The following is a 56,328-nucleotide window of genomic DNA, read 5'->3' on the forward strand; positions in this document are numbered from 1 at the left end:
TCAGGCCGGTGGACTGCTTGGTGTAGTAGTCGCGCGTGGTCATGGCATCCAGCTTGAGCCGCGGGTCGGCGGCCAGTGCCGCGGTCAGCTGCTTGAAGCCGGGCTTGCCATCCACGCCGACGGTCACCGACTGGTAGGCGCGACGGTCATAGGCCGAGGCCAGCGTTTCGATATCGGTCCACAACTCCGAATCGTGCGCATCGCCGGAAGCGAACACGCCGACCACCGTCCACTCCTGGTTGCCCAGCTTCAGCTTCTTGCCCAGGTCCAGGCCGCGATACTGGTTCTTCGCGCCCTGGCCGACGACCAGTTCGCGCACGCCCACGTTGAACTTGCGGCCTTCGATGAGCTTGACCTGCGGACGGATTGCCCAGGCCGCCTCGCTGACCCCGCGGAACTGCGCGTTGGCGTCCTCGCCGGTGCTCGCGGTGGGCAGGTTCACGATCTGCGACAGCTCCGGCGACAGGATCGGCTTGCCGCTGGCGTCCTTGCGGATGCCGGCCAGCGTGCCGATCAGCGGCACCTGGTCGCGCATGATCACCGAGTTGGTCTCGGCCTGTGAACCACCGCGCAGGATGATGGCGGTATCGTCGCTGCCGGTCTGCTTGAGCGTGGCCGAAAAGCCTTCGCCCATCGCCAGCATCGCCACCAGCACCCCGACCACGCCGGCGATGCCGACGATGATCACGCTGGAAGCGCCCCAGCGCTGCGGCAGGCTGGCGATGCCGATGCGCGTGGCGGCCAGTGCCAGGCGCCCGGTGCGGGTCGCCAGCAGCCACGCCGCCACGCCCACCGCGACCGCCAGCACGCCGTACCAGGGCAGGAAGATCCATACACCCAGGCCGACGGCCAGCAGCACGATCGAGAGCGCGTTCCGCATCCATTGATTCTTCATGAGTCACTCCAATTCAATTGCGTGGACGGCCCGGCGAAGCACGCCGGGCGTTCTCCGAAACTCGCGGCAATGCCGCGCAAGCCGTTTCGGCTCACTAGCGCCCGGCCAGGGCGTCAACGATCTTCAGGCGCATCGCGCGCATCGCCGGCAGCGCGCCGACCACGATGCCGATGCCCAGCATCAGTGAAAGCCCCAGAAGCCAGGTCTGCGACGGAATGCTGGGCAGGCTCAGCAAGCCGTTGCTGGCCGCGCTGAGGATGGGGATGATCACGGCGGCCAGCCCCATGCCGATGACGCCGCCGAGCACGATCAGCAGGATAGATTCGACCAGCACCAGCGCCAGCACCGTGCCGTTGGTGAAGCCCAGGGTCTTCAGCACCGCCAGTTCCGGGATGCGGTCGCGCACGGCCTGGGACATGGTGTTGCCGGTGAGCAGCAGCAGGGTGAAGAACACGGCGCCCATGATCGCGGTGACGATCAGGCCGATGTCGGCGAACTGCTTGGCGAAGGACTGCTGGAACGCCTGCTCGGTCTGGCTCTTGGTTTCGTGGTCCGAATTCTGCGAGATCGCATCGATGGCCCGGGCCACCCGCGTGGCGTGGTCGACGTTGTCCAGCTTGACGATGTACCAGCCGACCATGCCGTTGGTGTACTGGTTGGCTTCGTCGAAATACTTCCAGTGGAATACCAGCTGGTTCTCCTCGCCCTTGCGCTTGCTGTCCTCGAGCTTGAAGGTGCCGCTCATCTTCAGCGGCCAGGCGTTGCTGCCGTCCTTCTGCGGGAAGATCGTGGCCTGCAGGGGAATGGTGTCGCCGACCTTCCAGCCATTGCGCTTGGCCAGCGACTCGCCGACGATGGCGCCGGTGCGGTCGGTCTGCCAGGCCTTGAGCTCTGCGGGATTGACGATGAACTCGGGATACAGCTCGAAGTAGTTGTCGCTGACCGAGAAATTCGGGAAGAAATTCCGCGCGTCCTTGTAGATGCCGCCGAACCAGGCCGCGTACGCAGCCTTCTTCACTCCCGGGGTGGATTCGATCTGCGGGGTCAGGCTGTAGGGCAGCATCTGCGTGATCGACAGGCGCGAGGCCACCACCAGGCGATCGGCGCCGGCCACGCTGCTGCCGCTGTTGAAGGCCACGCGTACCGAGTCCAGCAGGCCGAACAGCAGGAACGCGGCGATCACCGAGAGCAGCGTCAGGAAGGTGCGGGTCTTGCTGCGGAACAGCGCCGACCAGATCAACGAGAAATATTTCATGGTCGCCTCGCTCAGTGCGCGGCCGGCGTGTCCGCCAGTTCGCCCTTGTCCAGGTGGATGGTGTGGGTCGCGTACTCGGCGGCCTTCGGGTCGTGGGTGACCATGATGATGGTCTTGCCGTGCTCCTTGTTGAGCAGCTGCAGCAGGCCAAGCACTTCCTCGGCCGAATGCCGGTCCAGGTCGCCGGTCGGCTCGTCGCAGATCAGGAAGGTGGGATCGGACACGATGGCGCGGGCGATGGCCACGCGCTGCTGCTGGCCGCCGGACAGCTCGTTGGGACGATGCGAGCCGCGGTCGGCCAGGCCTACCAGCTGCAGCGCGATCTCGGCGTTGCGCTTGCGCTGGGCGCTGCCGAGCTTGGTCAGCAGCAGCGGCAGCTCGACGTTCTTCTGCGCGGTCAGGGTCGGCATCAGGTTGTAGAACTGGAACACGAACCCGACGTTCTCGCTGCGCCAGTGCGCCAGCTGGCCGTCGCTGAAGCTGTCGATGCGCTGGCCCTCGATCTCGATCTCGCCGCTGCTGGGCGTATCCAGGCCGCCGATCAGGTTGAGCAGCGTGGTCTTGCCCGAGCCAGACGGGCCCATCAGGGCCACGAAATCACCGCGCGGGATTTCCAGGTCCAGGCCGTGCAGGACGTCGACCTTTTCGGGGCCGCGCTGGTAGGTCTTGTGGAGGTTGCGGATGGAGACCAGTGAGGACATGTGCGTTTCCTTCGACTCGGTTGGATGTATCTGCCGTCATCCCGGCGGTGTCAGACAGCGAAGCTGGTGAAGCCGGGATCTCTTGATCTTGCTACTGCGTTCGTTCGTGCCTGCCTTTGCTTCTACCTCCTCCCTTGCGCACAGCGCAGGGGAGGATCGAGGAGGGGTGCTTTGCTCTTGCCTTGCTCTTCAGCTCGTCATTCCCGCGACGGCGGGAACCCAGTGACTCTGCTCCTTGTTCAAGCAAAGCGCTTCGCGCCAAGCGCGAGTCACTTTTCTTTGAACGGCAAAGAAAGTAACCCGCGGTGCACCTCCATGTGCGCCGCCCTTCGGGTCTGCCTGGCCTGCTCGCCGCGTCTCACAGGTCCTGTGAACGACGTTGACGCAACAGCAAAATCGACAGCAAGGGAAAAAAGCAGAATAGCCAAAACGGCGGCGACCGCAGTTCCTACTTGTTTCGTCGTGGAGCGATAAAGATCACAGGGGCCGTCGCATTTACTCGGCCGCTTCCTCCGCCATCTTCACCTTCGAGCCTTCCTTCAATTCCGCCGGCGGGTCCAGCACCACCGATTCACCGGCCGACAGGCCCTGCAGGACCTGGCGGTCGTCGCCCATCTCGCGGCCCAGGCGCAGCTCGCGCTGCTCGACGGTGTCCTCGTCGCCGACCACGAAGGCGTAGTCCTTGCCGTCGCGGTTGCTGATCGCGGCGGCCGGCGCGCGCACGCCCTGGTTCTGTTGCTGCGTGCCTGCCGGCTTGGCCGCTTCCAGGAAGCTGACCTTGACGCCCATGTCCGGGACGATGCGCGGGTCTTTTACATTCAGTGCGACGCGCACCTTGACCGTGGCCTTGCTGCGGTCGGCGGTGGGAATGATGGCGATGACTTCGCCGGGGATCTTCCATTCCTGGTAGGCGTTGAGGGTCGCCTCGATCGGCATCTTCGGCTGCACGCGGCCGATGAACTGCTCGCCCACTTCCACTTCCACTTCCAGCGAATCCATGTCGACGATGGTGCCGATACCGGTGCGGGTGAAACCGCCGCCGGCCGACAGGGGCGAGATGATCTCGCCCGGCTGCGCGGCCTTGGCAATCACCACGCCGGCGAAAGGAGCGCGGACCACGGTGTTGTCGACGCCGTTGCCGGCGATGTCCAGCTGTCGGCTGGCCACTCCGGCATTGCGTTGCGCGGTCACCAGTTGCGCGCGCAGCGAGTCGCGCTGGGCCACGGCCTGGTCGTACTGGGCACGCGAAACCAGCTGCTGGGCGACCAGCTTCGAAAGCCGTGCCGCATTGGCTTCGGCCTCGCGCAACTGTGCCTGCACGCTGCTGGCCTGGCTCTGCGCCGCACCGAGCTGCGCGCTGGCCAGGCTGCGGCTTGCGTCGGCATCGATCGGGTCCAGGGTCGCCATCACCTGGCCGGCTTCCACGCGCTGGCCTTCCTCGATCATCACTTCCTTGACCTTGCCGGTGATCTTGGCCGACACCGTGGCCATGCGCCGGGCGACCACATAGCCGCTGGCGTCGAGCACCGAAGCCGAGGCGGTGCCGGCGCCGATGGCCGCGGTCGGCGCGGTGCGCACCTCGATGGCCTTGTCGCGGCCGAACATCGCCCAGGCTGCGAAGGCCAGCAACAACAGCACCACCAGCACCGCCAGCCCGATCCATAGCCCGCGCCTCGAGCGCGGCGCCGGTGGCGGCGCCTTGCGGTCGATGCGGAGTTCTTTGAGCAGCTCGGCGGAAGTGTTCATCAAGTAACCAGACGGGGAAGGGGGCAGAGTGTGACGGGCAAGGGTAACCGAGCCCAGTTGCCGGAAGTCACTTTCTGCATTGCCATCCCGGACTGGATTGAAGCGCCAGGGATTTTGTCGGGGTCCAGCTTGCCCGCGGACCAGGGCTGCGGCCAGTGACAGCTGTCACCTGATCGGCCTGATGGTCGGCACTGATGCGCATGCATCCCCGCGCCGACCATGACGGCACTTCCCGCCGAGATGCCGCCATGCCCGCTTCCCCTGAAGTCCTCGCCAGCCTGCACTCCGCACGCAAGTCCTATGGAAAAGTGCTGGCGCTGGATGACATGAGCCTGCAGTTGCGCAGCGGCCAGGTGCTGGCATTGCTCGGAGCCAATGGCGCCGGCAAGAGCACGGCGGTGGCGGTGATGCTGGGGCTGTGCGAGGCCGACCACGGGCAAGCCCTGCTTCTTGGCCAGTCGCCGCGGGCCATGGACGCGCGCCGACGCTGCGGGGTGATGCTGCAATCCACCACGCTGCCCGACACCCTGGAGGTGGGCGAGCTGCTGGCGATGACGCGCGGCTACTACGCACGTCCCTTCAGCGTGGCCGACTGCGTGGCGATGGCCGGGCTGGAAGGCCTGCTGGAGCGACGCTACGGCAAGCTCTCGGGCGGACAGCAGCGGCGCGTGCAATTCGCCATGGCCATCTGCGGGCGGCCGCAGGTGCTGTTCCTCGACGAGCCGACCACCGGCCTGGACATCGAAGCGCGGCAGCAGATGTGGGCGGCGATCCGCGAACGCGCCGCCGCCGGCTGCGCGGTGCTGCTGACCACCCACTATCTGGAGGAAGCCGAGGCGCTGGCCGATCACGTGGTGGTGATGCAGGCAGGACGCACCCTGGCCGAAGGCAGCGTGGAGCAGATCCGCGAACGCGTGCTGCAGCGACGCATCCGCTGCAGCACGCAAGTCAGCGAACACGGCATCGCCACGTGGCCGGGCGTGCGGCGGGTGCTGCGCGACGGCAAGCTGCTGGAGATACAGGCCGAACCGGTGGAACCGGTGGTCGCACGCCTGCTGTCCGAAGACCCCTCGCTGTCGGCACTCGAAGTCCATCGCGCCGGGCTGGCCGACGCCTTCCTTGAAATCACCCGTACTGCGGAGGCCGCATGAACACGATCGTCGCCGATGGATTCAGCAGGCGCGCCACCCTTGCCCTGTACCTGCGCGAGGCGAAATACGAATTCCTGCGCGTCCTGCGCAGCCCGGCTTTCAGCGTGCCCACGCTGGTGTTCGCGCCGATGTTCTACCTGCTTTTCGGCGTGCTCCTCAACCACGGCAACGTCCAGGCCGCCAGCTACCTGATGGCCACCTACAGCGTGTTCGGAGTGATGGGTCCGGGCCTGTTCGGGTTCGGCGTAGGCCTGGCCATGGACCGCGAGCGCGGCCTGCTGACCCTCAAGCGCGTGCAGCCGGTGCCGGCGCTGGCGCCGCTGCTGGCCAAGGTCGGCATGGCGATGATCTTCGCCGCCTGCATCGGCGTGATGCTGGTGGCCCTGGGCATGACCCTGGGCGGCGTGAACATGCAAGCATCGCAGGTAGCGCTGCTGCTATGCGTGGACATACTGGGCGTAGTCCCGTTCTGCGCGCTGGGATTGCTCATCGGCACGCTGGCCAGCGGCAATGCCGCGCCGGCGGTGGTCAACCTGATCTACATGCCGCTGGCCTTGCTCTCCGGCCTGTGGCTGCCGTTGCGCATGATGCCCGAGGTGATACAGACGATTGCGCCGGTATGGCCGTCCTGGCATTTGAGCCAGTTGGCGTTGAAGATCATCGGCCAGGACAGCGGCCGGCCGGCGGGGATGCACGTGGCGGTGCTGCTGGGCTTCTCGGCGATATGCTTGTTCCTGGCGCAACGGCGCCTGCAACGCCACTGAGGACGTCGTGAGCATCGCTTTTTTCCGTACCACGCCCGATTCGCTGGTCTGCAAGCAGCGGGAGAATCCGGACCCCAGCCTGGGCTGGTTTCCGTGGATCAACCTGGTGTGGTCGGTGTGGCTGTTCGTCACGCCGTTCTATGCCAACGCGGCCTACGACCAGTGGTTGTGGCCCACGCTGGGCAGCTATGCCGTGTTCCTGGTGCTGTTCCAGCGTTTCCATTACGGAAGCCACCGGTTGCCGATCGTGCTGGCCATCGCCGCGCTGGGTTTCGCCTTGCTGCCGTGGAACCCGGGCTCGCAAAGCTACATCATCTACGCCTGCGCGTTCTTCCCGTTCTGCATGCGCCCGCGCAACATGATGCTGTCGATCGCAGCGCTGCTGGCGCTCTTTGCCTTCGCCTGGCATGTGGCCGGCATCCCCATGATCTACATGATCAGCGCAGTGATCGCCGGCCCGGTGGTCGGCCTGTTCAACATCGGCATGCGCCAGAAGATGCGCGCCGACGCGCAACTGCGCTTGAGCCATGAGGAAGTCAGGCGCCTGGCCGCGCTGGCCGAACGCGAGCGCATCGGCCGCGACCTGCACGATCTGCTTGGACATACGCTGTCACTGGTGGCGCTGAAATCGGACCTGGCCTCGCGCCTGGTCGGCCGCGACCCGGCGGCCGCGCGCAAGGAGATGGAAGACGTCAGCGGGGTGGCCCGCGATGCGCTGGCGCAGGTGCGGCGCGCGGTCAGCGGCATCCGCGCCGCGGGCCTGGCGGCCGAACTGGCGTCGGCGCGATTGCTGCTGGAATCGGATGGCGTGCGTTTCAGCTACGAGATTGAACCGGTGCCGTTGTCGGCGGAACAGGAAACCGTGCTGGCGCTGGCCGTGCGCGAAGCAGTCACCAACATCCAGCGCCACGCGCGCGCCGGGGGCGCCACGGTGTCCCTGCACAGCGCCGACCAGCAGGTCAGCCTGCGCATCGAGGACGACGGCCGCGGCGGTGCCATCGTGCCGGGCAACGGCCTGGGCGGCATGCGCGAACGCATCGAATCGCTGGGTGGCCGCCTGCGCGTGGATGCCATGCCGGGTCAGGGCACAAGGGTGGAGGTGACGTTGCCGGTGGTGGGCAGCGGGTAGCCGGTAACCGAAAGAATGATGCGAACTGGCTTCGCTTGTCCGGCTTCCGGCTTGCGGTTACCGGCTCCAATCAACCATTTGCTATTTTGCGCGCATGAAATTCCGACCAGGCACCACGTGATCCGCCTCCTGCTGGCCGAAGACCAGGCCATGGTGCGTGGGGCACTTTCGGCGCTGCTGGGCATGGAGCCGGACCTGGAAGTGCTGGGTGCCTCGGCCGATGGCGAAGCGGCCTGGCGCGACCTGCAGCGCCTGCAGCCCGACGTGCTGGTGACCGACATCGAGATGCCGGGGCTGAGCGGGCTGGAGCTGGCCCAGCGCATCCAGCGCCAGCAACTGCCCATCAAGGTCATCATCGTAACCACCTTCGCCCGCGCCGGCTTCCTCCGCCGCGCGCTCGATGCCGGCGTGCTCGGCTACCTGCTGAAGGAATCCCCAGCCGAAGAGCTGGCCCAGGCCGTGCGCAAGGTGCACGCCGGCGGCCGCGCCATCAATCCGGAGCTGGCCATGGAGGCCTGGTCGGAAGCCGATCCACTCAACGACCGCGAGCGCCAGGTGCTGCGGCTGGCCGGCGAAGGTTTGTCGGCGGGCGACATCGCAGGAAAACTGAGCCTCTCGCACGGCACCGTGCGCAATTACCTGTCCGAAGCTATCGGCAAGCTGGGCGTGGGCAACCGCATCGAGGCCTATCGCCTGGCCCGGCAGAAGGGTTGGCTGTAACCGGGCCGGCGCCACTGGATCCTGTTGGCACGACTCCTGCGTACCATGGGCGGATGACCCCGATCCGCCGTCTTGCCAACCAGTTCGGTCCCCTGCTCGCCACCCTGATCTTCATCGTGATCGGCGTCGGCGTGTACCTGTGCGCCGACTCCTTCACCAATGATGCCCGGTGGGTCTCGCACACCAACGAGGTGATCGGCCAGATCGACGAGGTCGATGCGCGGTTGCGCGATGCCGAAGCCGCGCAGCGCGGCTTCCTGCTGACCAACCGGGTCGAATACCTTGCCGACTACCGCAATGCGCGCGACCGGCTGCCCGCGCTCGCCACGCGCCTGTGCGTGCTGGTCGATGACAACCCCGCGCAGCATTCCCACTGCCGCAGGCTGCAGGCCAGCGTGCAGAGCCGTCTTGGGCAGATGGAAAGCACCGTCGGAATCTACCGGGCGCACGGCCTTGCCCGCGCCCAGGCCGCGATCGGGCAGGAGGTGCTGCGCGTTTCCAACGACATCCGCAGGGGCGTGCAGCAGATGGGCGCCGTCGAACGCGACCTGCTGCAGCAGCGCGCCGCCTCCAGCCGCGCCAGCGCCAACCTGCTGCGCGGGCTCGCCCTGCTGGGGATTCCGTTCGGAATCGCGGTGATCGCCATGGTGTATGGCTTGCTGCGGGTGGAAAACCGCCGTCGCGCCGGCGCGGAAGCCGAGACCGGCCATGCCAACGACCGCCTGCGCAGCAGCATCGAAGAACTGCAAAGCCGCACCGCCGACCTGCACGAGCTGGGCAGCTACGCCAGCATGCTGCAGAGCTGCATGCGCAGCGAGGAAGCGGTGGCCCTGGCATCGGACCTGCTGCAGCGCATGTTGCCGGGGGTGGCGGGCAGCATCTACCGGATCCGTGCATCGAGGGACTACGCCGAGGAGATCATCCGCTGGGGTGAGCCCGCCGCCGCCAGCCCGCAGATGCTCGCGCACGAAGATTGCTGGGCGCTGCGCCGCGGCCGGCCCCATGCATGGGACGCCGGTGCAGGCAGTTGCTGCGCGCATGTGCAGGCAACCGGCGTAGGCGAGCTGCATACGCTGTGCATCCCGATGGTCGCCCAGGGCGTGCAGCTGGGTTTCCTCTACCTGTCTTCGGCACGTGCCGGGTTCATGGCGCGGACCGACCTGATCGAGACCGCGATCGAGCAGCTGGCCATGGCGCTGTCCAACCTGAGCCTGCAGGAAACCTTGCGCGTGCAGTCGATCCGCGACCCGATGACCGGCCTGTTCAACCGTCGCTACCTGGAAGAATCACTGGGCCGGGAGGTGGCGCGGTGCGAACGCCGCGAGCTGCCGCTGGCCCTGCTGATGCTGGACCTGGACCATTTCAAGCGCTTCAACGACCAGCACGGACACGCCGGCGGCGATGCCCTGCTCACCGGCTTCGGGGCGTTGCTGCAGCGGCTGTCGCGGCCGGAGGACATCGCCTGCCGTTACGGCGGCGAGGAATTCACCCTGATCCTGCCCGAAACCACGGCCGAGGCCGCCGCCGCCCGCGCCGAAGCCATTCGCGTGGCGGTGGAGGCAATGCGCATCCAGTACCTGGGACGCGACCTGCCCGATGTCACGGTGTCGGTCGGCCTGGCCGCGATGCCCGGGCATGGCAACAGCAGCGATGCGCTGCTGCGCTGCGCCGACGAGGCCCTGTACCGCGCCAAGCGCGAGGGCCGCAACCGGGTGAGCGTAGCGGGCGACGCCTGAGCAGATCGCCAGGCGGCACGTTGCCCGTGGTTGCGGCCGGTTGCCGGGACTGGAACGCTCCCGCGCGCCAGCGCCTGCTTCCCGTCACGCGCCGTAGCGCGCCTTCAACATCGCGAACGCCGAGCGCAGCGCCAGTGCTTCGCCGCCGGCCGGGCGGCCGGGACGGTCGCTGTCGTTCCAGGCGTACACGTCCAGGTGCGCCCACGTCTGCGCGTCGGGCACGAAGCGTTCCAGGTACAACGCGGCGGTGACCGCGCCGGCCATGCGCGAACCGGCATTGGCCAGGTCGGCGATGCCGCTGTTGAGGTAGCGCAGGTACGGGCGCCACAACGGCATCCGCCACAGCGGGTCGCGCACGCGCTCGCCGGCGGCGATCCAGTCGTTGGCCAGCGCATCGTCGTTGGCGAACAGCGCCGGCAGGTCCGGGCCCAGGGCAATGCGCGCGGCACCGGTCAGGGTGGCGAAGTCGAGGATCAGGTCGGGATGCTGTTCGCCGGCATAGGTCAGCGCGTCGCACAGGACCACGCGGCCTTCGGCATCGGTGTTGTCGATTTCCACGCTCAGCCCCTGGCGCGTGGCGATCACTTCGCCGGGGCGGAAGGCCTCGGGCCCGATCGCGTTTTCCACCGCCGGCACCAGCAACGTCAGCTGCACCGGCAGCTTGCGCGCCATCACCAGTTCGGCCAGGGCCAGCGCATGCGCCGCGCCGCCCATGTCCTTCTTCATGTTGCGCATGCCGTCGGCCGGCTTCAGGTCCAGCCCGCCGGTGTCGAAGCACACGCCCTTGCCTACCAGCGCCACGTGCGGATGGCCGCCCTGGCCCCAGCGCAGCGCGATCAGCCGCGGCGCGCGATGCGAAGCGCGGCCCACCGCGTGGATGGCGGGGAAGTTCTGCGCCAGCAATTCGTCGCCAGTGATCACCTGCACCTGCGCGCCGTGGGTGGCGGCCATGGCGCGGGCCACGTCTTCCAGCTCCTGCGGACCCATGTGCTCGGTCGGCGTGTTGACGAGGTCGCGCACGCGCACGCAGGCGGCCAGCAGGTCCGATGCCTCGGCGTCGCGGTCCGACAGCACCAGCCTTGCCGGCGCACGCGCGGCCTTGCGGTAACGGTCGAAGCGGTAGCTGCCCAGTCCCCAGCCCAGTTGCAGTGCCGCGCGCGCGCCGTCCTCCAGCGCCGCGGCCACGTGCCAGTCGCCGGGCGGAAGCGCGAACGGCGCGTGTGCATACGAGTACGGATCGAGCGGATCGCCGATGCCGATGGCCGCGCCGGCCAGGCCGTCTTCGCCCGGCAGCAGCAGCAGCGTGCCGGCGGCGGCGCTGAACTGCTGCGCCTCGACCCAGGCCTGCAGGGCCGGCGCCAGGCCATCGCGCCAGGCGTTGAACTGCGCGGCTTGCAGCACCTGCAGCGGCCGGGCGGAAGAAGAGGAGTCGGCGAATCCGCTTGGCAGGTTCATGCGGCGTGTTCCTTGGCATCCTGGGATGATGCGTTCTTGGATGAGGCATCCAGCCAGTCGGCCAGCGCGGTGAGGTCGGTGAATTCCAGGTCCGGGCGCGGCTCGTGGTGGTCCCAGCCCAGGCCTTCGCGATTGATCCAGCAACTGCGCAGGCCCGCGCGCGCGGCGCCGATCACGTCCATCTCGATGTGGTCGCCCACGTGCAGCACTTCGCCACGGTCCACGCCCAGGCGCTCGCAGGCGGCGTGGAAGATGCCGGGGTCGGGCTTGCCGGCGCCGTGTTCGCGCGAGCCCAGCTGGAACACGAAGTGGTGCATCAGCCCGATCCGCTGCAGGTCGGCATTGCCGTTGCTCAGCGCGGCCACCGGCACCCGCGCGGCAATGCGCGCCAGCGCGTCCAGTGCATCGGGATAGCACTCGACCTGGTTGCGCGCGTCGTAGAAGACTTCGTAGGCGGCGTCGAGCAGGTCGGGATCGCCGCCGCTTTCGGCCAGCGCCTGCTGCAGGGTCAGCCGCCGCAGCGCGCTGAGGTCATGGTGCAGGTGCGGGTTGTCGGCGAAGGAGCGCTCGCGCAATTCGCGCATCGCCTGCAGCGGGAAATGGGCGGCGGTGCGCGGGCTGTGCACCTGCATCCAGTCATGCAGCACCTGGTCGATGCGCGCGCCGATCGGGGCGAACGGCCACAGGGTGTCGTCGAGGTCCAGGGTGATGGCGCGTACGGGAAAGGTCATCCCCGCATTGTAGAGCCGGGCTTGCCCGGCTGCTCCTGGCCCGGGGCGGTTGCGGCGGTCGGCCACCGGCGCAGCGGCGTCACTCCAGCAGCCGCGCCCAGCCTTCCATGCCGTCCACGCGCGCCAGCACCAGCTTCACGCAGACCAGCAGCGGCACCGCCAGCAGCAGGCCGATGATGCCCCACAGCCAGCCGAACACCATCAACGCCAGGATCAGGATCAGCGGCGACAGGGCCATGCGCTTGCCCAGCACGATCGGGGTCACGATCTGGCCTTCCACCGTGTGCAGCGCCAGGTACACGATGGCCGGCATCAGCGACAGCCAGGTGTCGTTGTAGGTCACGAAGCCGACCAGCAGCATCACGCCCATGCCGATCAGCGCGCCCACGTACGGGGCGAAGTTGAGGATCGCCACCATCGTGCCCCACAGCAGCGCTTCCTGCAGCGGTATGTCCAGCGCGTACAGGATGCCCGCGTACACCAGGCCCACCACCGCGTTGATGACGCTGATGGTCAGCACGTAGCGCGACAGTTCGCGTTCCATCGACTGCATCAGGTCGACGGTGAACTTCTTCTTCTGCCGGCTGGGCAGCATCTCGATCACGTGCCGCTGCAGGGTTTCGCCATAGACGATGAAGAAGAAGGTCAGCAGCACCACCGCCAGCACCGAGGCCAGCAGGCGCGGGGTGGCGGTCAGCATCTTGTAGGGGTCATCGACCTGGGTGCGCACCACCTGCACCTTCTTGCCGCTGTCGCCGCCGGCGGCTCGGGCGATGTTCTCGGCCGCGCGGTTGGCGTCCTGCATCGGCTTGGCCAGCTGGCGCAGCTTGGGAGTCAGGTCACGCAGTTCCTTGGGCACGTCGCGGAACCAGTCGCCGGCCGGCACGATCAGCTGGCTGCCCAGTGCGCCGGCGCCGGCAATGCCGCCCACCACCACGATCAACGCGGCCAGGAAGCGCGGCACCATCATCTTCTTCAGCAGGCGGATGATGGGGTTGGCGACCAGGGCGAAGAACATGCCCAGCAGGATCGGCAGCAGCAGGTCCTGCGCCGCCCACAAGGTGTAGCCCACCGCCAGGCAGACCAGCACCACCAGGGCGGCCGACGCACGCGGACGCGGATGCCTGGGCGCCTCGCCGGGGGCGTGCCCGGCGGCATGGGCCGGCTCTGGAACCGGGTGCTGCGGAGGGGGTGCGGACACGGGTGGAAGCGACTCGCTGGAAGGAGTGATCACGTAGGGCAGGCTCGTCGGGAATCGCGCGGTCGCGCAGGCAGGAAAAAAGGAGGGCGCGTCAGCGCTCGGACATTTCGGTGGCGGCTTCGGCCGCCTGCGGCCGCCGCGGGGAACCATTGGCCGCCATATAGGCAGGATCGGCGTCGGCAGGCGGAAGCGGCGCGCCCACCGCCTCGGCGGCGCCGGCCGCCACTTCGCCGGCATCATCGGCCGCGTCCTTGGCTTCGCCTGCCGCCACGGAAGCCTGGGCCGAGGCGAACAGGCTGGACACCGCGCTGACCATCTGCAGGATGCGCGCGCCGCCCACCGCCCCCAGTGGCTCGGCGCGGCCGACCAGGAACCCGCTGACCAGGCCGGCGGAGACGATGCGCAATGGCGTCCAGCCTTCCTGCCAGGCCTGCTTCAGCTGCCGGTAGCGCGAGGACGTGGCACGCTCGCGCGCTTCCAGCAGGTCCTCGGCCTGCTTCACCTTGGCGATCAGCTGCTCGAAGGTGACGTTCTGATGCGGTGCTTTCATGGCAGCGTCTTCATGGCGGCGTGACCCGCACGCCCACGTCGCTGTGCGGTGGCTTGCCGTCGCTATCCTGCGGTGGACGGTTCTCCGTGCCATCGCGGGTCGAAGCCGGCGAAGCCGGGTCCGGGGTGAACTCGGCCAGTTCGCCGATGCCCAGCCGCGCCAGCTGCCGGCGCGTGGCCTGCATGCGGGTGTGGTCGAAATAACGGTCCGCCTGCCACGCCGCCCACACCGTGATCGCGCCGCTCAGCAGCGCGCACAGCAACAGCGACGCCGCCCAGGGCAAACCGAGCTGGCGACTCAGGAACACGATCAGCGCGGCCATCAGCAGCAGCCAGCAGGAGGCACCGAACACGATCGCCACCCCGGTCAGGGCCATGGCCCGGCCGAACGCACTGCGGGCCAGCGACACATCGGCGGCCAGCAGGGTCCGGAACGCCTTGGCGGCGTGCCCGGCTTCGCTCAGCCCGGCCCGCGCCGCAGCGCCGACCTCACGGATCGAATCGGCCAGGTCCGGTGCCGGCCCGCCTGCGGGTGGGTCGCTTTCGCGCGGGTCGCTCACCGGTGCTTACTTGTCGCTGCCGCCGCCGCTGCGCGCCAGCTTGGCGATGATCCAGCCCGCGGCAAAGGCGACGCCGAACGAGGCCAGCGGACGCTCGCGGATCAGGTCGGCGGCGCTGTCGATCAGGTCGCGTCCCTTGTCCATCAGCTGGTCGACCTGTTCCATCGCCGCCGCACCGCCGGATTCGCCCGCGGCCAGTGCCGACAGCGCGCCGTCGGCCAGTTCGGATTTCACCGTGGCCTTGCCCAGCTTCAATTCGTCGCCTGCGGACCCGGCGGCGCCACGGATGGCTTCGCTGGCGGCGGCGGCGGCGGACTTCAGATGCGAACCGGCTTCGCCAAGGTTGCTCTTCAGTGCATCGGTTGCGGTGGGGTTGTTCATGGTCATCTCCTGGGTGTGGAAGACCAGGCGCCGCAGCGCCCGGCCCGATTGGGGAGACATCTATAGCAGGCCGTCATTAACGCGCCGTCATCGGCCCGGCATGGCCACGCTGTGCCTGCAGAAATCCATGCATTCATATCAGCGGCCACGTCGGCGGCGCGCATTGCCACGCGCCTCGGTCGCTGCCGATGGAGGGCGGCTACTGCACCAGCAGGTTGCCGCGCGCATTGCCGCGGATGATCTGCAGCACCAGTTGTTGCGGCTTGCGGGCGAAGCTGGCCTGGAAGCCGGCCAGGTCGGTGAACTCGCCACTGCTGGCCTCCAGCACGATGTCGCCGGGCTGCAGGCGGTTCTGCGCGGCGCGGCTGCCGCGGGCCACGTCCTTGATGACCACGCCGCTGAGTCCGGCGCTGCGCTGGGCTTCGGGCAGCTCGGCGAACGAGGCGCCGGTCAGGCGTGGATCCAGCGAGGCTCCGGCCACCGCGCCGGGCTGCGCCTTCAGCGCCGCGCGCAGGGTCAGCGACTTGCCGTCGCGTCGCACTTCCAGGGCCAGTGGCGTGCCGACCGGCTGCAGGCCCTCGTAGTTGTGCAGGGCTTCGGCGCTGTCGATGCGCTGGCCGTTGGCCGCCACGATCACGTCACCGGTCTTCAGTCCGGCCGCCGCCGCGCCCGAACCGGCATACACCCGCGTCACCACCGCGCCGCGGGTCTCGCCCAGGCCCAGCCCCTGCGCCACCTGCGGGGTCAGCGTCTGCGTCTCCAGGCCCAGGGTGCCGCGGATCACCACGCCGTTGTTCTTCAGCAACTGGTCGACCACGTCGCGCGCCAGGTTGGAGGGAATGGCCAGGCCCAGGCCGATGTTGCCGGCCATGCTGCCCTGCGGGTTGAGGCTGGCGGTGTTGATGCCGACCAGCTGGCCCTGCAGGTTGACCAGCGCGCCGCCGGAATTGCCCGGGTTGATCGAGGCGTCGGTCTGGATGAAGTTCTGCAGGCCCAGCCCGCGGATGCCGCTGCGGCCCACTGCCGAGACGATGCCCGAGGTCACTGTCTGGCTCAGGCCGAAGGGGTTGCCGATGGCGACCACGAAATCACCGACATTCAAGGCGCCGCTGTTGGCCAGCGGAATGGCGGTGAGCTTGTCGGCGGGAATGCGGATCAGGGCCACGTCGGTGTCGGCGTCCGACCCCAGGAACTCGGCCTTGAGCTGGCGCCCGTCGGCCAGGGTCACCGAGACGTCATCGGCGTTCTCGATCACGTGGTGGTTGGTCAGCACGTAGCCGTTGACCGCATCGATGATCACGCCCGAGCCCAGCGACTCGTTGATCCGCTCCTGCGGGATGTTGGGGAACATGCGGCGGAAGAACGGGTCGTCGGCGAACGGGTTGCGCACCCGCACCACCTGCTTGGTGTTGACGCTGACCACCGCCGGCATCACCCGCTGCAGCATGGGCGCCAGCGAAGGCATCGCCTGGCCGTCCACGGCCGCGGGCAGCGAGCCCATGGCCGGCACCAGCGCGGGCGCGGCGGTTACGGCCGCGGCGGCCTGGGCACGCTGGTCGATCAGGGTAGTGAGGCCGGTGGCGGCGAAGCCACCGAAGGCGGCCGCGGCGGCCAGGGCAATCAGGGTGGGGAGCGGGCGCATGGGGTCGGCAAAGCTCGGCTGGAGTCAGGGAAGGGGAGCCGCCGCCGGCCCGGTCAGGGGACAATCGCAAGGCGACCCGGGGCCATTGGAGGCTATATGAACGAGTGTGCTTACCGGCGCCTAAACCCGCAATGAAGTCAGGCCGGGGCCTGGCGCGGGGCCCGGCCCAAAACCTGAACAGGCGGCCCCCCTTTTGCCCGGCAGATCAGAGCATTTCCCGTTGACAGTCCCAGCGGGCCGGCGTAGCTTGCAGCCTTCGCTCCAGCCACTAGATATAGCGGTCAGGTGCGGGGTAGGCCCAAGCAGTAGGGTTTTGGGCTGACAGCCAGGACGCTTTGGGGAGAGCGTAAATAGCGGTGATGACAGTGGTTTTACGGGATCCTGCGCACAGTTTTTCAAACCCCTGCGGCATGCCTTGGCGTGAGCAGTGGAGGCGGCCGGGGCGGTTGGCACCAGGCCGGTAACAAATGCGACATCCACCCCGGCCTGCCGGGGCGGCAGAAAAAAACCAAAAAACAGAAAACACCTTTACACGCAACAGAAACAGGGAGAGCAACAGAACCATGAGCACGGTGCGCCTGGAGGCGGTCAAGAACAATCACGAAGCGGAAGGGTCACTGGTCCCGATGCAGCCGGCCTCGGTGGATATCTGGGACAAGAAGTACCGCCTGAAGACCAAGCAGGGCGACGCCCTGGATGCCGACATCGACGGCACCTACCAGCGCGTGGCCCGGGCCCTGGCCGATGCCGAGCCCACCGCCGAGAAGCGCGCCTACTGGAACGAGCGCTTCGTCTGGGCGCTGCGCCGCGGGGCCATTCCCGCCGGCCGCATCACCTCCAACGCCGGTGCCCAGGAACACAAGCCGGCCACCAGCACCATCAACTGCACCGTGTCGGGCACCATCGAGGACTCGATGGACGGCATCCTGGACAAGGTCCACGAAGCCGGCCTGACCCTCAAGGCCGGCTGCGGCATCGGTTATGAGTTCAGCACCCTGCGGCCCAAGGGCGCCTTCGTCGCCGGCGCCGGTGCGTACACCTCGGGCCCGATGTCCTTCATGGATATCTACGACAAGATGTGTTTCACCGTTTCCAGTGCCGGCGGCCGCCGCGGCGCGCAGATGGGCACCTTCGACGTGTCCCACCCCGACGCCAAGGACTTCATCCGCGCCAAGCGCGAGGACGGCCGCCTGCGCCAGTTCAACCTGTCGCTGCTGATCACCGATGGCTTCATGGAAGCGGTGAAGAACGACGGCGACTGGCCATTGGTATTCCCCGTCAATGCCAAGGAACAGCACGAGATCAACCTGGACGACGAGACCCAGGTGCTGTGGCGCGAGTGGCCGACCCACCGCAGCTACATCAGCCGCGACGACGGCCTGGTCGCCTGCAAGATCTACGGCCACATCCGCGCGCGCCACCTGTGGGACATGATCATGGTCTCGACGTACGACTACGCCGAGCCCGGTTTCATCCTCATCGACCGCGTCAACGAAATGAACAACAACTGGTGGTGCGAGAACATCCGCGCCACCAACCCCTGCGGCGAGCAGCCGTTGCCGCCCTACGGCGCCTGCCTGCTGGGTTCGGTCAACCTGACCACCTTCGTGCGCAACCCCTTCACCGACCAGGCCACGTTCGACTGGGAGGAATACAAGGAAGTGGTGCGCGTGTTCACCCGCATGCTCGACAACGTGGTCGAGGTCAACGGCCTGCCGCTGGAACAGCAGCGCGCCGAGATCCTGCGCAAGCGTCGCCACGGCATGGGCTTCCTGGGCCTGGGTTCGACCCTGACCATGCTGCAGATGAAGTACGGCAGCCCCGAGTCCTGCGAGTTCACCGAGTCCATCGCCCGCGACATGGCCGTGGCCGGTTGGGAAATGGGCCTGGCGCTGGCCAAGGAAAAGGGCGCCGCGCCGATCATGGAGGAGCTGTTCGAGGTCACCGCCGCGATGCTGCGCCTGCGCCCGGAAATGGCGAAGGACGGCTGGCGCATCGGCCAGCAGATCCCCGGCAAGGTGCTGCACGCCAAGTACAGCCGCTACATGCAGCGTGTGGCCTCGGTCTCGCCCGAGCTGGTCGAGGAGCTGGCCGAGATCGGCAGCCGCTTCACCCACCACAGCTCCATCGCGCCCACCGGCACCATCTCGCTGAGCCTGGCCAACAACGCCAGCAACGGCATCGAGCCCTCCTTCGCCCACCACTACAGCCGCAACATCATCCGCGAAGGCAAGAAGTCCAAGGAAAAGGTCGACGTCTTCTCCTACGAGCTGCTGGCCTACCGCCACCTGGTCAACCAGGCCGCGATGCCCTTCGCCGAGGACGCCGCCAGCAAGCTGCCCGACTATTTCATCAGCGCCGACGACATCAATCCCAAGGAACACGTGGACGTGCAGGCCGCGGCGCAGAAGTGGGTGGACAGCTCCATCTCCAAGACCGCCAACGTCCCCACCGACTACCCGTACGAGCAGTTCAAGGACATCTACCGCTACGCGCACGAGCAGGGTCTGAAGGGGTGCACCACGTTCCGCTTCAACCCGGCCGCCTTCCAGGGCGTGCTGGTCAAGGAAGCCGACCTGGAGAACACCACCTACCGTTTCGAGCTGGAAGACGGCTCGGTGGTCGAGGTCAAGGGCAACGAACAGATCGAGTACGACGGCGAAATGCACACCGCCGCCAACCTGTTCGACGCCTTGAAAGAAGGCTATTACGGCAAGTTCTAAGCTTCGCCCCCTCCCTTGCGTAGTCCCCCAAGGGGACTTCCTTCGGGGCGCAGAGGGTTGGGGAGGGGTTGGCTTTTCGCCGTAGCTTTTTCTCCTCTCCCCTTGAGGGAGAGGATGCCCGCAGGGCAGGAGAGGGGGGTGCGAAGCGCAGCGAGCATGCCCCTGGCACTTGACCGCCACACCACCAATCACTCCCAACCTCACATCAACCGGTATAGCATCGCTCTCGTACCAAACCCACGGCCCCAGGAGGGCATCTACATGAGCAATGGAAATGGTGTGGTGGCGACCCTGACGGGCGCTGCAGAAAGCGTGAAAGAAACCGCGAGCAACATCGGCAGCTCCATCGCTTCCACCGCCAGCGACGCTGTCGCCTCGGTGAAGAAGTCCGCAAAGAAGGCACAGAAGGCCGCGACCAAGCAGGTCACTGCGGCCAAGAAGGCAGTCGGCAAGCGCACCGACAAGGCCAGCAAGGCAGTGAAGAAGACCGTGGCCAAGGCCAAGAAGTCGCTCGCCTCGGCCAGCGCTTCGGCCAAGGCCGAAGTGGCGGCGCTGAAGAAGAAGACCGGCAAGAAGACCACCAAGAAAGCCGCAACCAAGAAGACCGCGAAGAAGGCCACCAAGAAGACCGCCACCAAGAAGTCGGTAGGCAAGAAGGTCGCCGCCAAGAAGGCCACGGCCAAGAAGGCAGTGAAGAAGGCAGTCAAGAAGGTGACCCGCAAGGTCGCGACCAAGAAGACCGCCGCCAAGAAGGCAGTCAAGAAGGCCGCGAAGAAAGCTGCCCCGCGCAAGGCCGTCAAGAAGGCTCCGGCCAAAAAGGCAGCCGCGAAGAAGGCCGCAGTGAAGAAGGCCCCGGCCCGCAAGACCGCAAAGAAAGCCGCGAAGAAAGCGAAGAAGTAAGCGCTCCAATGCCCCTCTCCCACCGGGAGAGGGGTTGGGGTGAGGGCCGCGACTCGCGCCCTGCCCGACCAGCAGTCAAAGCATCCAACACACCCGCACCCAGGAAACCGTTCCATGTCCGTCAAGATCGACAAGAAAATCAAGGGTTACACCGTCCTCACGCCGGAAGACAAGGCACGCGAAGCCGCGGTGATCCAGGGTGAGTCGATCAGCCGCGAGAAGGCCGAGGCCGCGCTGCCGGTGGCCGACATCATCCACATGCACGAGCGCATCGAGCGCCCGGAAGTGCTGATCGGCAGCACCTACAAGATCAAGTCGCCGCTGGTGGAGCACGCCATGTACGTGACCCTCAACGACATCGTGTTGAACGCGGGCACCGAGCACGAGCTGCGCCGCCCGTTCGAGATCTTCGTCAATTCCAAGTCCATGGAGCATTTCCAGTGGATCGTGGCGCTGACCCGCATCATGAGCGCCGTGTTCCGCAAGGGCGGCGACGTGACCTTCCTGGTCGACGAGATGAAGGCGGTGTTCGACCCGCGCGGTGGCTACTTCAAGGGTGGCGGCGTGTACATGCCGTCGCTGGTGGCCGAGCTGGGCGCGATCGTCGAGGAGCACCTGAAGTCGATCGGCATGATCCACGACCCGGAAATGAGCGCGCACCAGCGCGCGATCCTGGCCGAGAAGCGGGCGCAGTACGAGAACCGCACAAAAAAAAACTCTGACGTAGGGGCTTCCACCCCTTCCCCTGCGTCAGCGGGGGAAGGTGCCCGCAGGGCGGATGGGGGCGCTCTTGGCGCGGCCAACCAACCCGCCTCCCACGAAGACATCGCCGTCACCGGCGACGGCACCAGCTTCCCGCCCAGCGCCACCCTGTGCCACAAGTGCAACACCAAGGCGCTGGTGATCATGGATGGCTGTGCTACTTGTTTGAATTGTGGGTATTCGAAGTGCGGGTGAGTACACGCGACTAGGTGACGGAATAGGGGGGTCAGGTCCAGAAATGAACCTGACCCTTTTCTTTTGAAATGCCTCCGACCTTTCATCGCCAGAGACAAATTAATGGCATCGCTATATCACTATTGCACGAGTGAAACTCTTGTCTCAATTTTGACAGGTAAAACCATAAGACTTTCATCGTTGACGATGTCCAACGACAGCCAAGAAGGGTCGATCATTCTTGACGTTTTACTTCAGATGGCAAGAGAGTCCGGGCTAGATCAGTACACGTTGGCGCGATTAGAAACTCAACTACGGAGGGCATATGACTTCTTTGACGGCTTGGGCTTCTGTCTTTCGGAAGATGGCGACCTGTTGAGTCAATGGCGGGGCTACGCTAATGACGGGCGAGGCGCGTCTATCGGGTTCGACAGCGACTACTTAAGGCAGCTTTCCGGGAAGTTTAGAGAGAGGAACGAAAGGGGCTTCACTCTCAACAAGCTTGTTTATGATCGAGATGGTCAGCAAGAAATTGCTGCGGAACATTTCGCCAAAATTAAAGCGCTTCTTGAGTTGGGCGCATTCCGATCGGAAATTGGAACGATTTTGCTGCCAACTTCAGAGGGAGATAAAGAGAGAATAAAGAAGGCGACGAGTGATGGAACGTTTGCCATCCTCTCATTAATGCTTCGGATGTTCGAGATAAAAAGCCCAGCATTTGCTGAAGAGAAAGAGTGGCGATTAGTAAGCTTTTCAACGAAATCAGGGGAAGAGTCAGGGACACGATTTAATGCGGGCGTAGATAAAATTGTTCCCTACTTCGAGGTCAAGTTAGAGGATTTGGGTATCGATTCAATCTCAAGCATTGTCCTCGGGCCGAAACATCAAACGCCCCTGCATGTTGTTGAGCGACTTCTTCTGGCCAACGGGTTTAAGAATGCTGCTGTTTCTCGCTCTGCGGCTACCTACCGCTAGCCTGCGTAGCTCGGCTAAGCTGAAAAAGAAAAGAACGGGGTCAGCTTCATTTTCTTCCACTCAAGAAATGAACCTGACCCCCTTTGGTCCCAACGTTAATAAATTTCTTGTGCAGGTCTGCTAGTAGCAAAATACATCTGCGAGTCGATACTTTGATGAAAGTAGTTCTAGACAAAAGTGGATTTCAATCACTTTCACTTAGCAGGCTCCAATGCATTGGTGAGCGATCAGAACTGTTGATTCCAGAATCGCTCATCTATGAATTGCTCACCACTGACGAGCGGCTCAAGGCGGGTCTGTTCGTTAAGCTCAGAGGGCTCCGAGAAGTGGCGCACTTTTCAGGCTCGATAGGCCACCTTCTCAGACTTGAGGTTGGACGTGGTATTCCATCTGTGGTCGGAACGGATGCAGAAGCGGCACTTCCTGAATTGCTCTTTTTTGGAGAAGTCCCTCTCCAAGATCCGGTCTCCCAGCTCATTGTTGAGGAATGGCGGGAGAAAATAGGACAGGAAGTCCGAGGATTTCGCGCTCGGGTGGCTACCATGACGACTATATTTCCCGAACTAGCTGGTTTGAGACCGACTCAAGGCGCCGCAATAGTTGCCGGCATCTTTAACCAGTTATCAGGGGATTCCGATACGGTCCGAGAGGTTTTTGCGCATCTCGCAGATGAAGATCAGCGTGGAGCGGGTACAGGTCCACAGTGGCTCGGTTATCGTCTTGTACAAGCAGAACTACTGTGGGTTCTTGACAATTTCCACAAATTTGGCGATGACGATGCTGCTGTAGCTGCAATCGATTTCGAGAATACTGTTGTAGATAAAGAGTATGCCGTTATCGGCAGCAACGCAGATTTATTGCTTACAAATGACAGGCGATTGATTGAACTTTTCAATCACATGAAATCTGGAACGAGAGCAGGTTTGGACGTGCAAGACCTGTTCCCAGAGTGCTTCGAAGAGGCAGCGTAGTCCGAGTAAGCGAAGCCCATCCGGGGAGCCACATGCTGAAACTCTATGTGCCGTGGGTGCGGCCTTCGGCCTTGGGGCTGCTTTCTCGACATGGATATGGGATATCGTTCGGGGCGGAAGGCGGGCCACCCGCGTCTTCAAAGGAAATTAGATGAAGTGGGTTGCGAGCCTATTCGTGTTTTTGCTGGCTTTCAATGCTCGGGCAGAGGTCGACTTCATGGGACTAAAACTCGGCGCGCCAATTGCTTCAGTTCCGGAATGCGCTTATGTATCAGCGAGCTATAACCAGCGGACGTACTTGGGCTTTGACGCAGGACCATGCTGGCGGTCAGGCGCCATGCGCCCGACAGAGGAGCTGTCTAAAGCAAAAGTCTTCAAGGTGTTTTATAGCGCGCCCAAAGATAAAAAGCCCGAAGGAATAAAGTGGACTCAGGTGCTGGTGGTGGACGGCAAGGTTGCGGGCATCCTGGCGACCACTGACGGCGCTATCCATAAGGACGAGTTGCTAGCACTTTTGTTAGAAAAATATGGTTCTCCTTCAACCGGCGCCCCTGCTAGAAACAGTGAAGAATTACGTCAGCGGCGATTGGATCGACTCAAAGTGGCGCGTGAAGGTCGGACATTTGTCGAAAACGTCGAATGGCTAAATTTGGGCGGCACGGGTATACGCGTTACGTTTACTGCTGTCGAAAAGAAGTCAGGATACGGAAGTATTGAGGTGTTCACGCCGACGGGTGATGATCACATTAGCGTGGTGAAGCCGTTGGAGCCTACGTTCTAGCCCGCGTAGCCTGGGTAAGCGAAGCGCACGCAAGGCGCTTCACACTTGAACTCTACGTGTGCCGGGTGCGGCCCCGGTATCAAGTACGGGCAGGCTCTGGCATTACCCCGCGGAAAAAGGGGTCCAAGTTCATTTCTTTACTCATGAAATGAACCAGACCCTTTTCAGTCCGGTGGTCAAAAACGGGGTCAGGTTCATTTTCTTCGATAAAAAAGGGTCAGGTTCATTTCTTTTATTAAAGAAAATCAACCCGACATCTTTTTCTCAGCGCTCGCTACATCCTAATAGCTCTTCGGCGCGACCCCGGCCGCATACTGCCGGTTGCGTCAGTGTATGGCGGAAGGCGGTATCCGCCATGTTTCGGACATTTTATCTTGTTGGAGTAATCTCGATAAATGGATAAATCCAACAAGCTCCAGATGCATTTCATTTCGCAGGGCATGCTTCTCATAGCCACGATTGCGACTCTGCTCTTGCTGGCCAACGCTGCGCGCGGCGAGTCAGTACACGCCGCAGCGAAAGTCGGCGAGGAGTCTGAAATCAGCATGAGTTACCAGACCGCCGACCAGACCAGTGATGGCTCCTCGGGAAGCTCCAGCGGTCGGGATGCCGTTGTCGAACGCGTGATAGGAGTGCGCGAAGGCGGTTCGGAGCTGGAGTTTGATCTTCCGAAGAAAGCCACAGCAGAGGAGAGAGCGCGCAACTGGCAGTTTCCTGTGCGAGTTTTCAAGCCGACCAGCGGATCGATGGAGTTGCTCAACCGCTCCGAACTCGAAGAGCGAATAGAGGGTTGGCTCAAGGCCGCCGGGTGGACTCGTGCCGCGTGTGGGCGCTGGATTTTTACATGGGCTGCATTTCGTATCGAATGCGAACCAGAGTCGGTGATCGAGTTGGTTGAATCGTACGATCTTGGATCCGCTGGGATGCAGGCGGGAGATACTTACCGGGACGCTAAAGCAAGAAGCCCTGGAGTGTTGACGAGGAAATCGACCGGACCCGACGGAGCGACGTTTGCTGTCGTACTGGAAATCGACCCTGACGTATTCCGTCGCGCTCGCGCCGAATCCGATGTTGCTCTCGGGGAGATGACACAGAAGCCGGTGACGCTGGACGCGGCACTCCGGGAGCGTGCCCAGGAAGAAGTATCCGGCACCATTTCAGTCACTATGGACACGGACCTCGCCGGGAATATATGGAGGCGGACAAAGGTAACCAAGGTGGAAACCAAGGGTCGGAACGGCAGAACCGAAAGCCAGACAGTGTCAGAGACTGTCGAACGCCGACCTGTTCAGCATTAAAAGAAGCCCAGAAAAGCGGTTAGCTTAATTTCTTGTACCATCTCTTTCTCATTTCTCGTCTTAATATCCGACAGCAGCAACCGACAAAGGAATGTGGAAAAAGGGGTCAGGTTCATTTCTTTCTACTTAGGAAATGAAGCTAGCCATTCTGGCCAGCTTCAGAAGCAGGCCCGCCGCATAGTTTTCGCGGTTGCGTTTACCTCCCAGAGAACCCGTAATGATCACCGACGACATAATTGAGGTGTCTCATGGGAATTGCTGGATACGAACACGGTTGCCACACCTGCACACTTTGCTTCACAGGTTCAAAGACCCAAATCACCCATAACGATCAATGGCGCCTAACTAATTGGCCTGCGTATTGGGGCGCAACCAACCCAGAGGTCATGGTGCTCGGCTTCTCTATGGGAGCCAACCAAGCGCGTGCAGCCAGGGAGCGGGAGTTCGATCAGGTCGCCTATATCGGCATGCGTCCAGCCATGGCGAAGATCTTGGCGAGTCTTGGGCTTGAGCTGGGGCAGTCGATCGATTCCTCCATGACCCGGTTTAGCAAGCGGGTTGGCTACTCCTCGATTTCTCGCTGCAGCCTTGAAATGTGGGAGAAAGGTAGTTGGAAGACCAGCGGCACAATCATGACTAAGGCAACCACCGATCCTTGGTCCAATAGCATCCTAGAACGTTGCGTGCAGACCTACCTGCCTTCAATGCCTTTCACCGCCAAGGTGGTGGTGCTATTGGGATCTAGCCCCGTCTACATCAATGGCATTATCAAGCTAATCCGGAAGACCTTCCCAGACTTCGCCTACATCAATGAGGTCGCCTTCAAGGCCGATGGTCGGACTTGGGTGTTTGTTGTCCATCCGAAGGCCCAAGGCAACCAAGTGACTGATTGGCTGACTGGTTTAGCCACGTCAGTAGCTGGCGCAAAGCGGGGGCTCGCCATTACCGCTGTCAGCGCAGCTTTGAAAGCCAAAGTAGATGCAGCACCATCCTCATTGATTGGTCTGCGTCGGCTCGTGAAGCGTACGCCTGTAGTCGCTTAACGTGCGTAAGGCGGAGTTAAAGGGACGGAGGCAATTAAGTGTCCGCGGTAAAACGGGGTCAAGTTCATTTTCTTTCACTCAAGAAATGAACCTGACCCCTTTTGGTCCAGAGTCAGGTCCGAAGGCGATGCAGGCGGGGCGACTGCGGTAGCCTGCGCAAAACCCCGGATGCCCTGCTCGAATGGAAACCCTGCTGCCTAGCCTGTTTTTACTGGCCCTGCTGGACAGCCTGAATCCCTCCGCCCTGGTCGTGGCGTTGTGGTTGCTTTCCCGCCCGCAGCCCGCGTCCCGACTGCTGCCCTACGTGGCCGGCATAGTGGCGACCTACCTGTCTTTGGGTATCGCCATGATGCTGGGCTTCACCGCGCTGAGCCAGCGCCTGGGCCAGGCACTGGACCATCCGGTTGCCCTTATCGTGCAGGGCGTGCTGGGCGCCGCATTGCTGGTGTATGCCATCTTTGCGCCGTCCACTGCCCACGCGGCACCCGAACCCAAACTGCCGGCCACCGGAAAACGGCTGGGCTTCTTCCTGCTGGGCATGGCGGTGACTGCCGCCGAACTGGTCACCGCGCTGCCTTACTTCGCCGCCATCGCCCTGATGATCAGCGACAAACTTGGACCCGCGCAGTGGCTGCCGCTGCTGCTGGGTTACAACCTGATCTTCGTGGCGCCGCCGTTGCTGCTGCTTGGCCTGCATGCGGTGCTGGGACAACGTAGCGACGAACGCTTCGCCCGCTGGCGCGAGCGTCTGCGGCGGGGCGCTCGTGAAGCCACGCTCTGGATTTTCGCCCTCGTCGGCGTGGCCCTGATGGGCGATGCCGCCACCCGCTGGATCGCCGCAGGCAAGGACGCCGCGACGCCTTCGATATCGACGCAACCTGGGGCCTCGTAGGATGGGTCGAGCGTAGCGACACCCATCGCTCTTCCTGCCCGGAGCGATAGAGCACCAAACTGACCATCTATTTTCCTAAGCTCATGGCGGCATTGATGCGTCACGCGTGATGGGTGTCGCTACGCTCGACCCATCCTACGATCTCTCCACATCCGCATGGCAGTCCCGTTACTGGGAGCGCACCGTCCGCGACGAGGCGGAACTCCAGAGGCGCGTGGACTACGTGCATATCAACCCGCTCAAGCATGGGCTGGTGGAGGCGGTGAAGGACTGGCCGCATTCCACCTTCCATCGCTACGTGGACAAGGGCTGGTTGCCGCTGGACTGGGCCGCTCCGGACGACGCCATCGGTGAGCTCGGCGAACGGTGACGGCTTTCCCCGGGTGCGCTGCGCTTAACCGGGCTACTTGCTACTTGCTTGCCTGATGGTCGGATATCGCTGGAATCGGATGCCGGGCGCAACAGACTTCTTCACCCTGGTGGCACTGATCGAGCGACCCGCCATCGCGCGGGTGATAATCGAGCCGACCACGGGCACGACGCCGGTCGCGGACGCGCTGCGCTACTCGCTGCGCAGACCTGACGCCGCGGCCTCGACCGTCCCCGGAGATTCCCTGTATGTCCACGCCTGACCCCAGCGAACGCCGCCGCCAGTTCCGCGCATTGCACCAGGGCGGCTGCTTCCTCCTGCCCAACCCCTGGGATATCGGCAGCGCGCGCTATCTGCAAAGTGTGGGCTTCAAGGCCTTGGCTTCGACCAGTTCCGGGCATGCGTGGAGCCAGGGCAAGGCCGATGGGGCCGAGGACCTGGAACAGGTGCTGGCGCATCTGCGTGAAATGTCCGCTGCCACGTCCCTGCCGTTGAATGCGGATTTTGGCGATGGCTTCGGCAAGACCCCGGCCGACGTCGAACAGGCCGTCCTGCGCGCGATCGACACCGGCGTGGCCGGGCTGTCCATCGAAGACGCCAGTCCGGATCCTTCCCAGCCGCTCAGGCCATTGGACGAGGCGCTGGCCCGGCTGCGTGCCGCGCGCGCGGCGATCGACCGGTCTGGTGCGGACGTGATGCTGATCGGACGCGCCGAGAACTTCTTCGTTGGCCAACCCGATATCGAGGACACCCTGGTGCGCCTGCGCGCTTATGCCGATGCGGGGGCGGACTGCCTGTACGCGCCGGGTATCGTGCAGCGTGCCCACATCGAGGCCGTGGTGGCGGCGGTGGCACCGAAGCCGGTCAACCTGCTGGTGGGTGGCACCAGTGCGTTCACCCTGCAGGACATCGCCGCGATGGGGGTGCGCCGGGTCAGCCTGGGCGGTGCACTGGCGCGCGCCGCCTGGGGCGGCTTCATGCAGGCCACCCGGCTGCTGCAGGAACAGGGAAGCTTCGCCGGGCTGGAAGCTGCGACGCCGGGTGCCACGTTGAATGCATTGTTCGATCACCCGACGCCAAAGCCGGCGTAGCCCGGACAAGCGCAGCGCACCCCGGCGACCTGCTTCGTGCGTTCCGACCGCCATGGCAGACTATCGGCGGGGACGGTGCCATGACGGCGCCGAGGGGAAACATCGAATGCATTGCGTACAGCGGGCCGCCCGTGGCGGGCGTGTGGTGGGTTGGGTCCTGTGCCTGGCACTGCTGGCCGGTTGCGGCGGCGGTCCGGACGGCAACGAATACGTGGACTATGACGGCACCACGCTGGTCGTCGAGGGCACTGAATATGCGCGGGAAAACACCATGGACCCGCCCGGTACCTTTCTTCCCGGACGCGTCGTGGTGCAGCCCGAGGAGGGGAAACTGGACGACGCCGTGGCCCTCATCAAACGCTACGGCCTCACGCTTGAAGGGCGCAGCGCCGAGGGCTGGCTGCTGGCCAAGGCACCCGACGGGTTCGAGATGCAGTGGGCGGCTGCCCTTCAGGCCAAGCTCGGCGGGCGCAGCTTTGCGACCAACGACTCCGCCCAGTCGCCCACGCCGATCGTCGCGGCTGCGGCCGCAGGTGGCGATGCGCCGGTCGCCGAAGAGTCCGTCCCTGCTGATGAGCCGTCCGCCTCGGACGTGCGCCGCATCGCCATCGAGAGATACGAGCGGATTGAGCAGGCCGGCGGCCTTCCCATGACCCTGACTGCCACCGGTCAGCCGCTGCTCCTGCATGCCAAGGTGTTCGATGCACGCAAGGAATCCTGCCGGCGGCTTCCCGGCGCCAAGCCCGGCGAGTGGGAATGCGAAGCCGAGCTGATGATGGGGCTGTGCAACGGCGACTGCGACCCGGCCGACGAAGAACCCCTGCCCAAGGGCGAGCGCGTGGCCATTCGCTGGGATCCTGCGCAGCGTGGTTTCGCGCTCGACGACTGACCTGGAACCAACGCGCCGCGGCCAGGCATGCAGCCGGTGCGCTGCACACTGGAACCCCACGTGCGCCGGCGTGGACTGCGCATTATCAAAACTGTCATGCCGGCTTAAACATTCGTATGGCAGCCTGCAGGGCCAAAAAAAGACAGGAGATCCGTTATGAAGATCGTGACCAGTCTCAGTTTCCGCGGCCAGTGTCGCGAGGCGTTCGAGTTCTACGCGCAAGTACTCGGCGGCAGGATCACCGCCGCCCATCCCTACAGCGAGGCGCCGCCTGACATGCCGGTGAGCGATCCGAAGTACAAGGACTGGCTGATGCATTGCTGGCTGGACGTCGGCGACCAGGCGCTGATGGGGGCGGACATGGACACCGCGTGGGCGCCCAACATCGACAAGCCGAAGAACGGCTTCGATGTCACCCTGCATACCGACGATCCGGCCCAGGCACGCCGCTGGTTCGATGCCTTGAAGGAAGGCGGCAAGGTGGTCATGGATTTCAGCGAGACCTTCTGGTCCCCTGGCTATGGCGCACTGGTCGACCGGTTCGGCGTGCCGTGGATGGTGAACACGGTTCCGGCCTCGCGCACATGAAGGGTGCGCCACCGTGCACCTTGGCAGTCCCGTGATCCGGTGATCCCGTAGGGGCTTGAGCCCACCGCTCCTGTCTCGACGCAGGGCAAGTCTGAAGCGTAAAGGCGGTGGGCCATGGCCCACCCAGGAAATTCTTTTTTCGTGAACAACGCGAGCGCTAAACTACGCGCCACGAAACCACCAGGCTCAAAAGGAAACTTCATGGCATTCACCACACTGGCCTCCGGCCTGCAGTTCGAAGACACCGTCGTCGGCACCGGCGCCGAGGCCGCGCCCGGCCGCAACGTCACCGTGCATTACACGGGCTGGCTCTACGAAAACGACACCCAAGGTGAAAAATTCGATTCCAGCAAGGACCGTGGCGAACCCTTCGTATTCCCGCTGGGCGGTGGCATGGTCATCAAGGGCTGGGACGAAGGCGTGCAGGGCATGAAGGAAGGCGGCCAGCGCACGCTGATCATCCCGGCCAACCTTGGCTACGGTGCGCGCGGCGCCGGTGGCGTGATTCCACCCAATGCCACGCTGAAGTTCGAAGTCGAACTGCTGGGCGCCTGAAGCCACGTAGCCCGGGTAAGCGCAGCGCACCCGGGGTGCTGGATGCTGGAACCTAAAGAGGTGCCCGGAGCGCCCCGGTACAAGCTGCGTGACGGACTCTTTGGCCTTGCCCGCGCTACTCGCTGCCTGCGACACCGCGAAAAGGCGGTAGCCAGCGCGGGCAGGCAGGCCGAACTCAGCTCACGGATTTGCGATGTCGTTCGTGGCGGGTCAAGACCCGCCCTACGCATCGGTGCCATGAGGAGGGCGGGTCTCGACCCGCCATGGCCGGCGCGGCATACCGCACGCCACCGCACAAGCCTGACGGAACAAGGTGGGGTTTTCCGGTTACGCGGGGGCAGCAACGTTGCGATGCTGCATCGCATGCCGAACTACCGACGCGTCTGGGTGCCTGGCGGCACCTACTTCTTCACCGTCAACCTGCTGGAACGCAGGCGTGACCTGCTCACCGGGCACATCGACGCGCTGCGCGACGCCTTTGCCCAGGCCAGGGCGGCCCGCCCCTTTCTCATGCCGGCGTATGTCGTGCTACCCGGCCACCTGCACTGCCTTTGGCGGCTGCCAGCAGGCGATGACGACATCGCCACGCGATGGCGCCACATCAAGACGGCATTCTCGCGTTCGTTGCCGAAGGGCGAACGGTGTTCGGAACGACGTCGTCGCAAGTCCGAACGCGGCATCTGGCAGCGGCGCTACTGGGAGCGCGTGATAAGGGATGAGGCCGATTTCCGCAGCCACTTCGACTACATCCACTACAACCCGGTCAAGCACGGCCATGCGTCCACCGCCTTCGAGTGGCCGCACTCGAGTTTCAGGCAGTGGCTTGCCCGCGGGGTCTACCCGGCGGACTGGGCGGGGCCGGCATAAACGGGGGCAGTTTCGTCCGTTCAATCACCGCGCGTGAGGCGGATCAAAAAAGTGGCTCGCATATTTTCGGCTTCGAAGCTGAAGCAGGTAGCGGACCAGAGTAAGCGCGCGCGCTTCACAGTCGAACGCGCCTGCCACAGGCGCTGCGTTCAAACGGGCTGATTGACGCTCACGAGGCCCGCTCGATCCGGAAGTCGATCGGCTTGTAACTGAAGTTGTTGGACTGGCCGGCCGAACACGCGGTCATTGCCACCACCATCGGCATTTCGGCGCGCAGGCGGATGAAGTCGCCGGCCTGGCTCAAGGGCGGAAGCACGGCGACCGCCCCGGTGCTGCCATCCACCGAGACATTCATGAAAATGTTGAAGGCGACCGGGATACGGTCGACATCGATCCCATAGGGCGCCAACGCCGCGGCCAGGTTGCCTTCGCACCCCGGGCGGCCTTCGGTCTCTCCGTAGAGAAGCTCGAACATCCGCTTGGAACACGGCGTCAGGGTGAAGTCGTGGCGGCCGCAGGTGTCTTCGAGAATGGTGAACATCGGCCGGCTGCGGTTGGAATACAGCACGTCGCCGGTGCTCAGCCACAGCTTGGACGCGTAATCGATGGAGCGCCCCGACGAAAGGTATTCGACCCGGTCTTCCAGCGAGAACGCCGTCAGGTCACTGACCTGCTGGCCCAGCGGGTCGATGACCACCAGCTGGTCGCCGGCACGCAACTCGATCGCATGACCCGAGCAGGGCGCGATGCGCTGGATCGCTTCGGCGTTCAATGCCCGCTCCTCACCCGGAACGGGCATGTCCAGTCCGCGTCGACCTCGCGGCCGCTGTACTGGCGCGTTTCGGCCGCGCTGCCAAAGTCGGACAGGTTGGGATTGATCGACCCCTGCAACGCGACGTCACGCGCGCGGGTGGCCGTCTGCATCTTGGAGTAGCGGCCATCGACGCGGAGTTGTTCGAATTGCCGGTGCGAATTGAAGACCATGGCCGGCCACGCAAACCGGCGCGCCAGCCGCGACGCGCCCGGATGCAGGCCGATCACGAAAAACGGGTGGCCCGCCAGGCTCAGGCTGAAACGCGGATCGTCCGGGTCACTGCTGACGCCGGAAGACCAGCGCGTACCGCGACGCGCGTCCAGGTCGTGCAGGCGCTGCAGCTGTGACCACAGCATCGCCTCGAACCGGCGCTCGTCGGTGTCCTGCGGGCCATCGAACAGGGCAACGAACGAATGGATGGTGGTGTCATCCGCATCGACGCCATCAAGGCGTGCAGCGAACTGTGCCAGCGCATCGAGCAACGGCATGTCATTTGCGCGGTCACCGAGGCGTCCGAATTCTTCCGCATGGATCGCGCCGCGTGCCAGTGCCGCCTTCGAGCCAACGCAGGGGAACGACGGGTCGCCGACGAAAGCCAGGAATTGCGCGGTCCGTTCACCGGAGTCGCGACGGTCGGTGGTCGTCGGTTCGGCGTCATAGGCCGTGATGGAGCTGTCGTCGCTGGATGCTCGAGGGCAATAGTTCATTTGAAGTGAGGATGTAAAGGTCGCATGCGAACCGGATGGGCGCAGCCTAGGCAACGGATCGACAAGGCCCCGTGCACGAAAGCGAGGGGAGTCTTCATGCGCTGCGTACGTTCCTGCCGGAAACGCAGCGTTGCCCGGCCATGTGCAGTGTCTGCAATTGCACGGATGCGATCGGCGGGATTGTCCAGCGATCCGCTTTCGCTACGGCGAACGTAATGGTTCCGCGCCGCACGCGGATCTGCGGCTTCGTTGGTGGTGGGCCAGGACCCGCATTACGATGAATCCCGCAGCATCGCGATGCTCACACCACGTGCAACTTCGCCTTGTCTTCCCGGTAGGCGTCTCCGGAAGCGACGAATCGCCGGATCACCTCCAGCGGCTTGCCGTAGATGTGCAACGACACCGTGGTGGCGTGGCGCAGGTTGCGGCAGGAATGCAGGTCGTGGGGCGGCAGCAGGCTGATGACATCGCCTGCTTCCAGCATCCTGCTGCCCAGCCGATGCATCTTCACCAGCGCGTTGTTCTGTTGATCGATGGCGTAGTCGGTCACTTCCAGGCTGCCGGCCAGGATCGCCTCGATGCCCCACATCTCGCCATGGTCATGGATGCCGCTGGTCTGGCCGGGCGCCCAGGTGATGGCGACGATCTGGTAACCGAGTTCTTCGGAACGATACAGCTCCTGGCGCACGTATCTCCACGGGTCGCTGACCAGCAGGTAGGCGGGCAGTGAAATCCTTGTCCTGAGGATGCTGGTGATGCCCTGGCTCAGCAGTTCCAGCTGCGCGAACTGGGTGCGCGAGCGCATGGCGATATCGGTGAAGGCGATGATGTCGTCCAGAAGCGGAAACTTACGTCCGTGCGCGGACAGGGGCAGGCTCATGGCGAGGCTCGCTGCAGGGGGTGGGTCCAATCTGCGTGGGCAGCGGTTAGACCGATGTTAAAGAGGCCGCCCTTTGGCGCGCCGAACGGTTATCAGCATATGCAAGCTGGCCATGTGACGCCGGCGCGCGGCGTGGCTATAAAGATCACGGGGCGTGGCTTGACGTCCCGGACACCGCGTTGCGTTGGTAATGCCAGCATGGCGGGATTGCGGCCTTGAAAGTTTTCCCGCACTCCTCTGGATCCCGTCCTGCTGGCCTCTTCCTCTTTCACGGCGTGGCTTTGGATTCCATGGATCGACGCGCGTAAGACGATCAACGGCACTCGCGGATCTGCGATTTCGATCATGGCGGGTCAAGACCCGCCCTCCGCTATCCGGATGGCAGAGTAGGGCGGGTCAAGACCCGCCACGGGAGCTCTGGAACCCGCACGTTGCCGGGTACTTCGACGCGGTAGGCAAGGCGTCCTTCGCCATTTGAATCGCGCCATTGCGTAACACGGACACCGGCACTCGCGGATCTGCGATTTCGATCATGGCGGGTCAAGACCCGTCCTCCGCTATCCGGATGGCAGAGTAGGGCGGGTCTTGACCCGCCATGGGAGCCCAGGAACCCGCACGCTGATGGGTACTTCGACGCGGTAGGCAAGGCGTCCTTCGCCATTTGAATTCGCGTCATTGCGTAACACGAACACCGGCACTCGCGGATCTGCGATTTCGATCATGGCGGGTCAAGACCCGCCCACCGTTATCCGGATGGCAGAGTAGGGCGGGTCTTGACCCGCCATGGGAGCTCAGGAACCCGCACGCTGATGGGTACTTCGACGCGGTAGGCAAGGCGTCCTTCGCAATTTGAATCGCGCCATTGCGTACCACGAGCAACGGCACGCGCAGATTTGCGATTTCGATCATGGCGGGTCAAGACCCGCCCTCCGTCAGCTTCAAACTTCCTGGGAGGGGCGATCTGAAGAACGGACGTCTGTGTCTTAACCGCTCCGCAGGATCGCGTTCTCTTCCCTGCGCGCGCCGGGTCGGTGCGAGACGTCCTGGCCGGCCGTTACGGTGCGGGTGCCGGCGGCATCGTGGATGGCCACGCAGTTGCGGCCGCGATCCTTGGCCACATAGCACATGCTGTCGGCCAGTTCGATCAGCTCCTCCACATGACGCTCGCCGTCGCTGAATTCCACCAGCCCGATGCTGGTGCCGATGCGGAATTCGCCGCCGTCCCAGGAAAAGGCGAAGTCGACCACGGCATTGCGGATCTTCTCGGCCACCAGAGCGGCGTCGGCGGATGTGCTGTTTTCCACCAGCACGGCGAACTCGTCGCCGCCCAGGCGCGCCACCGTGTCGTGTTCGCGCAATTGTTTGCGCAACAGCACGGCCAGCTGGCGCAGCAACTCGTCGCCGGCCAGGTGTCCGCCGCTGTCGTTGACCGCCTTGAACTGGTCCAGGTCCAGGTACAGCAGCGCGTTGCGGCTGCCGAATTCGCTGGCGTTGATGATGGCGCGCTGCAGTTGCGCCTCGAAGGCGCGCCGGTTGTGCAGGCCGGTCATGGTGTCGTGATTGGCGTGGTAGCTCAGCTCGCGCGCCAGCTTGGTTGCCGCGGTGACATTGCGGAAGGTGACCACGGTGCCCAGCGCGCGCTTGTCGCGGGCATGGACCGGCGAGACCGCCCCGTCCACCAGGATGACGTGGCCATCGCGGCGCACCAGCGACACGATGGCGTCCGGGTCGCTGGAGAAGCCCTCCGCCAGCACGTTGACCGAACAGCCCTGGTGATCGATGAACTGCACGACCTTGGCCAGCGGGCGGCCCAGGCAGGCGTCTTCCTTGCAGCCGATCAGGTGCGAGGCCACCGGGTTGAGGCAGGTCACCAGCCCCTGCGTGTCGACGATGGCGATACCGTCGGCAATCGCGCACAGCGAGGCGTGGTTGCGTTCGTGCGATTCCTGGCAGTCGCGCAGTTCGCTCCGCACCACTTCAAGTTCGGCACGCAGTCGCGCAAGTTCGGTGGCCGCGGCATGCCCGCTTTCGGGAGAAACCGGGGCGCAGGGAGAAACAGTGGGGGTCATGGGCGAGGCAAGCCGGAAGAAGGCGGCCAGGGGGAGGTGGCCGGCAGGGGAGTGGGAACAGGCGGGGCGGCACTATGGTCGGAAGCCCGTAAAAGCAGATGACGGGCCAGGCCGGATCCGGGAGCGGCCCGCCGCAGCTCCAATGACTTCGACCGGTTGCGCAGGGAAACCACAACGCGCGCCCGAACCCCATGCGCAAGCCTGTGCGGGCCACGCGCCACACTCGAACACCCACGTGCGGGTATGTAGAGTCCCGCGCGTGGGTATGCACAGGCCCGGCCGCGACACTCATGAACCCCAATCGCGGGCCCTGGAGAGTCGCGCGCCACACCCAGAGCCCCACGCGTGGGTATGCACAGGCCCGGTCGCGACACTCATGAACCCCAAACGCGGGCTCCGGAGAGTCACGCGCCACACTCTGAGTCCCGCGCGCGGGTATGCAGAGGCCCGAACGTGACACTCGGGAACCCCACGCGCGGGCCCCGGAGAGTCACGCGCCACACCCAGAGACCCACGCGTGGGTATGCAGAGGCCCGGTCGCCAACGCCAACACACCAACGCAGGCGGTCGTGGCGGGGGTTCTTCAGCCGGATGGCAGCGCAAGCCGCAGGCGCTTGGCCGCGTACATCGCGCGGTCGGCGTGCGCCAGCAGGGTATCGGGGTCGGTTCCATCAGCCGGGAAACAGGCGATGCCGACGCTGGCATCCAGCTGGAACAGGCCCTCGGGCAGCGCGCAGGGCGGGCCGAGGCGCGCGCGCAGGCCGTCGGCAACGACGCGTGCGGCTTCGGCATCGCGGCAGCCGCGCAGCAGGGCGACGAATTCGTCGCCCCCCACGCGCGCCACCAGGTCGCCCTGGCGCAGGCCGTGCTGCAGGCGTTGGGCGACTTCGCGCAGCAGGCGATCGCCGACCTCGTGGCCGGCGCGGTCGTTGGCGGCCTTGAATCCGTCCAGGTCCAGGTAGACCACGGCCAGGCCCTCGCCGGTGCGCGCCGCATGGGAAATGGCGAACTTCATTTCGCGCTGCAGCCGGTGACGGTTGGGCAGGCCGGTCAGCGGGTCGTGGCCGGCAAGGTGTTCCAGCTCCAGTTCGGCCCGGCGCAGTTCGGACACTTCGCGGGCAGAGGCAATACGCACGCCGTATTCCGGCAGCCATTGCGCCGACCACTGGATGTCGACGCTATGGCCGTCCTTGTGGATGTAGCGATTGCGGAAATGGCGCTGCAGTGTGCCGTCCATGACCCGCTGGGCCGATTCGACGGTCGCCGCGCGGTCATCGGGGTGCACCAGGTCGAAGGCGAGCAGCCCCAGCACCTCCTGGGGGGTGTAGCCGAAAATGCGCTCGAAGCTGGCGCTGACAAACACGAAGCGGCCGTCGGCGTCGACCATGCAGACCGCATCGGGCAACAGGTCAAGTACTTCGGTCAGCGGTGGCAATGTAGCCGTCATGGAATTCCCGGGTTCTTGGCGCCCGGTCGTGGTGCGTTCAATTGAAACCAGTATGCAACCGGTGGAGTGATGACCGAATGTGACGACAGTCACCGGTCGGTAAGACAAAGTCCAGATGAACCTCGCGCCTGAACGCATGCACACGCGTGCGGTTCATCGCGGGATCGAAGTTGCCGGCAGGGTACACCCTCCCATCGACGACGTGACCGGCGAGTGCCTCGACCTGGCATGCTTAGCGCCCATGTTCCGGCAGGCCTTGCACGGCGGCGCAGGGTGATGGCATGAGCGGCAGGGGCTGCGGCCGCGCGCGGTCCGGGATTGGGGACGCGCCGGCCGTTGTCAGTGCGGAAGCGGCGGGGCCGGGCCTGGCAAGGGTTCGATGTGAAAGAGGATCCGCCCCCGGTACGGTGCGCCCAGGGGAATCGCGCGGTAGTGCAGGGCGGCGATGCGATCGCGCAGTTCCGGCCAGCGCGTCTGTTTGCATATCCAGATGACATCGCGTTCGCGTTCGGCCAGTTCCTGCGCCAGGTCTCCGTCGTTGACCGGGTCGAAGGCCGCGCGCGGCCCCGGCAGCAGTGAAATCTTTTCCACCTGCGCGCCCAGGTGCAGGTGCAGGCCGTAGTGCGGCATGTCTTCGATGAACACCACTTCGGCAACCGGGCCATCGACCCGGGCGCGGATCTGGCCGGCCCATTCGGCCGCGTTGCTGGACGAGGGCAGCAGGCTGGTGGTGAACTTCAGCGCCAGCAGCGCGACGGTCCAGCCCAGCAGCCAGGGCCAGCGCGGCAGGGCCTGGCCCGCGTGCAGGCGCTGGGCGGCCATCGCCACCGCCAGTGGCGCGAACAAGGGCAGCAGGTACAGCGGCAGCCGTGATCGCGCCAGGCAGAACACCAGCAGCGGCAGCAGCACCCACAGCGCCAGCAGCAGGTCGGCCGCGTTGGCCTCGCGGCCAGCACGATCGCGCCACCAGCGAAGCAGCGACGCGGGCAGGGCGCGGAGCCAGCGCGCCAGGCTGACGGTCCAGGGCAGGGTGCCGACCAGCAGGGTCGGAAGGTAGACCTCGAGCCAGCCATACCACTGCCCATGGCGGCCGAATTCGTCGGTGGCGACGCGGCTCACCACCTCGTCGCCTACCAGGTGGCCGAACAGGCCCGGGTTGTCGAGGATGACGGCGACGTACCAGGGAAACGCCAGCAGCACGAACACCAGCAGGCCCCACCAGTGCACGGTGCGGAAACGCGCCTGCCGTGGCATCAGCGCGTTGAAGGCGAACAGCACCAGCAGCGGCAGCAGCCCGGGTGGCCCCTTGGTCATGAAAGCAAGCGCGAAGCCGGCCCACATCAGCGCCAGCCAGGGCTGCCACCGCCGACTGCCGCCGAAGCGTGCCTCGATGAAGGCCCAGACCGCGAGCGTTTCGCTGGCGGTGAGGATGAAGTCGGTGGTGATCACCTGCGAGGCGCCGAACGGCAACAGCATCGTGGCGTAGATGACCGCGGCCTGGGCCTCCGAACCCGGTGCCAGCCGTTGCGCGATGCGCCACGTCAGCCACACCGTCAGCAGATAGGCCAGTGCCGCGGGCAGGCGCGCGGCCCACGGGTTGCGGCCGAACACCGCCACGCTGGAGGCGACGGCCCAGTAGGTCAGCGGTGGCTTGGTCCAGTGGTCGACCTCGTGGTTGCGGTGCGGATCGAGCCAGTCGCCGCTGTCGAGCATGTTCAGCGCGACGTTGGTATAGCGGCCCTCATCGGGATCCCATATGTCGCGGGTGCCGAGGAACCCCAGCGCCAGCACCAGCGCCAGTACCGCCACCCAGGATCGGCCCGAACGCAGCAGGCGAAGCATCGTTTTTTCCCTACGGACAGAGCGCTGGAGTCCCCCTGCCCAACGCAGGAAGTGCGGCCTTCCGGGCGCCATCGGGACGGTTGCCGGCAGCATCGGGCCGGAGTTGCACATCGCGTGGCGTGGAGCAGCAGCGCCTTGCTACGTCGAGCGTAGTAGCATCCGGCGCGCGGTTGTCGGCAGGCCGTTGCACCCCAATGCCGGCCAATGCAGGAAGATGGCCGCGATCACCTGATCCCACTTCACCAGGACGGCACACATGTTCAATCACATCATGGTCGGGTCGAACGACATCGAGCGCTCCGCGCGTTTCTACGGCGCGGTGCTTGGCGTGCTGGGCGCAGGCGAACCGTTCCGCAATCGCGCGCCCAGCGGCCACCAGCGACTGTTCTATCGCCACGAAGGCAATTCCTTCGGCGTCAGCGAACCGATCGACGGCGGGCCGGCCACCTGCGCCAACGGCGCCACCATCGGCTTCAAGTGCACCTCGCCCGAGCAGGTGCAGCAGTTCCATGACACCGCGGTCGCCGCCGGCGGCACCTCCATCGAGGCGCCGCCGGGGCTGCGCAGCAGCGACCTGGGCCAGCTCTACCTGGCCTACGTGCGCGATCCCGATGGCAACAAGCTGTGCGCGATCCATCGGCCGAAGTAAGGAAACAACGCGCTTCGGCTGCATCCGCTCGTGACCGGCCCAAGCTGATCGATTCGGGCTGATCCATGCGAGCTCAGGGTTAATCCAGTGGGCGCCGGCGTTCGTGCGCCCCCGGACCGATGCGCCCAATGAAGGCGCACCGGCCCGCCAGCCGGCTCAGTGCAGCTTGCGCAACTGGGTCCGGAACATGTACCTGCCGACTTTCTCGCCCAGCTCCACTGCCGCCGTGCAGCCGGTGCGGAAATGGATGCCGCCGTAGACGCGTGCCGAGGCCGATTCGTCGGCCGCCTGGGACAGGCGTGTGTAGCTGCGGCTCACCGCCGGCGGCAGTCCGGTCGCCGTGTAGGTGAAGGGCACCTCATCGGTCCTGAAGGTATCGCGCAGCACTTCGGTGGCCGCGCCGATGGTGCTGGGCAGCCCGCAGGTGTAGTCCGGATAGGGCGGCGTGGTGATGTAGGAAGTCCACTCCGGGTCCGGCGCGGTGCCCGGGTTGCCATCGTTGGCCCAGCGGATGGCGGTGTACGGGCGCCAGAAGTTGTAGTGGTACTTGCCGCGGAACGTGACCACCAGTGCATCGCTCACCGCCATGTTCATCACCGCGTACAGCCGCGCGTTGTCCCAGGGATCGGAGCTGCGGCCGGCCAGGATGACCCGCGTGAAGCCATTGAGGTTCTGGCCGCCACCCGGCCAGAAGCGCGCGATCCGGCTTTCTTCCGAATCGGGCGCCGCATTGCGCACCGCGAACGAGCCGACCTGTTTCACTTCGTTGTAGTCGCGTGCGTAGGCCTTGCCGCGCAGGTTCAGGAAGGGGCTGCCGCCTGCCCGGAACTGCATGCTGCTGACCAGGCCGAAGGGCGTGACGCTGCCCCAGCCGCCGTACTGCGGATACGGCGCCGGCGCGGCCGGCAGGGGCAGCGTCGGCTGGTAGACACCGGCGGCCGGTGCCAGCGTATAGGGCACGTGCGGCGTGGCCGATCCATCGGCTTGCCGCAAGGCCAGGATGGCGGCGGCCGCATTGGCGCCGACGGCCTCGCCCGCGCTGACGCAACCGGGCAATGCGGCCGGGCAGGCCGGCAGGGCCGCGATGTAGGCGGTGTACGCGGCGTTCACCACATCGGCACGCGTCGGCAGCGTCGCCACCAGCACGTCGCGCGCGGCCCGGGCCACGGCGGCATCCGGCGAGGCATTGGGGTTGCCGGGGCTGATGACGGTGTAGGGCCGGTAGCGCCGGTCGATCGCGTTCAGGGCATCGTGCACGGCGATATGCACCATCGCGAAGATCCGGAACTGCTGGGGCGCGCCGCCGGCCGTGGCGATGACCTGGTTGGCCTGGGCGTTCCAGTCGGTGACCGCATCGGCCCAGGCGGTGGCCGGCGCCACCAGGGTCAGCGCGCTGGCGAGCAGCCAGCGACGTGGCGAGCGGAGGGAAGCGCCACGGGGTCGCGGTCCATGGGTGTCCGGGACGGTAGTGGCTGCTGCCGTGGGCGCGCGGTGGGGGGAGTGCGTGGTCTGGCTCATGTCCTTGCTCCGGTGCGGGTGGGAGGGTTCCCACGCCGCACCGTGCGGGCCTGGCGCTGCCGGAGCCATGATCAAACGCTGATATTGTGCTGACATCGTCCTCCGGCGCCCCTGCGGCGGCTGCCACGGGCTACGGGAGTCCAGGACGCCATGCACAGCCTTCGCCTCGGAGACGTCACCGTTGATCCTGCCGCCGGGACCATGGTGGGGCCGGCCGGCCGCGAACAGCTGGACCCCAAGGTCATGCAGGTGCTGGTGGTGCTGGCGCGACGGGCGGGGGAAGTCGTGCCCCGCCACGAGTTGCTGGAGGAGGTCTGGCCGGGCGTGGTGGTCGGCGATGACGTCGTGTCGCGCTGCATCTACCAGTTGCGCCGCCACCTGCGCCAGGCCGGAGGCGAGCGGCGCCATGCCGCGCTGGTCGAAACCCTGCCCAAGCGCGGCTACCGGCTGAACGGTGCACCCGCCGTGGGGCCGCCGCCGGCGATTTCCTCCGCCCACGCAACGCCCGCCGCCCGCGCCCGCCCGCGCTGGCCGCTGGCCGTGGGGCTGGTGGCCGGGGTCATGGCCGTCGCCGCCGGCCTGGCGTGGCGGTCGACCGGTCGCACCGATGCGGACTGGCCCAACCCGCTGGCGGGCGCGCGCTTCACCCGCGTCACCGACTTCGAAGGCGTGGCACCAAGCGTTGCGATCTCGCGCGACGGCTCCCGTATCGCCTTCCTTGCCAGCGGCGACGGCCCACTCGATGCCTGGATCACCGGCGCCGGCACGGGCGAGTTCCGCAACCTCACCCGCGGCCGCGTCCCCGGTATCGACAACCCCGTGCGCAGCCTGGCGTTCACGCCCTACGGCTCGCAGCTGGCGGTGTGGACGCGCAACGTGGATGCCGCCGGCGCCGAAACCATCGATACCTGGGCGGTGCCCTCCACTGGGGGCCTGCCACATCGGTACCTGGACAATGTCGCCGAAGTGGACTGGTCGCCCGATGGCAGGCGCCGGGTCTCGCACCCGGCCGCCCCGGGCGACCCGCTGTCCGTGGCCGATGCGGGCCAGCCGGCCGGCCGCCAGATCTACATCGCACCCAACGGCATCCATTGCCATTACCCGCTGTGGTCGCCGGACGGGGCTTTCATCTATTTCGTCCAGGGCCGCCCGCCCGATGACATGGACGTGTGGCGAATACCGTCTGCAGGGGGCCAGGCCGAACGCATCACCCGGCACGGCTCCCGCGTGTCCCACCCGGTGTTCCTGGACAGCAGGACGCTGGCTTACCTGGCGACGGCCGCAGATGGTTCGGGCCCGTGGCTGCATGGCATGGACCTCGAACGCCGCATCGCCCATCGCCTCGGGCCGGAGCTGGCCGAGTACACCTCGCTGGCCGCCAGCGCCAATGGACGCCGGCTGGTCGCGACCCAGGCCACGCCGCGGACCAGCCTGTGGCGGGTGCCGGTCATGGCGCGCGTCGCGAGTGAGACGGACGCCCGCCGCATCGGCCTGCCGGTGGCCGGCGGACGCTCGCCGCGTGCCGGCCCGGGTTATCTGCTGGTGGTTTCACCCAGCGATGGCCGTGGCATTGGGAGGCTCGCGACCGCCGACAACCGCATGACCGAACTCTGGAACGGCGGACCGGAGCGCTTGGTCGCCGGCCCGGCCATCGACCCGGTGCGCCAGCGCATCGCCTTCACCACGACCGCGCGGGGCAGCACCCGGCTGCAGGTGATGGACGCCGATGGCAGCGGCCTGCGCGCGCTGGCCGCCCACCTGCAGGTCACCGGCGCACCGGCCTGGTCGCCCGACGGAAAAGCGATCCTGGTCGCGGTCACGCAGGGCCTCGACACGCGCCTGTTCAAGGTGCCCGTGGACGGCGCGCCGGCCACGCCTTTCGCCGCCGACTATTCCCGCGACGCCACCTTTTCGCCGGACGGGAGCTTCCTGGTCTTCAACGGGGCCGACGTGGGCCCGACCTTCCCGGTCAAGGCCCTGGGGGCTGATGGGCAGCCACGGGACGTGCCCGACCTGGTCCTGCCACGGGGCACCCGGCACCTGGTATTCCTGCCCGGCAGCAATGCGCTGGTCGTGCTTCGGGGACCGGCGCACAAGCGTGACTTCTGGCGGGTCGACCTGGACACCGGCCGCGAACGCCAGTTGACCGACTTCGGCTCGGCGTTCGCCATCGGCGAGTTCGACGTTTCGGCCGATGGGCGCGAAATCATCTTCGACCAGCTGCGCGAGGAATCGGATGTCGTGCAGATCGATCTGCGTCGGCGCTAGCGCGGCACGCCACAATGCAGTGACGCGTGGGGAGGGAGTCGATCCGCCCGCGTGCGCTCGCAAACACAGCAAACACACGAGGGGAATGCATGGGACCGATATCGAAGAGGGCGCTGCTTGTCGTGCTGGCAGCCTGGGTCGGCCAGGCGACCGCAGGAGAAACCACCGACTTGTTCAGTGGTCGCTACGGCCACGACGCCAGCGAGCCTGCATATGCGCCAGTGTGGGAGTTGAAGCGTGGGGGCGAGGGCTGGCAGGCCGTCGTCGCGGTGATCGAGGGCGAGTCCGTCGATGCGTACCGGTTGTCGTCCGCGGGGCGTGGCGCCTTCTGGCAAAAGATGCACTGGCCCGTCGCCACCGCCGCGGACGCCGACTGCATCTCGTGGGGCGAGGCGCCGCCGGATCTGATGGCGATGCTGCAGGAAGCGCCTGCGGTCGCGCCGCCGGACACGTTTGGGGAAGCGCTGATCTGCCATGTGCCGGCCGCCTCGCGGCACGCCATCGACTGGCTGGCCGATGCCACGGAGGACTGGTTTTACTACGACCCGATGGCGGGCATCATGTCGGTGCGCCAGTTGCACTGACCAGCTGCATCGACCAGCTGCATTGACGCATTGAATGGCGCGATGGCCCCGTAGGGCCGGGCGGGGCCCTCTGTTATGACCCTGCCCTCAGGCGCCCTGGTCACCGATGCGGCATCCCGCGTGCGCGGGTCGGTTTTTCCATTGCGTGCTGATCTGTATTTCACGCAGGGGCCGGTATTGATATGGGCTCCACCGCATCGACCTGACCGATGGCCAAGCGCCCCGCCGCCCGCAAGACTTCCACCACCCGGGCCAAGCCCGGAGCGAAGGCCGCTGCACGCGAAACGGCGCCGGTGCTGACCGCGGCGAAGGCGAAGAAGGCGGTCAGCAAGGTCGCCGCCAAGCTTGATCCGACCCAGCCCACCGCCACGCGCGCGCAGAGTGGCAAGTCCACCCGACGCCCGGCCATCGAGGCCCTGATCCGGGTGGCACGCGGCAGCCTGCCGGTCGCGCTGGCGCACCGGTTCATCGATGCCGACCTGTTGTCGCAGGCGGCCGCGCTGGCCCTGTATGCCTTGCTGTCGCTGGCGCCGTTGCTGTTGATACTGGTGTGGCTGACCAGCGGCATCCTGCCCGACGCCCAGGAAGCGTTGATGCAGCAGATCGCAGCCCTGGTCGGCAGCGAAGCCGAGCAGGTCGCGCGCACCATCGTCAGCAACGCAGCGCAGCGGCCCGACACCGGTTCCATCGCCGGCTGGTGGAGCCTGGCCCTGCTGTTCGTCGGCGCCACTGCGGTGTTCGCCCAGCTGCAGGACGTGCTGAACCGGATCTTCCGCACCGACGCCACCGCCTTGCCGGGGCTGAAGGCGTGGCTGCGCAAGCGCGTGTTCTCGCTGGGACTGGTGTTCGCGCTGGGCTTCCTGCTGGTGGTGTCGATGACCCTCAGCACCGCGATGCAGCTGCTGTTCGGCCGCGTGGAATGGATGCTGCCGCTGGTGGCGACGGCGGCCACGTGGCTGGTGTATGCACTGGCGTTCGCGCTGATGTACCACTACCTGCCCGACCGCCGCGTCGGCTGGCGGCGCGCGCTGGGCGGTGGCGCGGCCACGGCGCTGTTGTTCATGCTGGGGCGCGCGGCTATCGCCTGGTACGTGGGCCGCGTCGATCCCGGCTCGGCCTATGGCTCGATGGGCACCCTCGTGCTGGCGCTGGTGTGGATCTACTACGCGGCGCTGGTGGTGTTCATCGGCGCGTTGCTCACGGCCGTGGTGGATGAGCGCGCCAAGGCACGTGCTGGCGCGCGCAAGCCCAAGGCGGGTTGATCATCGAGTGGCGGGCGGTCGACCGGCCGCATCGGGTCGAGCCGCCACGCGCGCCAGCGTCAGCCGCGCCGTGCCGCTTCGATCGCGGCGATGTCGATCTTGCCCATGGTCATCATGGCCTCGAACGCACGCTGGGCCGCCGCGCGGTCGGGGTCGGTGATCGCCTCGGTCAGCGCACGCGGCGTGATCTGCCAGGACAGGCCCCATTTGTCCTTGCACCAGCCACAGGCGCTTGCCTGGCCGCCGTTGTCGACGATGGCATTCCACAAGCGGTCGGTCTCGGCCTGGTCGTCGGTGGCCACCTGGAACGAAAACGCTTCGCTGTGCTTGAACGCCGGGCCGCCGTTGAGGCCCAGGCAGGGGATGCCCAGCACGGTGAACTCGACGGTGAGTTCATCGCCCTGTTTGCCCGAGGGGAAATCACCGGGCGCCCGATGCACCGCGCCCACCGCGCTGTCGGGGAAGGTCCGGGCGTAGAAGGTGGCCGCCTCGAGCGCGGTGCCGTCGTACCACAGGCAGAGGGTGTTCTTGCTGTTCATGGGGTTACTCCGGAAGGCGGGGATCAACGCGCAGGACCGCCTTTTTACCGCTTGAATGTTAGGGAAGCCTTAAGACCGCCAGAGCGCCTGCGCCGGCCCGGCCTCTGATGTAGGAGCGACGCGAGTCGCGAAGCCAGGACATGACGTGACCCGACAATGATCGCAATCAGGCAATGCGAGCTTCGCGACTCGCGTCGCTCCTGCAAAAGCGCTATGCCTGCCGCCGGGTCGGCGCGGCGGGCACAGCCGGCCGTCAACCACCTCCTCCCTGAAAGTTGGATCCTGGCCCGTGCCGGGATGACGGCCTGCAGTGCTGCCGTCTGATGTAGGAGCGACGCAAGTCGCGAAGCCAGGACATCACATGACCAGGCAATGATCGCAATCAGGCAATGCGAGCTTCGCGACTCGCGTCGCTCCTACAAAAAACGCTACGTCTGCCGCCGGGTCGGCGCGGCGGGCACAGCCGGCCGTCAACCACCTCCTCCCTGAAAGTTGGATCCTGGCCCGTGCCGGGATGACGACCTGCACGGCCGGCGTCTGATGCAGGAGCGACGCAAGTCGCGAAGCCAGGACATCACATGACCAGGCAATGATCGCGATCAGGCAATGCGAGCTTCGCGACTCGCGTCGCTCCTACAAAAACACTGCGCCTATCGCTGGGTCCGCGCATCGGGGACAGCCCGGCCTCGCTCACCTTTTCCCTGGAAGTTGGATCCCGGCCAGCGCCGGGAGGACGAACTGTTCGGCGGCATTTAAAGCGCTCACGGCAGCTCGTTGCCCGAATGCGGGTCGATCGAATACGGATGCACTTCGGGCAGGAAGCCTGGTTGCGACTGCACGCGTTCCAGCCAGGCACGGAAGTGCGGATACGCGGCCAGCGACAGTCCCGCGTCTTCGGCGCGGCTGGCATAGGCGAAGATCGAGATGTCGGCGATGGAGTAACGCCCATCGACGATGAAGAGGCGCGTGGCCAGCTCGTCATCCAGCAAGGCCAGGGTACGCAGCGCGGCCTTGCGCTTGCCGGCGACCAGGGTCGCGTCGCGATGCGGCAGCTTCCCGGTCAGGGTCCAGTAGCGCAGCGAGCCGATGCTCATTTCCACCTGTTCCTGTTCGAATGACAACCACTGGTGGACCTTGGCGCGCAGGTAGCGATCGGCGGGCAGGTAATCACTGCCGTCTGCCAGGTACGCGAGGATGGCGTTGGATTCGGCCAGGGTGCGGCCATCCTCAAGTCCCAGCGCCGGCACCTTGCCGGACGGATTCACGCGCAGGAATGCAGGCTGCCGACCCTCGCCTTCGAAAATGCTCACCGGTATGGCCTGGTAGGGCAGGCCGAGATGGTGCAGCAGCTGCCGCACTTTCCATGCGTTGCGCGAAGGCAGGTAGTCGTAGAGCTTGAGCATGCGGGCAGGCCGTTGACGGGCCTGCAGTGTCGCGGCAGTCGCGCGCCGGCGATATCCGAATCCTGCACTCGCGTCGATGCGCCTGGCCCCGGTGCGGAAGTGCGGTGTCTGCAGCGACACCGCGGACTGCAACCGGACCACCTGCAGCGCGTTCGCCGGTTGTCCCTGCACGCGCCGCCCCGGTCTGTCCGACCCTGCAGTCCGGCCGCGTTGTCCCGACTGAGCGGACCCCACTCCCACGGGAGCGGCCGCGGTCGGTGGGTGCGAGGAGGCAGCACGTGGCCCGGCAGGCGCGCGGCCATGGCCGGGATCCCCGAGCCCATTCAATTTCCCGTGGCGCAAACCCTTGCCGTTGCAGCGCCACCACCGGAGACACTTCCATGAATCAGAACAACCTGCGGGTTGCCTGCGCGATGGCGCTGGCCTTTTCCGTGCCGTGTTCCGCACAGGACCTGGCGGTGACCGCCGGTTCGCAGGCCAAGGTCGTGCTGGACAACGCCAGGGTACGGGTGGTGCAGCTGGAGATCCCGCCAGGCGGCAAGACCGGCATGCACTCGCATGGCGACAACCTCGTCGTCTACCTCACCGACGGCGACGCCATCCAGACCCTCGCCGACGGCTCCAGCAAATCCCGCCACACCACCGCTGGCGAAGTGCTGTGGAGCGATCCGGTGACCCACGACACCCGCAACACCGGCAAGGCGCCGGTGAAGGTGGTGGTGATCGAGTTGAAGGAACCGGCGAAGTAGCGTTTGCACGCTGGGCCGGCGCGCGCCGGTGGGTCGGCGTTGTTCCCCGCTCCCGGTGGCAGGAGCGGGGAATGCATCTTGCAGCGGCCACCATGGTCTGGGTGCGCGTCAACCATGACCTGGAGTACGCGTACGAAGTGCAGCTGCTGCGCAGATTCTGAAACTGCGGCTGAAGTGCGTGCCGTTGCGAACGCATCGTCGTGACATGGACAACACATCGGCGTGCCTACGATGCAGCTCCGTATCGAGGAGAACACGCCATGGCCCAACCGAGCCGCGAAGAAGTGATGATCCAGCTGGATCGCGTCGACACCGCGCTGGAGGCACCCGATGCCGACAAGGCCGCGGTCATGCGCCAGGCCCTGGACTGGCTGGCGTCGAACCCGCCGCCGAACGCCGCCGATGCCCTGTACTACCGCGAGCGCCTGCAGGCAATTGGCGAACGGCATGCGGCTGGCTGAGTGGCGGGCTTGACGGCCTTGCACGTGGACGGCCGCATGCGTCCGGCCACCTTCTTGCAATCGTCATCCCGGCGAACGCAGCGACCCAATCCGCAGCGCTGGCGCACCAGGTTCCAGGCAGGAGGGCGTGACACTCACGCCTGCTCCGGCTGCCCGATCCACAGGCGATTCCCGTCCGGATCTTCCATGCGAAATTCGCTCATGCCATAGAACGAAATTTCCAGGTCGGGGATTTCCAGCCCGTTGGCGCGCAATTGCCGGTGATAGGCGGCGATGTCGTCCGGGTACAGGTAAAGCACCGGCGCGCGCGGCCGCGAGGCGTTCACGTTGATGGATTCATCGACCATCAGCCGGCATTCGTCCAGCCGCAGCATCGCCCAGCGCCAGTGGTCGTTGCGCTTCTCCACTTCGAAACCGAGCTTCTTGTAGAAGGCCACGCTGGCCGGCATGTTGCCGACCGGCAGCATCGGGATGATGCGCGTCATCTTCATCGCAAACTCCGGTTGTCTCTTGTCTCTTCACGGTTCACGGTCCACGGAAGACCCGTGTCGCACCCGGTCGACTTCAGCCTTGCGCCTTCGCCCTGCCTGCATCCGCGCCGCCCAGCGTGCGCTTGAACAGGGCGACTGTCTGTTGCCACGCAAGCGCCGCCGCGGCCTGGTCATAACGTGGCGTGGTGTCGTTGTTGAAGCCGTGCTGGGTGCCGGGTGGCTGCAGCAGCGTGTAATGCACGCCGGCCGCTTTCAGGGCGCGTTCGTACTCCGGCCAGCCCGCATTGACGCGCTCGTCGTTGTCGGCAAGCACCACCAGCAGTTCGGCCTTGATGTGCGCAACCTCCGCGGTCTCCGGCGCGCCGCCGTAGAACGGGGCGGCGGCGATGACCTCGGGCATGCGCGTGGCCAGGAAGTTGGTGGTGGCACCGCCGTAGCAGAAGCCGACCACGCCCAGCTTGCCGTTGCCGCCTTCGATGGCCAGCAGCAGCCTGGCCGCGGCCAGGAAATCCTCGCGGCATTTGGCTTGGTCGAGCTTGGCGAACAGCGCACGAGCCGCATCCTCGTCGCCGGGATAGCCGCCCAGGGAAAACAGCGCGTCGGGCGCGAAGGCGAGGAAGCCTTCCAGGGCCAGGCGCCGGGTGATGTCCTCGATATGCGGATTCAGGCCGCGGTTCTCGTGGATGACCAGGACCACCGGCAACGGGCCCGTTGCGTGGGCCGGTTTGGCCAGGTAACCGCTGCCGGTGCCATGGCCCAGCGGCGCGGCGAATTGCAGGGTGCGCGTCGCCAGGCGCGGGTCGTCCGGCCTGACCTGCTGGGCCGCGGCGAACTGCGGCGTGAGCGCGGCCAGCAGCCCGGCGGCACCGGCGCTGCCGGCGGCAAAACGCGCAGCGCCCTGCAGGAAGCCGCGGCGGTCGATGTCGCCATGCACGTACTGGTCGAACAGGCGCATCACCGCGGGATCGAACGGGTCGGCAGTGGGACGGGGAGGCAGGGGCATCGCGGGCTCCGGATCGGGATAGGCAGGGCGTCCCACCTTACCCACGATTGCCGAAGCCGTGCGAATCGGGCAACGATGCAATCGCGCACTGCGTTCGACGGCCGGTCGCGCGGTCGTGACCGAACGGCCTGAAGCATCCGCGCGGTCTACTGCGCGGACGGGGCGTGCTGCTGTTTCACCTTCAGGAAGAAGCGCACCATCTCGGCCGAGGCGTCGGGACCGCGTGGGTCGGTGTAGCTGCCGTCGCTGCTGCCGCCGAACCAGGCGTGGCCGCCACCGTGCACCTGCCAGTACTCGACCAGCGGTTCACCCAGCGACGTGGTGTAGACCGAGTGCGTGTAGTTTCGCCCATTGGCGGCCACGGCCTTGCGCTGGCTTTCCGGCAACAGTTCGCTGGCCGCGCCCGTGGCCTGCTTCACCAGGGCCTCGCCATTGGCGGGGGCCACGGTGTGGTCGGCATCGCCGTGGAAGACGATCAGCGGCACGACCGGCGCGGGCGGCCGTTTGCCCTGACGGGCGTTGGCATCGGTTTCCGCCGCCACTTCACGCAACGCATGGGTGCCGCCCATGGCCGCGAACGCCGACGGTACGTCGCGCGCGGCGCGATACGGCAAGCCCGAATGCGCGCCGACGGCGGCATACAGTTCCGGATGGGTGGTGCCAAGGATCACCGCCATCGCCGCTCCTGCCGACAAGCCGGCCACGTAGACGCGTCGTGGATCCACCGCATGCTGCTGGATGAGCTGGCGGGTCAGGCCGGCAAGCAGGGCCGGTTCGCCCGCCTCGCGGCCCTGGTCGCCGGGCCGGAACCAGTTCCAGCATTTGGAACCGTTGGCATTGGGTGATTGGGCCGGATAGGCGACCAGGAATCCATGTTCGTCGGCCAGCGCATTCATGCGCGTGCCTGCGGCAAAATCGTCGGGCGACTGGGTGCAGCCGTGCAGCATCACCAGCAGCGGGTAGCCGGGTGTCGCTTCGGCGTCGTAGCCGGCGGGTATATAGAGCTTGTAGCGGCGCGTACCGGCCTCGTTGGAGAAGTCATGCTCCACGAAGGACCCGGGTGACAACGCACGCTTGCGCGGCGTGTCCGGCCTGGGTTGGACAACAGGTTCGGGGGCCAGCAGCGCCAGCTTGGCGACGGGCCGGGTCGCAGGGGCAGGGCCGGGCGTGGGCTGGGCCGGTGCCGCGGCCGGAAGCGGCGCGCGCAACAAGCCCGCTGCGGCCAGGGCATCGTTGATGGTCTTGCTGATGCTCGACTCCAGGTCGCCCTGGCCGGCGGGAGAAGCCCCGCGGCGGGGAGACGGAAGTCGTGCCAGGAGTTTGGACAAAAGGGGCATGGGACGTTCCTAGTCGTTGCTGCAACGCAACATGCCCCACTTTCACCGATATTGCGTGAGCAGGGAATGACGAAACTGCGTCTCGCGGCCCTCGTTCACGGGCGTCGGTCTCAAACGACATTGCGATCCAACTGTGCGCTCCGCAAACGAAGACGGCGGACCGAAGTCCGCCGCCAGGTAATGCCTGCAGTGCCGGAAGTCTTTACAGGCTGTCGGGCGCCAGCTGCGCTTCCGCGTCCACCGTCAGCATGCGATTGACCGCCTGCACGTCGTCGGCGTCCAGGGTGCCGGCCGCCTGCTCCAGCAGCAGGCGGTTCTGCAGGTAGTTGTACTTGGCCAGGGCATAGGACTGCTGCGCCTGGAACAGGTTCTGCTGGTTGATCAGCACGTCCAGCACGGTACGGGTGCCGACCTCCAGGCCCACCTGCGACGCATCGTAGGCGGCCTTGGCCGAGACCAGCGCCAGGCGGCGCGCCTCGATCTCGCTGATGCCGGCTTCCAGGGTCTGGTAGGCGTTGCGGGTGTTGCGCACGATCGCGCGCTTCTGCTGCTCGTAACCGTCCTGGGCGGCATCGCGGTTGGCCAGCGCCTGGCGCACCCGCGACTGGGTGGCGCCGCCGGAGAAGATCGGCACGCTGAGGGTCAGGCCGATGCTCTGCGAATCGCCGTCGCTGGACAGTCCGCCGGTAGCCGAATTGCCCCAGTTGGCGCCACGGCCGAAGTTGCCGCTGAGTCCCAGCGTGGGCAGGTGGCCCGCACGCGCGGCCGCCACGCCGGCATCGGCGGACTGCACCTGGAATTCGGTCGACTTCAGCGCCGGGTTCTGCGCGACGGCGGTTTCGACCCAGCCCTCGGCACTGTAGTCGGTGGGCAGCACCGGCCGGAAATTGTCGGGCAGCGCCTTCAGGTTGCGGACCGGCACGCCGGTGATTTCGGCCAGCGCCTCGTAGGCATCCTTGAGTGCGTTGCGGCTGAGGATCACGCTGGCGCGGGCGCTGTCGTACTGGGCGCGCGCTTCGTGCACGTCGGTGATCGGGGCCAAGCCCACGTCCAGGCGCTTCTGCGCATAGTCGAACTGCTTCTGCAGTGCAGTCTGCTGCGCTTCGGCCGCGGCCAGGGTCTCGATGGCCACCAGCACGTTGAAATAGGCGGCAGAAGTGCGCGTGATCAGCAGGTCATTGGCTGCTTCCAGGTCGAAGTCGGCGGCCTGGCTCAGCGCGTTCTGGCCGCGCAGGTTGGCGTAGCTGGCGAAGTTCAGCACCGACTGGTTGACCGAAACGCCGACGTCGCGCGAATTGCTGGTGCCCGACCAGGAACCACCATCGGGCTTGAACTTGCTGCGGTTGTAGCTGGCCTGGCCATTGATCTGCGGCAGCAGCACGGCACGTGCCTGCACCGCGCCTTCCTTCTGCGCCAGGCGGCCGGATTCGGCGGCGGCCAGTTGCGGGTCGCCGGCACGGGCCAGTTCGTAGGTCTGCATCAGGTCGGCTGCGCTTGCGGAGGCGGCCAGCACGGAGGCAGGCAGGGCCAAGGCGAGTGCCAGGACAAGGGGACGACGGCTCATGCGGTTTCCTTTCAAAAAATCAGAATACGAAGGCGGGCGCGGGAGCGGCGCCGGCAAGATAGGGCAGATCGGTTTCAAACAACGATTCGATGCGGGGACCGTTGACGTCGTTGTGCATCAGCACCGCTTCCATCACCGGCGAACGACCATGGACCACGAACAGGCGGCCACCCGGCCGCAGCCATTGCAGGAACCGCGATGGCAGCACGTCCATCGCCCCGGTCACGCAGATCGCGTCGAAGCGGCGGTCGGTCGAATAGTGCAACGCATCGACGGTTTCGATGCGGACGTTGTTGCCCAGCCCATTGGCATCAAGCTGCGCGCGGGCGCGGCTGGCGAGTTCGGGATTGATTTCCAGGCTGACCACTTCGCGGGCCAGCGCGCCCAGGCAGGCAGCCAGGTAACCGCCGCCGGTACCGATTTCCAGCACTTCCTCGCCTTCCTGCGGCAACAGCGCCTGCAGGGTGCGACCCTCGACCACCGGCTTCATCATCCGCTGGCCGTGGCCTGCCGGGCCGGCTGCCAAGGGAATTTCCACATCGGCATAGGCCAGCGCCCGGTGGATCTCGGGAACGAAGCGTTCGCGCGGCAGGGTCGCCAGCACGCCCAGCACGCGCGCATCCAGGACTTCCCAGGGGCGCACCTGCTGCTCGACCATCATTTCGCGGGCTTGGTTGTAATCGATCGTCATCACTAGGGTCATCCGGCGCGGGAGCCGCGCATTTTAGCGGGTCGCGGTGGCTTTCAATGCATGCAGCTTGGCCGTACTACCACACCGGCACGCAGTGCCGGAAGTCACCGCGACCTCCGTCACCATGGCGGCGCGGCCATATTCAGTGCTTGCCATAGGCACGCATGAACATGTCCACGCTGGCATCGATATGGCTGCTGACGTCGGCGCGCGCCGGCCTGGCGCACAGCCCGCACATCATGCGGCTGTGGATCTCGCCCTTGATCAGCGCGAAGAACTGTTCGGCGGCGCGCTGCACGTCGGGTATTTCCAGTTCGCCGGCCTCTACGCGAGAACGCAGGAAGGCACTGAAGGCGTCGTGCGCGCGCTGCGGACCGGCTTCCCAGAACAGCTTGCGCAGCGGGTCGTCGGCGCCGCCGGGCGTGATCATCATGCGGTGGGTGCTGATGGCCTCGTCACTGCTGACCAGGCTGAAGAAAGCGGAGGCGATCGCCTGCAGCTGGTCGCGCACCGGGCCGCGCAATTCCTGGGTAAACAGGTCATGGGGCAGCATTTCGTCGCACTTGGCCTGCACGGCCGCCGAGAACAGCGCTTCCTTGTCGCCGAAGTGGCTGTACACGGTGAGCTTGGAAACCCCGGCTTCGGCGGCGATCTGGTCCATGCTGACCCCGGCGAAACCCTCCATGGAAAACAGGCGCTTGGCCGCCTCCAGGATCGCGGCGCGCTTGCCCAGATCCTTCGGCCGGCCGGGGCCCGAAAGCTTCGACGCAGCCGACTTGGCAGGGGGGGCGGGAGAGGGGTTACTGGCCATGCCTCAATACTAGACTAATCGGTTCGATATTTATACTATACCGGCAAGTGCATTTATTGATGAACAGGACGGAGTGTTCGAGCCATGAAGAGTGTGTCCCCGGGCAACAGGTCGATCAACGGCCGCTCCATCAACAGCCGCCCCATCAATCGCCGCTCCGTCAGCCTGCTGCGTACGACCGTCCTTCTCATGCTCGCAGCCGGGATGGCTGCCTGCGGCGGCAAGCCCGACACCACCGAGGCCGCTCGCCCGGTGCTGGTCGTGCATCCTGGTGGCGGCGCCCAGGCGGCGCTGTCGGCCTATGCCGGTGAAATACGCGCCCATGAAGAAAGCCCGCTTTCGTTCCGCGTCGGTGGCAACCTGGTCCGGCGCAACGTCGATGCCGGCACCCGGGTCAAGCAGGGCCAGGTGCTGGCGGTGCTCGACGCCGACGACCTCAGCCTGCAGGCGCAATCTGCCCAGGCGCAACTGGCCGCCGCCGAGGCCGACCTCGTCCGTGCCCGCGGCGACCGCGACCGTTACGCCAAGCTGGTCGGCGACAAGCTGGTCAGCCAGTCCACCTACGACGCCCAGAATGCCGCCTTCAAGGCCGCCGAAGGCCAGGCCCGCGCCGCCCGGGCGCAGCTGGACGTTGCCCGCAACCAGGCCGCCTATTCGCAACTGCGCGCGCCCCACGACGGGGTGATCGCCACGCGCGTGGCGGAAGCAGGGCAGGTGGTGGCCGCCGGCCAGACCATCTTCACCCTGGCCGCCGACGATGGCCGCGAGGTGGCGATCTCGTTGCCCGAGGGTCGCATCCGCGATTTCAGCGTGGGCCAGCCGGTGCTGGTGGAATTGTGGAATGCACCCGGTGAGCGCCTGCCCGGGGTGATCCGTGAAATCTCGCCGGCCGCCGATGCGCAGACCCGCACCTACGCCGCGCGGGTCAACCTGGCGGGCGAGGCCGCCAAGGCCGTCGAACTCGGCCAGAGCGCGCGCGTCTACGTGCAGGACAGCGGCGTGGCCGCCGCCCTCAGCCTGCCGCTGTCGGCCGTCCAGCGCGGCGCCGGCAACGCCACCGCGGTATGGGTGGTGGATCCGAAGAGCGGTACGGTGCAGTCGCGTGCGGTGCAGCTGGGCCGCTATGGGGAAACCGACGTGCCCGTGCTCGGCGGACTCAAGGCCGACGACTGGGTGGTTGCCGCTGGCGGGCACCTGCTGCGCCAGGGCCAGGCGGTGACGCCGGTGGACCGTGACAACCGGCCGATGCTGCCGAAACCGGCTGCCGCCACGGCCAAGGCGAACTGAGCCATGAAGCGCTTCAATCTTTCCGAATGGGCGCTGACCCACCGCAGCCTGGTGCTGTACGCAATGATCGTGCTGGGGCTGATCGGCGCCTGGTCCTACCGCCACCTGGGCCAGTCCGAGGACCCGCCCTTCACCTTCAAGGTGATGGTGGTGCGCACCGTGTGGCCGGGCGCCCCGGCCGACGAAGTCGCCAGGCAGGTCACCGAGCGCATCGAGAAGGCGCTGATGACCACCGGCAGCTACGAGTTCATCCGCTCCTACTCGCGCCCGGGCGAGTCGCAGGTGATCTTCGTTGCGCGCGACTCCATGCATTCGGACGAGATTCCCGCGCTCTGGTACCAGGTGCGCAAGAAGGTCGGCGACATCCGCGCCACCCTGCCCGAAGGCGTGGTCGGCCCGTTCTTCAACGACGAGTTCGGCGACACCTTCGGCAACATCTACGCGCTGACCGGCCCCG

55 protein-coding genes (2 of these 55 only partly in view) are annotated in these 56,328 nt (G+C 65.9%); 29 read left to right on the forward strand and 26 right to left on the reverse strand.

The window, feature by feature from the left end; all coding sequences use genetic code 11:
* The 4 genes from DT603_RS03225 to DT603_RS03240 form a co-directional block, all read right to left on the reverse strand.
* Positions 1-895, reverse strand: the 5' portion of a protein-coding gene (locus DT603_RS03225) for an ABC transporter permease (protein WP_162348418.1). The gene continues 416 nt to the left of window position 1, outside the view; only the first 895 of its 1,311 coding nucleotides appear in the window; it begins with the start codon at positions 893-895; the stop codon falls past the left edge of the window.
* A gap of 94 nt (positions 896-989) precedes the next feature.
* The gene (locus tag DT603_RS03230; protein ID WP_162348419.1) at positions 990-2,150 is read right to left on the reverse strand and encodes an ABC transporter permease; all 1,161 of its coding nucleotides are present in this window, start codon (positions 2,148-2,150) and stop codon (positions 990-992) included.
* Positions 2,151-2,161: 11 nt separating this feature from the next.
* The gene (locus tag DT603_RS03235) at positions 2,162-2,851 is read right to left on the reverse strand and encodes an ABC transporter ATP-binding protein (protein WP_162348420.1); all 690 of its coding nucleotides are present in this window, start codon (positions 2,849-2,851) and stop codon (positions 2,162-2,164) included.
* Between the two features lie 495 nt (positions 2,852-3,346).
* Positions 3,347-4,597, reverse strand: coding sequence for an efflux RND transporter periplasmic adaptor subunit (locus DT603_RS03240; protein WP_162348421.1), 1,251 nt, complete (start codon positions 4,595-4,597; stop codon positions 3,347-3,349).
* Between the two features lie 248 nt (positions 4,598-4,845).
* On the opposite strand from DT603_RS03240, the gene DT603_RS03245 reads away from it, so the two are divergent.
* From DT603_RS03245 to DT603_RS03265, 5 genes are all read left to right on the forward strand, one after another.
* Entirely contained in the window at positions 4,846-5,748 is a 903-nt protein-coding gene (locus DT603_RS03245) for an ABC transporter ATP-binding protein (protein ID WP_162348422.1), read from the forward strand.
* Complete coding sequence (locus DT603_RS03250) at positions 5,745-6,512, forward strand: ABC transporter permease (protein ID WP_162348423.1); 768 nt, start codon at positions 5,745-5,747, stop codon at positions 6,510-6,512. Before DT603_RS03245 ends, DT603_RS03250 begins: the two co-directional genes overlap by 4 nt.
* Positions 6,513-6,519: 7 nt before the next feature.
* Complete coding sequence (locus DT603_RS16235; RefSeq protein WP_162348424.1) at positions 6,520-7,641, forward strand: histidine kinase; 1,122 nt, start codon at positions 6,520-6,522, stop codon at positions 7,639-7,641.
* Between the two features lie 117 nt (positions 7,642-7,758).
* Positions 7,759-8,361 (forward strand): response regulator, encoded by a 603-nt coding sequence (locus tag DT603_RS03260; RefSeq protein ID WP_162348425.1) that lies wholly within the window; start codon positions 7,759-7,761, stop codon positions 8,359-8,361.
* A gap of 53 nt (positions 8,362-8,414) precedes the next feature.
* Positions 8,415-10,097 (forward strand): sensor domain-containing diguanylate cyclase, encoded by a 1,683-nt coding sequence (locus DT603_RS03265; protein WP_162348426.1) that lies wholly within the window; start codon positions 8,415-8,417, stop codon positions 10,095-10,097.
* 84 nt (positions 10,098-10,181) lie between these two features.
* Here the strand turns inward: DT603_RS03265 and DT603_RS03270 are convergent, their stop codons facing one another.
* The 7 genes from DT603_RS03270 to DT603_RS03300 form a co-directional block, all read right to left on the reverse strand.
* Complete coding sequence (locus DT603_RS03270; RefSeq protein WP_162348427.1) at positions 10,182-11,552, reverse strand: leucyl aminopeptidase family protein; 1,371 nt, start codon at positions 11,550-11,552, stop codon at positions 10,182-10,184.
* Entirely contained in the window at positions 11,549-12,283 is a 735-nt protein-coding gene (locus tag DT603_RS03275; RefSeq protein WP_162348428.1) for an HAD family hydrolase, read from the reverse strand. Before DT603_RS03275 ends, DT603_RS03270 begins: the two co-directional genes overlap by 4 nt.
* A 79-nt stretch (positions 12,284-12,362) precedes the next feature.
* Positions 12,363-13,484, reverse strand: coding sequence for an AI-2E family transporter (locus DT603_RS03280; RefSeq protein WP_425500928.1), 1,122 nt, complete (start codon positions 13,482-13,484; stop codon positions 12,363-12,365).
* A 91-nt stretch (positions 13,485-13,575) separates the two neighbouring features.
* Positions 13,576-14,034: a protein sip-5 gene (locus DT603_RS03285; protein ID WP_162348430.1), complete on the reverse strand. Its 459-nt coding sequence runs from the start codon at positions 14,032-14,034 to the stop codon at positions 13,576-13,578.
* A gap of 10 nt (positions 14,035-14,044) precedes the next feature.
* Entirely contained in the window at positions 14,045-14,593 is a 549-nt protein-coding gene (locus tag DT603_RS03290) for a phage holin family protein (protein WP_425500929.1), read from the reverse strand.
* A gap of 6 nt (positions 14,594-14,599) precedes the next feature.
* Positions 14,600-14,974 carry a hypothetical protein gene (locus DT603_RS03295; RefSeq protein WP_162348431.1) on the reverse strand — a complete coding sequence of 125 codons (375 nt, stop codon included), beginning with the start codon at positions 14,972-14,974 and terminating at the stop codon, positions 14,600-14,602.
* A 199-nt stretch (positions 14,975-15,173) separates the two neighbouring features.
* Positions 15,174-16,616: a Do family serine endopeptidase gene (locus tag DT603_RS03300; RefSeq protein WP_162348432.1), complete on the reverse strand. Its 1,443-nt coding sequence runs from the start codon at positions 16,614-16,616 to the stop codon at positions 15,174-15,176.
* 563 nt (positions 16,617-17,179) lie between these two features.
* On the opposite strand from DT603_RS03300, the gene DT603_RS03305 reads away from it, so the two are divergent.
* The 16 genes from DT603_RS03305 to DT603_RS03380 all read left to right on the forward strand — a co-directional run bounded on the left by DT603_RS03305 (position 17,180) and on the right by DT603_RS03380 (position 31,495).
* Positions 17,180-19,339 carry an adenosylcobalamin-dependent ribonucleoside-diphosphate reductase gene (locus tag DT603_RS03305; protein WP_162348433.1) on the forward strand — a complete coding sequence of 720 codons (2,160 nt, stop codon included), beginning with the start codon at positions 17,180-17,182 and terminating at the stop codon, positions 19,337-19,339.
* Between the two features lie 261 nt (positions 19,340-19,600).
* Positions 19,601-20,239, forward strand: coding sequence for a hypothetical protein (locus DT603_RS03310; RefSeq protein WP_162348434.1), 639 nt, complete (start codon positions 19,601-19,603; stop codon positions 20,237-20,239).
* A 114-nt stretch (positions 20,240-20,353) separates the two neighbouring features.
* Complete coding sequence (locus DT603_RS03315) at positions 20,354-21,196, forward strand: TSCPD domain-containing protein (RefSeq protein WP_162348435.1); 843 nt, start codon at positions 20,354-20,356, stop codon at positions 21,194-21,196.
* 186 nt (positions 21,197-21,382) lie between these two features.
* Positions 21,383-22,150 carry a DUF2971 domain-containing protein gene (locus DT603_RS03320; RefSeq protein WP_162348436.1) on the forward strand — a complete coding sequence of 256 codons (768 nt, stop codon included), beginning with the start codon at positions 21,383-21,385 and terminating at the stop codon, positions 22,148-22,150.
* A gap of 155 nt (positions 22,151-22,305) precedes the next feature.
* Positions 22,306-23,121, forward strand: a complete 816-nt coding sequence (locus DT603_RS03325) for a hypothetical protein (RefSeq protein ID WP_162348437.1) — start codon at positions 22,306-22,308, stop codon at positions 23,119-23,121.
* 151 nt (positions 23,122-23,272) lie between these two features.
* A complete protein-coding gene (locus DT603_RS03330) occupies positions 23,273-23,902 on the forward strand; it encodes a hypothetical protein (protein ID WP_162348438.1) in 630 nt (209 codons plus the stop codon).
* 395 nt (positions 23,903-24,297) lie between these two features.
* Positions 24,298-25,200, forward strand: a complete 903-nt coding sequence (locus DT603_RS03335) for a hypothetical protein (protein WP_162348439.1) — start codon at positions 24,298-24,300, stop codon at positions 25,198-25,200.
* 386 nt (positions 25,201-25,586) lie between these two features.
* Positions 25,587-26,243, forward strand: a complete 657-nt coding sequence (locus tag DT603_RS03340; RefSeq protein ID WP_162348440.1) for a hypothetical protein — start codon at positions 25,587-25,589, stop codon at positions 26,241-26,243.
* Positions 26,244-26,424: 181 nt separating this feature from the next.
* Entirely contained in the window at positions 26,425-27,135 is a 711-nt protein-coding gene (locus tag DT603_RS03345; protein WP_162348441.1) for a GAP family protein, read from the forward strand.
* A 109-nt stretch (positions 27,136-27,244) separates the two neighbouring features.
* A complete protein-coding gene (locus DT603_RS03350; protein ID WP_162348442.1) occupies positions 27,245-27,505 on the forward strand; it encodes a transposase in 261 nt (86 codons plus the stop codon).
* Between the two features lie 55 nt (positions 27,506-27,560).
* On the forward strand, positions 27,561-27,767 hold the full coding sequence (locus DT603_RS03355) for a hypothetical protein (protein WP_162348443.1): 207 nt from the start codon (positions 27,561-27,563) through the stop codon (positions 27,765-27,767).
* Positions 27,754-28,596, forward strand: a complete 843-nt coding sequence (locus DT603_RS03360; RefSeq protein ID WP_162348444.1) for an isocitrate lyase/PEP mutase family protein — start codon at positions 27,754-27,756, stop codon at positions 28,594-28,596. Before DT603_RS03355 ends, DT603_RS03360 begins: the two co-directional genes overlap by 14 nt.
* Positions 28,597-28,702: 106 nt before the next feature.
* The gene (locus DT603_RS03365) at positions 28,703-29,485 is read left to right on the forward strand and encodes a hypothetical protein (protein WP_162348445.1); all 783 of its coding nucleotides are present in this window, start codon (positions 28,703-28,705) and stop codon (positions 29,483-29,485) included.
* A 156-nt stretch (positions 29,486-29,641) separates the two neighbouring features.
* Positions 29,642-30,073 carry a VOC family protein gene (locus DT603_RS03370; protein WP_162348446.1) on the forward strand — a complete coding sequence of 144 codons (432 nt, stop codon included), beginning with the start codon at positions 29,642-29,644 and terminating at the stop codon, positions 30,071-30,073.
* 201 nt (positions 30,074-30,274) lie between these two features.
* Positions 30,275-30,628: an FKBP-type peptidyl-prolyl cis-trans isomerase gene (locus DT603_RS03375; RefSeq protein ID WP_162348447.1), complete on the forward strand. Its 354-nt coding sequence runs from the start codon at positions 30,275-30,277 to the stop codon at positions 30,626-30,628.
* A 363-nt stretch (positions 30,629-30,991) separates the two neighbouring features.
* Positions 30,992-31,495, forward strand: coding sequence for an REP-associated tyrosine transposase (locus DT603_RS03380; protein WP_162348448.1), 504 nt, complete (start codon positions 30,992-30,994; stop codon positions 31,493-31,495).
* Positions 31,496-31,664: 169 nt separating this feature from the next.
* On the opposite strand, the gene DT603_RS03385 is transcribed toward DT603_RS03380, so the two are convergent.
* The 6 genes from DT603_RS03385 to DT603_RS03410 form a co-directional block, all read right to left on the reverse strand.
* On the reverse strand, positions 31,665-32,267 hold the full coding sequence (locus tag DT603_RS03385; protein ID WP_246191553.1) for a DUF1989 domain-containing protein: 603 nt from the start codon (positions 32,265-32,267) through the stop codon (positions 31,665-31,667).
* Positions 32,264-33,016, reverse strand: a complete 753-nt coding sequence (gene gntA, locus DT603_RS03390; protein WP_162348450.1) for a guanitoxin biosynthesis heme-dependent pre-guanitoxin N-hydroxylase GntA — start codon at positions 33,014-33,016, stop codon at positions 32,264-32,266. The genes DT603_RS03385 and gntA overlap by 4 nt, the downstream gene beginning before the upstream one ends.
* Positions 33,017-33,317: 301 nt before the next feature.
* Positions 33,318-33,896 (reverse strand): cysteine dioxygenase family protein, encoded by a 579-nt coding sequence (locus DT603_RS03395; protein ID WP_162348451.1) that lies wholly within the window; start codon positions 33,894-33,896, stop codon positions 33,318-33,320.
* Positions 33,897-34,879: 983 nt separating this feature from the next.
* Positions 34,880-35,965: a diguanylate cyclase domain-containing protein gene (locus DT603_RS03400; RefSeq protein WP_162348452.1), complete on the reverse strand. Its 1,086-nt coding sequence runs from the start codon at positions 35,963-35,965 to the stop codon at positions 34,880-34,882.
* Between the two features lie 583 nt (positions 35,966-36,548).
* On the reverse strand, positions 36,549-37,412 hold the full coding sequence (locus DT603_RS03405) for a diguanylate cyclase domain-containing protein (RefSeq protein WP_162348453.1): 864 nt from the start codon (positions 37,410-37,412) through the stop codon (positions 36,549-36,551).
* A gap of 339 nt (positions 37,413-37,751) precedes the next feature.
* Positions 37,752-39,254, reverse strand: coding sequence for an ArnT family glycosyltransferase (locus DT603_RS03410; RefSeq protein ID WP_162348454.1), 1,503 nt, complete (start codon positions 39,252-39,254; stop codon positions 37,752-37,754).
* Between the two features lie 256 nt (positions 39,255-39,510).
* Between DT603_RS03410 and DT603_RS03415 the strand changes: the two genes are divergently transcribed.
* The gene (locus DT603_RS03415) at positions 39,511-39,903 is read left to right on the forward strand and encodes a VOC family protein (protein WP_162348455.1); all 393 of its coding nucleotides are present in this window, start codon (positions 39,511-39,513) and stop codon (positions 39,901-39,903) included.
* A 156-nt stretch (positions 39,904-40,059) separates the two neighbouring features.
* Here the strand turns inward: DT603_RS03415 and DT603_RS03420 are convergent, their stop codons facing one another.
* Positions 40,060-41,421 (reverse strand): vanadium-dependent haloperoxidase, encoded by a 1,362-nt coding sequence (locus DT603_RS03420; RefSeq protein WP_162348456.1) that lies wholly within the window; start codon positions 41,419-41,421, stop codon positions 40,060-40,062.
* Between the two features lie 150 nt (positions 41,422-41,571).
* Between DT603_RS03420 and DT603_RS03425 the strand changes: the two genes are divergently transcribed.
* The 3 genes from DT603_RS03425 (at position 41,572) to DT603_RS03435 (ending at position 45,535) form a co-directional block, all read left to right on the forward strand.
* The gene (locus DT603_RS03425) at positions 41,572-43,689 is read left to right on the forward strand and encodes a winged helix-turn-helix domain-containing protein (RefSeq protein WP_162348457.1); all 2,118 of its coding nucleotides are present in this window, start codon (positions 41,572-41,574) and stop codon (positions 43,687-43,689) included.
* An 89-nt stretch (positions 43,690-43,778) separates the two neighbouring features.
* Positions 43,779-44,273 (forward strand): hypothetical protein, encoded by a 495-nt coding sequence (locus DT603_RS03430; RefSeq protein ID WP_162348458.1) that lies wholly within the window; start codon positions 43,779-43,781, stop codon positions 44,271-44,273.
* 209 nt (positions 44,274-44,482) lie between these two features.
* Complete coding sequence (locus tag DT603_RS03435; protein ID WP_162348459.1) at positions 44,483-45,535, forward strand: YihY/virulence factor BrkB family protein; 1,053 nt, start codon at positions 44,483-44,485, stop codon at positions 45,533-45,535.
* Between the two features lie 59 nt (positions 45,536-45,594).
* On the opposite strand, the gene DT603_RS03440 is transcribed toward DT603_RS03435, so the two are convergent.
* Together DT603_RS03440 and DT603_RS03445 are read right to left on the reverse strand one after the other, a co-directional pair.
* Positions 45,595-46,074, reverse strand: coding sequence for a VOC family protein (locus DT603_RS03440; protein WP_162348460.1), 480 nt, complete (start codon positions 46,072-46,074; stop codon positions 45,595-45,597).
* Between the two features lie 761 nt (positions 46,075-46,835).
* Positions 46,836-47,648, reverse strand: a complete 813-nt coding sequence (locus DT603_RS03445) for a glutathione S-transferase family protein (protein WP_343037714.1) — start codon at positions 47,646-47,648, stop codon at positions 46,836-46,838.
* 209 nt (positions 47,649-47,857) lie between these two features.
* Here DT603_RS03445 and DT603_RS03450 point away from each other — a divergent pair, with 209 nt between their 5' ends.
* Positions 47,858-48,226: a cupin domain-containing protein gene (locus DT603_RS03450; protein WP_162348461.1), complete on the forward strand. Its 369-nt coding sequence runs from the start codon at positions 47,858-47,860 to the stop codon at positions 48,224-48,226.
* A gap of 260 nt (positions 48,227-48,486) precedes the next feature.
* Positions 48,487-48,687: a hypothetical protein gene (locus tag DT603_RS03455; RefSeq protein ID WP_162348462.1), complete on the forward strand. Its 201-nt coding sequence runs from the start codon at positions 48,487-48,489 to the stop codon at positions 48,685-48,687.
* A gap of 134 nt (positions 48,688-48,821) precedes the next feature.
* Here the strand turns inward: DT603_RS03455 and DT603_RS03460 are convergent, their stop codons facing one another.
* From DT603_RS03460 to DT603_RS03485, 6 genes are all read right to left on the reverse strand, one after another.
* On the reverse strand, positions 48,822-49,178 hold the full coding sequence (locus tag DT603_RS03460; RefSeq protein WP_162348463.1) for a VOC family protein: 357 nt from the start codon (positions 49,176-49,178) through the stop codon (positions 48,822-48,824).
* Between the two features lie 73 nt (positions 49,179-49,251).
* Complete coding sequence (locus tag DT603_RS03465) at positions 49,252-50,181, reverse strand: dienelactone hydrolase family protein (RefSeq protein ID WP_162348464.1); 930 nt, start codon at positions 50,179-50,181, stop codon at positions 49,252-49,254.
* A 146-nt stretch (positions 50,182-50,327) separates the two neighbouring features.
* Positions 50,328-51,518, reverse strand: coding sequence for an extracellular catalytic domain type 1 short-chain-length polyhydroxyalkanoate depolymerase (locus tag DT603_RS03470; protein WP_162348465.1), 1,191 nt, complete (start codon positions 51,516-51,518; stop codon positions 50,328-50,330).
* 202 nt (positions 51,519-51,720) lie between these two features.
* A complete protein-coding gene (locus DT603_RS03475; RefSeq protein ID WP_162348466.1) occupies positions 51,721-53,082 on the reverse strand; it encodes a TolC family outer membrane protein in 1,362 nt (453 codons plus the stop codon).
* A 19-nt stretch (positions 53,083-53,101) separates the two neighbouring features.
* The gene (locus DT603_RS03480; protein ID WP_162348467.1) at positions 53,102-53,773 is read right to left on the reverse strand and encodes a protein-L-isoaspartate O-methyltransferase family protein; all 672 of its coding nucleotides are present in this window, start codon (positions 53,771-53,773) and stop codon (positions 53,102-53,104) included.
* 142 nt (positions 53,774-53,915) lie between these two features.
* Complete coding sequence (locus DT603_RS03485) at positions 53,916-54,584, reverse strand: TetR/AcrR family transcriptional regulator (protein WP_162348468.1); 669 nt, start codon at positions 54,582-54,584, stop codon at positions 53,916-53,918.
* Between the two features lie 189 nt (positions 54,585-54,773).
* Here DT603_RS03485 and DT603_RS03490 point away from each other — a divergent pair, with 189 nt between their 5' ends.
* Positions 54,774-55,871 carry an efflux RND transporter periplasmic adaptor subunit gene (locus DT603_RS03490; protein WP_246191574.1) on the forward strand — a complete coding sequence of 366 codons (1,098 nt, stop codon included), beginning with the start codon at positions 54,774-54,776 and terminating at the stop codon, positions 55,869-55,871.
* A gap of 3 nt (positions 55,872-55,874) precedes the next feature.
* Positions 55,875-56,328: the beginning of an efflux RND transporter permease subunit gene (locus DT603_RS03495; protein WP_162348470.1), read on the forward strand. The gene runs 2,708 nt beyond the window's last position; the window shows 454 of its 3,162 coding nt (coding positions 1-454); its start codon is at positions 55,875-55,877; its stop codon lies beyond the right edge, outside the window.

Origin of the sequence: Pseudoxanthomonas gei, from assembly GCF_010119615.1 — a bacterium.
Classification (GTDB): Bacteria; Pseudomonadota; Gammaproteobacteria; order Xanthomonadales; family Xanthomonadaceae; genus Pseudoxanthomonas_A; species Pseudoxanthomonas_A gei.

What these genes read in the sequence shown, in the direction of transcription:
- DT603_RS03410 (WP_162348454.1), bottom strand. Translation starts at nt 39,254, where the DNA reads ATGCTTCGCCTGCTGCGTTCGGGCCGATCCTGGGTGGCGGTACTGGCG.
- DT603_RS03375 (WP_162348447.1), top strand. Translation starts at nt 30,275, where the DNA reads ATGGCATTCACCACACTGGCCTCCGGCCTGCAGTTCGAAGACACCGTC.
- DT603_RS03455 (WP_162348462.1), top strand. Translation starts at nt 48,487, where the DNA reads ATGGCCCAACCGAGCCGCGAAGAAGTGATGATCCAGCTGGATCGCGTC.
- DT603_RS03245 (WP_162348422.1), top strand. Translation starts at nt 4,846, where the DNA reads ATGCCCGCTTCCCCTGAAGTCCTCGCCAGCCTGCACTCCGCACGCAAG.
- DT603_RS03285 (WP_162348430.1), bottom strand. Translation starts at nt 14,034, where the DNA reads ATGAAAGCACCGCATCAGAACGTCACCTTCGAGCAGCTGATCGCCAAG.
- DT603_RS03300 (WP_162348432.1), bottom strand. Translation starts at nt 16,616, where the DNA reads ATGCGCCCGCTCCCCACCCTGATTGCCCTGGCCGCCGCGGCCGCCTTC.
- DT603_RS03355 (WP_162348443.1), top strand. Translation starts at nt 27,561, where the DNA reads ATGGTCGGATATCGCTGGAATCGGATGCCGGGCGCAACAGACTTCTTC.
- gntA (WP_162348450.1), bottom strand. Translation starts at nt 33,016, where the DNA reads ATGAACTATTGCCCTCGAGCATCCAGCGACGACAGCTCCATCACGGCC.
- DT603_RS03240 (WP_162348421.1), bottom strand. Translation starts at nt 4,597, where the DNA reads ATGAACACTTCCGCCGAGCTGCTCAAAGAACTCCGCATCGACCGCAAG.
- DT603_RS03335 (WP_162348439.1), top strand. Translation starts at nt 24,298, where the DNA reads ATGGATAAATCCAACAAGCTCCAGATGCATTTCATTTCGCAGGGCATG.
- DT603_RS03460 (WP_162348463.1), bottom strand. Translation starts at nt 49,178, where the DNA reads ATGAAGATGACGCGCATCATCCCGATGCTGCCGGTCGGCAACATGCCG.
- DT603_RS03310 (WP_162348434.1), top strand. Translation starts at nt 19,601, where the DNA reads ATGAGCAATGGAAATGGTGTGGTGGCGACCCTGACGGGCGCTGCAGAA.
- DT603_RS03230 (WP_162348419.1), bottom strand. Translation starts at nt 2,150, where the DNA reads ATGAAATATTTCTCGTTGATCTGGTCGGCGCTGTTCCGCAGCAAGACC.
- DT603_RS03475 (WP_162348466.1), bottom strand. Translation starts at nt 53,082, where the DNA reads ATGAGCCGTCGTCCCCTTGTCCTGGCACTCGCCTTGGCCCTGCCTGCC.
- DT603_RS03470 (WP_162348465.1), bottom strand. Translation starts at nt 51,518, where the DNA reads ATGCCCCTTTTGTCCAAACTCCTGGCACGACTTCCGTCTCCCCGCCGC.
- DT603_RS03465 (WP_162348464.1), bottom strand. Translation starts at nt 50,181, where the DNA reads ATGCCCCTGCCTCCCCGTCCCACTGCCGACCCGTTCGATCCCGCGGTG.
- DT603_RS03370 (WP_162348446.1), top strand. Translation starts at nt 29,642, where the DNA reads ATGAAGATCGTGACCAGTCTCAGTTTCCGCGGCCAGTGTCGCGAGGCG.
- DT603_RS03325 (WP_162348437.1), top strand. Translation starts at nt 22,306, where the DNA reads ATGAAAGTAGTTCTAGACAAAAGTGGATTTCAATCACTTTCACTTAGC.
- DT603_RS03400 (WP_162348452.1), bottom strand. Translation starts at nt 35,965, where the DNA reads ATGACCCCCACTGTTTCTCCCTGCGCCCCGGTTTCTCCCGAAAGCGGG.
- DT603_RS03490 (WP_246191574.1), top strand. Translation starts at nt 54,774, where the DNA reads ATGCTCGCAGCCGGGATGGCTGCCTGCGGCGGCAAGCCCGACACCACC.
- DT603_RS03305 (WP_162348433.1), top strand. Translation starts at nt 17,180, where the DNA reads ATGAGCACGGTGCGCCTGGAGGCGGTCAAGAACAATCACGAAGCGGAA.
- DT603_RS03345 (WP_162348441.1), top strand. Translation starts at nt 26,425, where the DNA reads ATGGAAACCCTGCTGCCTAGCCTGTTTTTACTGGCCCTGCTGGACAGC.
- DT603_RS03450 (WP_162348461.1), top strand. Translation starts at nt 47,858, where the DNA reads ATGAATCAGAACAACCTGCGGGTTGCCTGCGCGATGGCGCTGGCCTTT.
- DT603_RS03235 (WP_162348420.1), bottom strand. Translation starts at nt 2,851, where the DNA reads ATGTCCTCACTGGTCTCCATCCGCAACCTCCACAAGACCTACCAGCGC.
- DT603_RS03265 (WP_162348426.1), top strand. Translation starts at nt 8,415, where the DNA reads ATGACCCCGATCCGCCGTCTTGCCAACCAGTTCGGTCCCCTGCTCGCC.
- DT603_RS03270 (WP_162348427.1), bottom strand. Translation starts at nt 11,552, where the DNA reads ATGAACCTGCCAAGCGGATTCGCCGACTCCTCTTCTTCCGCCCGGCCG.
- DT603_RS03395 (WP_162348451.1), bottom strand. Translation starts at nt 33,896, where the DNA reads ATGAGCCTGCCCCTGTCCGCGCACGGACGTAAGTTTCCGCTTCTGGAC.
- DT603_RS03430 (WP_162348458.1), top strand. Translation starts at nt 43,779, where the DNA reads ATGGGACCGATATCGAAGAGGGCGCTGCTTGTCGTGCTGGCAGCCTGG.
- DT603_RS03365 (WP_162348445.1), top strand. Translation starts at nt 28,703, where the DNA reads ATGCATTGCGTACAGCGGGCCGCCCGTGGCGGGCGTGTGGTGGGTTGG.
- DT603_RS03360 (WP_162348444.1), top strand. Translation starts at nt 27,754, where the DNA reads ATGTCCACGCCTGACCCCAGCGAACGCCGCCGCCAGTTCCGCGCATTG.
- DT603_RS03380 (WP_162348448.1), top strand. Translation starts at nt 30,992, where the DNA reads ATGCCGAACTACCGACGCGTCTGGGTGCCTGGCGGCACCTACTTCTTC.
- DT603_RS03275 (WP_162348428.1), bottom strand. Translation starts at nt 12,283, where the DNA reads ATGACCTTTCCCGTACGCGCCATCACCCTGGACCTCGACGACACCCTG.
- DT603_RS03405 (WP_162348453.1), bottom strand. Translation starts at nt 37,412, where the DNA reads ATGACGGCTACATTGCCACCGCTGACCGAAGTACTTGACCTGTTGCCC.
- DT603_RS03295 (WP_162348431.1), bottom strand. Translation starts at nt 14,974, where the DNA reads ATGAACAACCCCACCGCAACCGATGCACTGAAGAGCAACCTTGGCGAA.
- DT603_RS03435 (WP_162348459.1), top strand. Translation starts at nt 44,483, where the DNA reads ATGGCCAAGCGCCCCGCCGCCCGCAAGACTTCCACCACCCGGGCCAAG.
- DT603_RS03330 (WP_162348438.1), top strand. Translation starts at nt 23,273, where the DNA reads ATGAAGTGGGTTGCGAGCCTATTCGTGTTTTTGCTGGCTTTCAATGCT.
- DT603_RS03425 (WP_162348457.1), top strand. Translation starts at nt 41,572, where the DNA reads ATGCACAGCCTTCGCCTCGGAGACGTCACCGTTGATCCTGCCGCCGGG.
- DT603_RS03340 (WP_162348440.1), top strand. Translation starts at nt 25,587, where the DNA reads ATGGTGCTCGGCTTCTCTATGGGAGCCAACCAAGCGCGTGCAGCCAGG.
- DT603_RS03480 (WP_162348467.1), bottom strand. Translation starts at nt 53,773, where the DNA reads ATGACGATCGATTACAACCAAGCCCGCGAAATGATGGTCGAGCAGCAG.
- DT603_RS03320 (WP_162348436.1), top strand. Translation starts at nt 21,383, where the DNA reads ATGTCCAACGACAGCCAAGAAGGGTCGATCATTCTTGACGTTTTACTT.
- DT603_RS03485 (WP_162348468.1), bottom strand. Translation starts at nt 54,584, where the DNA reads ATGGCCAGTAACCCCTCTCCCGCCCCCCCTGCCAAGTCGGCTGCGTCG.
- DT603_RS03350 (WP_162348442.1), top strand. Translation starts at nt 27,245, where the DNA reads ATGGGTGTCGCTACGCTCGACCCATCCTACGATCTCTCCACATCCGCA.
- DT603_RS03420 (WP_162348456.1), bottom strand. Translation starts at nt 41,421, where the DNA reads ATGAGCCAGACCACGCACTCCCCCCACCGCGCGCCCACGGCAGCAGCC.
- DT603_RS03415 (WP_162348455.1), top strand. Translation starts at nt 39,511, where the DNA reads ATGTTCAATCACATCATGGTCGGGTCGAACGACATCGAGCGCTCCGCG.
- DT603_RS03250 (WP_162348423.1), top strand. Translation starts at nt 5,745, where the DNA reads ATGAACACGATCGTCGCCGATGGATTCAGCAGGCGCGCCACCCTTGCC.
- DT603_RS03315 (WP_162348435.1), top strand. Translation starts at nt 20,354, where the DNA reads ATGTCCGTCAAGATCGACAAGAAAATCAAGGGTTACACCGTCCTCACG.
- DT603_RS03440 (WP_162348460.1), bottom strand. Translation starts at nt 46,074, where the DNA reads ATGAACAGCAAGAACACCCTCTGCCTGTGGTACGACGGCACCGCGCTC.